This is a genomic window from uncultured Mailhella sp. (assembly GCF_944324575.1).
GTDB lineage: Bacteria > Desulfobacterota > Desulfovibrionia > Desulfovibrionales > Desulfovibrionaceae > Mailhella.
Window position 1 is genome coordinate 1 of sequence record NZ_CALUWV010000009.1, and the last position, 46,530, is coordinate 46,530.

The following is a 46,530-nucleotide window of genomic DNA, read 5'->3' on the forward strand; positions in this document are numbered from 1 at the left end:
AACGTGGGGCCGGTACGCAAGCAGCTCGGCATGCGCACGCTCTTCAACATGCTCGGCCCCATGCTGAACCCCGCCTGTCCCGATTATCTCATGATGGGCGTGGGCGATCCGAAGCAGGTCGAGCTCATTGCGGCCACGCTGCAGAAGCGCCCCTTCCACAAAGTGGCGGTGTTCAACGGCGCGGGCGGCTACGACGAACTCACCACCATGGGAAAGACGCGCGTCATTCTCATCGCCGACGGCGTCATGGACGAGGTGGTGTTCGATCCGGCGCTCTACGGCTTTGAGCCGTGCGAGCCCGAGGATCTGGAAGTGAAGAACAAGGAGGAGGCCGCCGCCGTGCTCCGGGATCTTCTGGCCGGACGCGGACCCCGCGCCATGCGCGACATGATGACGGTGAACGCGGCCTTTGCCATTTACATGCTTGAGGAGGACAAGAGCATGGAAGAGTGCGTGGCCATGGCCAGAAAGGGCGTGGCCGAAGGCGCGGGCATGAGGGTGCTGGCATGACGGGGCTCGAGAGATTCATCGAGGCCAAAAAGGGCGAGATTGCCGCTCTTGAGCGCATGGGCGCGGACGCCTTTGCGCCGTGGCGGGGCGCTCGTCCCTCATTTCGTCAGGCCCTTCTGGCCGGTGGCGAAGGGCCGCTGGCCGTGCTGGCGGAATACAAGCGGGCCTCGCCCTCGCGCGGCGTGATATGCGAGTCGCTGGAACCGGAGGACGCGGCCGTGCAGTACGCCGCCTCCGGCGCGTCAGCCCTTTCCGTGCTCACCGAGGAACGTTATTTTCACGGCTCGCTCTCCTATATCTTCCGCATGGCGTCTGTTCTGGAACGCACGGGGCACAGAGTTCCCCTGCTTCGCAAGGACTTCATCTTTCATCCGCTTCAGGTGGCGGCCACGCTGGCTTCTCCGGCCTCGGCCGTGCTGCTCATCGTCAGGCTCACGCCGGACGCGCGCCTTCTGCGCGAGCTTCGCGAACAGGCCGAGGCGGGAGGCGTGGACGCCGTGGTGGAAGTGTTCGATGAGCGCGACGTGGAGCTTGCGCGGGAGAGCGGGGCGCGCATCATTCAGGTGAACGCGAGGGATCTTGCCTCGCTTCGAGTGGACCGGCAGGCCTGTCTGAATCTTGCCGGGGCGTGCCCGCCGAAGGACGGCGAGCTCTGGATTGCGGCGAGCGGCATGAGCTGCCTCGGCGATCTGGAAGAGGCCGCGAACGCAGGGTTCACGGCGGCCCTTGTGGGCTCGGCGCTCATGAAGGACGGCTGCCCGGGAAAGGCGCTTCGGCGTCTTCTGCACGACGGGGAGAAGAGACGTGAGAATTAAAATCTGCGGCATGAGCGAACAGACGCTCATCGACGAGGCGGCCGCGCTCGGCGTGGATATGTGCGGGTTCGTGTTTCACGCCCCCAGTCCGCGCAACGTGACGGCGCGCGAGGTTGCCGCGCTCGACACGCACGGCATGAAGCGCACGGGCGTGTTCGTGCGGCAGAGCGCGGAGGAGATACGGGACATCGTGCGTGATGCGGGTCTCGATCTCATTCAGCTGCACGGCGGCCAGAGCGCGGAGTTTGCCGCACGCTTTCCCGCAGAGAAGGTCATCCGCGTGCTCTGGCCCGGAAATCATGCTTCAACGGCGGAGCTGCAGCGCGCCATAGACGCCTTTGCCGGAACCTGCGGCCTGTATCTTCTCGACGCGGGCATGGGCAGCGGCAGACAGCTCGACTGGCCTTCGCTCTGGACTCTCCGGTTCCCTCATCCGTGGTTTCTTTCGGGCGGGCTCGGGCCGGACAACGTGGAAAGGGCGCTTTCGGCCTGTTCTCCCGACGGGCTGGACTTCAATTCCCGACTGGAAATCTCCCCGGGGAAAAAGAGCGGGGAACTCATGGAAAGAGCCGTGGCCGCGGTACGCGCGCAGGAAAGGGCGCGTGGATGCCGGGACACGGACGTACAGGAAGGTGACGAACGATGAAAAAGGGATATTTCGGTGATTTCGGCGGGCGTTTCGTGCCCGAGCTGCTCATGCCTCCGCTCATGGAACTTGAGGAGGCCATGAAGGACATACTGCCTTCCGAGACCTTTCGGAAGGAGCTTGACGATCTTCTGAAGAACTATGCCGGCCGCGAGACGCCGCTCACTTTCTGTCCCGGGCTTTCCGAAAAACTCGGTTTCGAGCTGTGGCTCAAGCGCGAGGATCTTCTGCACACCGGCGCGCACAAGATAAACAACACGCTCGGTCAGGCGCTTTTGGCCAAACATATGGGCAAGACCTCGCTCATTGCCGAAACGGGCGCGGGGCAGCACGGCGTGGCCACGGCGGCTGCCGCGGCAAGACTCGGCATGAAGTGCACCGTGTACATGGGCGCGGAAGACGCCGAGCGCCAGTCCGCCAACGTGCGCAGAATGCGTCTTCTGGGCGCGGACGTGGTGGCTGTGGAAAGCGGTTCCCGTACGCTGAAGGATGCCATAAACGCCGCGCTTCGCGCCTGGATTTCCCTGCAGAAGACCACGCATTACTGCTTCGGCACGGCGGCGGGACCGTACCCGTTCCCCGATCTCGTCCGGGAATTTCAGAGCGTCATCGGCCGCGAGGCCCGCGCTCAGATGCTTGAGCGCACGGGAAGCCTGCCCGACTACGTGGTTGCGGCCGTGGGCGGCGGTTCCAATGCCATAGGCATGTTCTCGGCCTTTGTGCCCGATGCGTCGGTGAAGATCATAGGCGTGGAAGCTGGAGGCACGGGAGAGCCCGGCTGCATGCATTCGGCGGCCATCAATCTCGGCCGCCCCGGCGTGCTGCACGGGGAATACACCATGCTGCTGCAGGACGATGACGGGCAGATTCTGCCTTCGGGCTCCATTTCCGCGGGACTGGACTATCCGGGCGTGGGACCGGAGCATGCGCATCTTGCCGCCGCGGGACGCGTGAAGTACGCCGTGGCCTACGATCATGAGGCGCTCGACGCCTTTCAGACGCTCTGCCGTGTGGAAGGCATACTTCCCGCGCTGGAATCGTCCCATGCACTTGCGTATGTGCTGGCACACGCAGGAGACTTTGAGCCCGGCAGCCGCGTGCTGGTCAACCTTTCCGGCCGCGGCGACAAGGACATGGACATTGTGGAAAAGGCGCTCGGACTCTGAGCGACAAACGGCAGAACCGTGAAGGAACACACTATGCATATTCTGGAAAAAAAGATACGGGACGCCGCAGCCGAGGGACGCACGGCGCTCATTCCCTTTGTGACGGCGGGGTATCCGACCCCGGAAACCTTCTGGAACGTCGTGACCGAGCTGGACGCTGCCGGTTCGGACGTCATTGAGATAGGCGTGCCCTTCTCCGATCCCGTGGCCGACGGGCCCGTGGTGGAAGCGGCGTCGGTGAAGGCGCTTGAAAACGGCGTCACGCTGCACGGTATCATTGAGGGGCTGCGCGATCGCCGGGGAGCGTTCCGGGCCGGTCTCGTGCTCATGGGCTACATGAACCCCTTTCTGCAGTACGGGCTTGAGAAACTTGCCCGCGACGCGCAGGAAGTCGGCGTTCACGGCCTCATCGTGCCTGATCTGCCCTACGACGAGGCGGCCGACATGCGCGCGGCGCTCTCGGCGCACGGGCTGGCGCTTATTCCTCTGGTGGGGCCGAACACGAGCGAGGAGCGCATGAAGCTTTACGCGGACGTGTCGGACGCTTACGTGTACGTGGTGTCCGTCATGGGCACAACGGGCGAGAGAAAAAGCCTTCCCCCCGAAGTGACGGACGTGCTTTCCCGTGCGAGGCGCGTGTTTTCTCTGCCGGTGGCGCTTGGCTTCGGCCTGCGCGCTCCCGGGCAGCTGGCCATGCTGCCGGACGACTTGCGGCCAGACGCAGCAGTGTTCGGCAGCGCGCTTCTGCGCCACATTGCGGAGGGGAAGGCTCCTGCGGACTTCATCCGGGCGTGGCGGGCGTAACGGAACGCACTTTGCAAAAGGCCTCCCCTGCAAGGCATGGCAGAGGAGGCTTTTTCCAGCATTCGCCTGAAACGGCTTTTTTCGGAGGGGCGGCCCGGGCCGCCCTTTTTTACGGCTTGCGGTCTGAGAAGAGCCTGGTGAGTCCGGCGTCAAGCGTTGCTCCCGCCATGGCGCGCACGGAGGCCAGGAATGCGTCTGCGGGCAGACCCGGGCCTGCGGGCGTCTGCGCGAAGGAGCCGGGCAGAATGAGCGGCTCCTGCCTGAGCGCGGCCTCGGCCATGACGCTTTCATCGGTGCTCAGAAGGGCCGCGGTGGTCTGACACTGGAAGGAGGCCTGAACCATGCGCCCCTGCGGGGTGTCCCAGAGCCGGAACACGAGCATGGAGCCGGGGGGCGTGCTGTCTCTCGGGAACGGCGCGTTGTTCCAGTGCACCCCGAGCAGCCCTGCCACGTTGACGATGTTGGTGTCGTGCCCGGAGAGAATGACGAGATCGGCGTCATTGGCTTCCTTCAGGGGGGAGGTTCCGGCAAGTGCCTCTGTCATGAAGAGAAGAAGCGGCATGCCTTCCTGTCTGGCTATGGCGGGGAAGCGCTGAAGCGCGTTCTGCACGCGGGTGTGCACGGGCAGAAGATGCAGCGCGGTGGTGGGATTCACCAGAATGTCGCCGTGAGAGACCTGAGCGGGGGCCGGTTCCCAGCGGCTTCTGTAGGGCAGCGGCATGACGCCCGGTCTGTCGCTCCTCGGCGCAAGAATGATCTCTCTGGCCTTTTGTTCCACCGGCGTTCCCGGCCCCTTGGGCTGCGTGACGGGCACCTCAGCCGGAATGATCAGGGAGCGCTGCGGCCACTCCAGACTTTCCAGCAGGAGAACTTCCGCGGCGGTCGAGGCTATGGCGAGTCCGCCGCGGAGCGCGACGCCCTCCCGGGAGCCTGCCCGGGGAAAAATAAGGGATGTGGGAATGTCGCTCAGCGTGCAGGGGATTTCGCCCGGAGGGCAGAGCCTGGGAGAGGCCGGGCCGAGAATGGCGGAAAGTTCCGCCATGCGCCTGTCCATGTCGGAGCGCACGGCGGCAAGCTCTCCGGCAAGGTTTTCCCTTTCTCTTGCCGACAGATCGGGCGGGGGCATGAGGCCGCCCTGAACGGGATGAAAGAGCGGGTCCCGCGCCTTGGCTCCGGATGCGATGGTCATGCCGCAGCCCGGGGCCAGACCGTCGAGCATGGCCCCTGCCGTGGCAAGGGTGCGCTCCTCGTTGTCGGCGTAGATGAACACGCTGCCCTTCTGCGGACATTCGGAGGCGGGAAGCAGACCGTCGAAGGCCAGAGACTCCCGCAGGCCCGTCCATTCGCCTTCGATGAGCGCCTCGCCGCGATCCGTGAGATGGCCGGGGGCGACGCTCCAGCCCGGCCATTCATTGGAGCCCCAGGCGGAAAGCGTTTCCGGCAACTGCGTGGGCGAGCGCACGCCGTGGCGGCTCAGGGCCACCACCTTGAGGAGCCGGGGTGCGTTCACCCCGGAGGCGGCCTGCGCGTCGGAATGAGCGGGGAGAGAAAAGCTGAGAACGGCCGCAGCAAGGGCGGCAAGCACGGAAACGCGGCGCATGGCAAGCTCCTTTTCCTTTTTTTGAAAAAGTATGTCACGCGCTGCGGAGACGGGCAAGGATTTTGACGTTATAGCCTGACGCTTTCGGATTTTTGTCATGCCGGGCGGCAGTTCGCCCGGGGCAGCATTCGGAACGCTTCCGTTCGGAATGACGGCCGAAAGCAGGAGGCGGATGCGGCCGTAAGAAGCGGCAGACCTTTCATCCTCCGACAATCAGGCGGACTCTCGGAGGCGAAGCGCTGCGCCTGAAAAAAGCGCGCAGACACAGGCCGCCCGTCAGGGCGGTCCGCATCCGCGCGCGTTCAGTTGAAAGAAGGTGGGGCTACAGTCCCCGGGAAGGATCCCGCCGCTCCTCGACATCGGGGAAGAAGTCCGGGTCGTCCTTGTGTTCCTTGGAAACGTAGAAGGAGCAGAAGCAGGCTCCGTATTCGGCGATGTCGGCGTCGCGGTAGACGCACGGACAGATGATGTCGCTGTCCTGCTGCTTGTCCGCACAGGCCAGGCGGCACGGACAGCACATGTAGCCGTAGCGCTCCTTGTTGGCCAGCAGGCTTTCCGCCGTGCCGAGACAATGCTCATGGTCGGCGTGAAGGTAGTACCCCTTGGTTTCGGCGCATTTTGCCAGATGTTCAAGCAGTTGTTCCGGCGTCATGAAGCAGTGCCTCCTGCATGAGCTGTTTGCGGAATCCCACGATGACCTTGCCCCCGGGCACCAGAATCGTGGGGAACGTTCCGCGAGGATTGTAGGTACGCACTTTTTCCATGAGATCGGAACGCTGCGAGCCGGAATACTCGTCCAGATAGATGACAATGTAGTCTACATTGTTGGCATCAAGGAACTTTCTTGTGTTCTTGCAGTGCTGGCAGGTGGTGAGGGCGTACATGATGGGCTTTTCGGAAATGGGATTCATGCCGAGCGCATAGAGTTCCTGATCGCCCTGAGGCTTTTCGTTCTCGGACTTGGCGGAACCGGGCTCGGAGGATTTCTTCTTTCGCAGAACGAGGACCGCGATGATGACGATGACGACAACGGCGGCCAAGAGAGCGACGGTGGAATTCATGGAATGATCTCCTTGCAGGAATGCTCCGCCTGCGGCGGATGGGAAAAGTATGCTCCTTTTGAGAAAAAAAGCCAGAGGCAATGTGTTTGCGACGCAGAAAAAACGTACGTCGCGAAATCAGCCCCGGCTGAAGCCCCTGCCTCCGCGATCGTCGCGGCGGAATCCGGCCGGGCTTCTTTTTCTGCCGCCCTCCGTTCGGTGAGTGCGGCCGCCGTCGCGCTCCTGCCGGTCACGGCGCTGCCCGGGGCGATCACGACGCGGAGCCGGCAAGGTTCTTTTTTCCTCCCGCCCGTCGTGGCGGCGGCGCTCTTCATGGGGGCCCGGGGCGTGGCGGAAACGGCCGGGGGCGTCTTCCAGCGAAAGAATGACGGCGCGGGACTTCATGTCCCTTTCGCGGGTGACGCGTGCCTCGCAGAGCGCACCGGCGGGCAGATGGGAAGAGTCCGGAATGAGCGAAAGGCCGAGGGGCGAACAGGCATAGCGGGCACGGCCGGGATAGCCCGGAACCACGAAGGCGTCGGAAATGATGCGCGCGGCGACGCGGCGGTTTTCCGGCCGTTCGGGGGGCGTGAAGTTTTCTATTTCCTCAAGGCTCATTCTGCGCATGAGCAGGAAGGAGAGGCTGACGGAGTCCTTGTCGAGACCGGCGCGGGCGGAAAGGGTGCGCAGGGACTCGGGCGCGTGGTCGGCCGGGGCGTTCATATGACACCATGCCGTGGTGCGCCGGTCCAGCATGGGGCAGCTTCCGGCGTGAGGGCAGGGCGAAAGGGGCATGAAGAGAGGCGGCAGGCCGAAATCGTCCATGTCGTCGTCCCAGTCGTCTTCTTCCTCCCGGCGTCCCGCCTGCTCCTCGCGAAGGGCGAAGGCCGTGAGGTCCTCATATTCCGGTTCTTCCTCCACGCCGCCGAGAGCACTCTTGCGAAGGTGCGCCACAAGGCGTCCGCCCTGCCGCGTGCCCGGTTCCACGGAGAGAAGAAGGCCGTTTTCGCACAGCATTTCCGCCGAGCTTTCCAGAAGTTCGCGCATCCGGTCCGCCATCTGATGTCCGGGCTTTGCGCGGCGCTCCTCCATTTCGTTGAGCACGTTGCCCATGCTCATCATCCACAGGCTGCCGGGCTTTGCGTACACGCGGCGCGGGGCCTGCGTGACCGAGGCGCGCATGGTGCGCAGCGTCCAGGGATTTTCCGGGGAAAGTTCGGCGCGCAGCGCGTCGAAAATCTTCCGGCCGAGTTCCAGAATGTGGGGCGTTGTGTCGCTCGCAATGAGCGTGACGGGGCGCTCGCGAAGATCCGGGCGGGACATCCACAGCGCGATGGGCAGCGTGAGCGGGCCGCTGCCCATGTCGAGAATGACGGGCTCGTCGGGAATGCGTCCGAAGTCGAGGCCGGGCAGCAGGGCGGAAAGCCGTACGAGGTTCCAGGGCAGAAAGTAGCGCAGGTATGCCGAGGTGAGGCGCGGCGAGGTCCAGTACGGACGGGCGAGGGCGTTGCGTTCCGTGGTGAGCGTGGCGGAAAGGTCGCGGCAGGCCATGGCAAGGTCGCGCCTTTGTGCGCCGTTCATGGGCATGACGCTGTCGAGAATGGGAAACAGCCGTTCCAGCGCGCGCCGGGAAAAGCTGTCGGGAGCGGAAAAGAGAGGTTTCATCATGAAAAGTCCTGTGCGGAAAAAGGCTGCCGGAAGTTGCAGAAAGGGTGTCGTAAAGCCGGAGGAAAAGCAAGGCGAAAGTGAGGCGCGAAAAAAGGGCGGAGTCCGAAGATGCGGACTCCGCCCGAAAGGCTGCGTTTGCTGCCTGAAGGAGCGTCAGCCGGGATAACGGCCGGTGCGGGCCATTTCCTGAAGGTTGGCTATGCGTTCCTCCATGGGAGGATGGGTGCTGAACATGCGGCGCATGGTGTCGCCGGTAAGCGGCGATACGACGAACATGTTTTCCGTGGCCGGGTTGGCCTGCATGGGAATGTGACGGCTGTAGGCGTCGAGATTGTTCAGCGCTCCGGCAAGGGCCATGGGATCGGCGCAGTATTCGGCGCCCGAGGCATCGGCCATGTATTCGCGGCGGCGGGAAATGGCCATCTGAATGAGGGTGGCGGCCAGCGGGCCGAGAATCATCATGGCAATGGCGGCCAGGGGGTTGCTGTTGCCCTCCTCGTCGCGCGAGCCGCCGAAGATCATGGAGAACTGCAGCATGTTGGCTATGGCCGTGATGGCCGAGGCGATCACGCCTGCCACGGTCTGAATGAGAATGTCGCGATGGGCGATGTGCGCCATTTCATGCGCCAGCACGCCGCGCAGCTGTTCCGGCGGAAGAAGGTGCATGATGCCCTGCGTCACGGCAATGACGCCGTGCTCCGGATCGCGCCCCGTAGCGAAGGCGTTGGGCGCTTCCTGCGGCACGATGAAAAGGCGGGGCTTGGGCACGCCGGCTCGTTGGGCGAGCTCTTCCACTATCTGATGCACCATGGGCGCGTCTTCCGGAGCAAGCTCCTGCGCCCGGTACATGGAAAGCACGATTTTGTCGGAAAACCAGTAGCTTCCGATGTTCATGATGACAGCGAAGACAAGGGCGATGATGATGCCCTGACGTCCGCCGAGAGCGCTGCCCATGACGATGAGAACGGCGGAAAGGCCGGCCATGAGCAGAAGGGTCTTGAGTTGGCTGGTCATGTTTGCTCCTGTGTTGTGGTCATGAAGGCCATGCAGGAAAGAATAACCACGCTTTGCGTCCGTGCCAAGGGCGGAATGCTTGCAAATTGTTGCAGACGGCGGAAGAGACGGCGGCAGGAAAAAGGCAGCGAAACGCGCCGGGGAATATTCCCCGGCGCATCATGGCGTGCGGCGGAAAGGCGCGCCTCGGGCGTGCGGAAGGCCTGCGCCCCGTTCAGTCCGCGAAAGGCATGGCCGTCACGGTGCCCCGGCAGAAAACCAGGCTTTCCTTCCAGCCTTCGGCGGCGGCGCAGCGGGCGAGCGTGTCGAAGTTCCAGGCGACCTGTTCCGTGGCGTGGCTGTCCGACGCGAAGGTGATGGGCAGACCGAGGTTTCTGGCAAGCTTCAGAATCTTCGGGCCGGGGTAGACTTCACGGCAGGGCTTGCGCAGACCTGCGGAGGAAATTTCCATGGCCATGCCCGCGTCCCGCACGGCGGTGAGCGCGTCGCCTATGAGATCCATGCTTCCGGGCGCATCCAGCCAGCGATGAAAGTCCTCCACGGAGAAAATCTTGATGAGGTCGGGATGGGCCACGATGTTGAACAGCCTCGTTTCGGCCATGGCCTTCATGGTGCGGTAGTAGCGTGCATACAGGGCGCAGCGCTCCTCAAAGGAAAGCGGCGCCCAGTCGGCGGCGGCGGAATCAAAGCCCCAGCGGCCGAGGAAATGTATGCCCGCGATGAGATAGTCGTATTCATGGGCCGTCGTCATGTCGCGGAGGCAGGGCACTTCGTCCTCAAACCAGTCCACCTCGAGCCCGAGCAGCACGCGTATGCCGCGCGGGGTCTGCTCGTCCCGCAGCGCCGACACTTCGGCAAGATAGTCGTCAAAGGTGGCGGCAAGGTGCTCCCGGTACTCCTCGGGATAGTCGTAGCCCTCGGGTCTCGGCGAATGTTCGGAGAATCCCTGCACGATGAGGCCCTTTTCCTGCCCGGCCTCGAACATCTGCCGGACGCTGTCCCGTGCATGGGAGTGGTTGGTATGCGTGTGAAGATCGACTCGTATCATGGCTCATTCCTGCATGAGTGAAAGTTTTCGGGAGCATGATAGCGCAGGCAACTTCGGCCCGCAATGCGCGCACGGCGCCGCAGGCGTCCCCGGAACGGGGAAAAAGAGTGCGCCGTTTCCCCCGTCGCTCTTGCAGAAAGCTCATGGAAGGGATATGGTGAACAGGCATCGTTCGCCCGTTCAGGGTGAATCACAAGCACAGGAGAGCGTCATGGACTACCTTTTCTTCTTCGTCGGCATCATCGCGGTGATCTGCGCCCTTACCTACATCAAGAAGACCAGCCCCAACAGGCATCATTGATGCGGGTGCGGCGACAGCTTCGCCGCGTCTTTTCGGAACGTGTCCCGAACGGCTCTCCGTAACGGCGGAGCGTCGTCCGCGTCCGGTCGGAGTTCTGTCCGAGGCGCGGTCGGAGAAGCGCAGAGGGCGGTCTTCCGTTCTGATGTTCGTTGCTCTGCGGCGGATGTTCGTCCGCCGTCTTTCATGACGTCCGCGCTTTTAGGCACGGACGTTTTTCTTCGGGCCCGTTCGGATTCTCCGGTCCGACCACTTCCGGCGGAAACGTCATGCTGCACATCGTTCTCTATCATCCCGAAATTCCGCCGAACACCGGCAACATCGCAAGACTGTGCGCGGGTACGGGCACGCGTCTGCACCTCATCGAGCCTCTGGGCTTTGCCATTGACGACAGGCATCTGCGTCGGGCCGGGCTCGACTACTGGCCGCACGTCGACGTGTCCGTATGGCCCTCCCTCGACGCCTATCTTCAGGCGGACGGCGCGGGGCGAAGACTGATTTCCACCAGCGCGCGGGGCGGAAGCGACGTGCACCGCTTCGTTTTTTCTCCGAAGGACAGCCTGCTTTTCGGCCCGGAATCCACGGGCCTTCCCGCCGTCGTGCAGGCCCTGGCGGCAGAGCACGTGCGCATTCCGGTGAGAAGCTGCATACGAAGCCTCAATCTTTCCACTTCCGCAGGCATCATTCTCTACATGGCCCTCGCTTCTCTGAACGCGCTGGACGAGTGGCCGGCGTAATGCCGGGAAGTCAACGCGGCAGGACTTTTCTTCCGTTTTCTTCATGCCGTCAGGCGTCCCCTGCGCGAACAGATCCGACGTTCTGCGCATGCCGGGCGGGACGCGCCGTGAGGCAGGCGTTTTTTCCGGTCATCTCGAGGGAAGTTGCTTCATGGTCAAAAGCCGGCCTTTTGGCGGAGTCCGCAGAACAGAAAGGGCTTTTTGTTCTGCCGTCCGTCCTTTTGCCGATGGTGTGAAAAAGGGGGAGCGTCCATGTACGGCGTTCCCCCTGTCTGTTTCTGTCCGGCCTTCGACCGGCATCATCCGTCATGACGGGCGCTGGTTCTGTTCCTCCGGCAGGCACACGGCTTTCATCTGACGCAGATACTCTTCGTTTCTGGCAAGATAGAACGACAGCGGCGCGGCAAAGTTGCGCCCCACGAGACCATCCACCAGAAGCTGACTGACTTCACGTTCAAGCATGAGAATCTGCTGCATGCGCAGAAGCACCTGTCGTTCGCTTCGGGAAAAGCGGCGCAGGAAAAGGTCGAGCGCGTAGTTGGCCCGCGGCTGATAAAACCAGAAGTACATGAGATCGAGGGCGTTGATGACCATGTCGAGCCACAGACGGGGGTCGATGGCGTTCAGCGTGCGGGGAAGGGCGTCCGGCCGGGCGAGAAGGGACATGACGTTCTTTTCCGGGAAGAGTTCCTCGAGCTTGCCGTAGAGGGCGAGGGATTCGTGCAGGCGGCTTCTGTAGTCGGCCATGCGCCTGCGGATGTTGCTTTCCCTGTCCACAATGCCGTCCACGACGCCGATGACCGTATCGGAGGCGAGTTTGACCACGAACACGGCCGCGGCCGCCAGAGCTTCCGGACTGTCTCCCGAGGATGTAATGAGAAAAAGAAGAACGCCGTGGATGATCAGGGCGAGCGGCAGAGAGAGCAGCGTGCAGCCTGTGTCCGTGAGGATGTTTTTCATGGAGAAGCCGCGCATGAGATGGGTGGCTACCTTGAAGACGCCGCAGCAGCCCATGAGCGCGGCGTAGGTGGCGACGGGGGCGTTGACGGCGTTTATGCCCATGCCCTGTTCCAGAATGCGGCAGCGGAGCACGGGTTCGAGAATCACCACGGACAGGCCGTTGTACATGAGCGACACATACAGGCTGGACCAGCTTACGTAGCTTTTCCAGTGCAGCACCGAGGAACGGTGCAGCCCGCCGCTGCCGAGCACGGCCTGAAGAATGTTGCGCAGGCCGGAAATGAGAAACCAGAGCGGCGCGCCGAGCCATGCGAGCCAGCCCGTCTGGGTAAAGAGGAAGGAAAGCCACGCGGGAATGAAGCCCACGATGACGCGCAGGACATTGGCAAGCCCCGTATTGAGATAGCGGCTTTTCTCGAGCAGGCTTTCCCTGTTGTGATGCGCGGGCATGAAGCCGTTGGAGAGGCTGGAGTCCGTGCCGCCGAGCGTGATGATGTTGCCCTGCGTGGCGCTTGTGTCGGCCGTGGCTATGGAGCAGTTGCCGTCGTTGCACACCACGGTGTTTTCCGAAACGGGCGTCCATTCCGTGAGGCGGTTCTTGCCGAAATGGCGCAGTCCCGGGAGACGGCGCATGAACGAGACCAGACGGGAAGGTTCTTCTCCCGGAGCGTCGGAACTGTAGGTCACCTGTTCGAGCAGCTCGGTGCGCAGCGGCAGCAGAAGGTGGGCTGAACGACGGGGATCGTTGAGTTCTCTGCGGGCGCGCAGCGGCAGCGTTTCGGGATAGGCGAGCCCCATGCCGTAGCGATGTCCCGGGCGGCTCGTGGAGTCCGTGCCCATGGTGGCGCGAAGCTTGGCGGTCTGATAGTAGCCGCAGAGCACGGGAATGTTCTGCAGAATGATGCGCAGCTTGCGCACGCGCGGCGATTTCGGCGCGTCGGCGGAATGGAGCGTGGCGCTGCCGCGCGGCGTGCTGAAGCTGTCTTCCTCGGAAATGCCGGGTGCGGCTCCGGCCTCGCGCAGCATGCCGATGATGATCTGCTTGAGCCTCGGCACGCTGCCTTCATTGATGGCCCGCTGAAGTTCATTGATGGACTGCAGATGCTCCATGTCGCCGTTCTGCCAGTCCTTGAGATTGAAAAGTTCAAGGTGCGTGATGCGGCCCTGACAGTCCCAGAGCAGATTGAGCACGTCTTCGGCGGTGAGGCGCGCGAGGTTCAGGGTGATGCGGCAGCCGCTCTTGAGGTCGCACAGGCGCGTGAGCAGGTGCAGGGGCGTCTGATTGAGAAGATCCGGGCAGTCGGCGGATTCGCAGGCGTTCTGAAGCGTGGCCGTCCGGGGAAAGAGCTCGGGATCGTTCAGGCGGGTGAGTACGACTTCGGTGGTGAACCTGTCAAGCTCTTCAAGCGTATGCAGAAGCTCCGGACGCTGTTCGTTCGGGGTGTCGGGCGAGTCGAGCGCTTCGCGCACGTCGAGCGCGCGCTTTTCAAGCAGGGCAAAGAGTTTTTTGTGGATGAATTCGGCCAGATGCAGCAGCGAGGCCTGCCCGTGTCCCACAAAGATCATGAATTCATGCGGGTCGAGAGGCTCGGGCATGGTGTGCAGCAGGGGTGCAAGACGGGCGCGTTCGTTCTTGTTCCAGTCATCGAGCAGGCGAAGAAGGCGTTTTTCCAGCCAGCGCGTGGCGGCGCGGCCTTCGTTCATGAGCGTGGACATGGCCGGGGAGGACAGAAAGGCGATGAAGTCTTCGTCGTTGGTGAAGCCGCGGGGAATCCAGATGAGATCGACAAGACGTCCCATATGCGGCGCGTGGAAGAGCAGACCTATGCGTACGGTGATGCCCATGATGCGCGCGGCGCGTATGAGCTCGCTTGCCGCCTCGGGAGCGACGTAGTTGTAGTAGATGACAGTGAGCGAGCGTATGCCCTTGAGCCATGCGTCCATGATGAGGTGCGTGGCGTTCTTGCGCCCCTTGGTATTGGCGTCGTGTACGTGGTTGTCGAACACGGCCTGATTCCAGTCCTCGGGCATTTCGAGCATGAAGTAGCGGTGCAGCAGACGTCGTACCACGGCGTGACGACCGCTTGCCGCCTGCCGGAAGTCGTGAGCGAGACGGAGCTGTGTTTCAAAGTCGCCGTGGGCGCGCACGAGCTCCTTCATGAGCTGCACGAGCACGCGCCCGGTGTTGATGCGCAGCGACGTGCGCGCGATGACGAGCACTTCGTCGCGCAGGGCGGCCAGCGCTTCTATTCTGTCGTCGGCCCGGCCCTGGGAGAGCGTATCGAGCAGGCGCAGCACGGCCGAGGCCATGCGCAGCTCTACGGGAACGGCCAGCTCCATGATGCCGGAAGGACTGAGCTGGGGCATGAGGCTGGAAAGTCCCTTCTGGCTTTTCGTCACCGTCCTGTTGATCATGGTGAGAAGCTGATAGTCCTGAGGATCGAAGCGGATGGAGCGGTGTGTCATGGCGGTACCTGCGGCAGTGAAATGGGCTTTTCATAGTAGTACGACGTGCACCCGGACGCAAGGCGCAGGACGGGGAAAGCGGGGAAAGGGGTGGAAAATATTGCAGTCCAAAGAGCTGCGCCACAGTGCTTTTACAGAAGAAATCGCTTCATTATACAGACCGGCTTGACATAAATTCTGCCGGATGAGATAATCATGCCCCTATGAGACTTGTACGGGTATCGGCAGACGCCTTCAGCATGCCGGATTCCCGTCGTTTTCCTCCGCTCCCCGAGGCCTTCCGCAGGATGGACTTTCGGCTTGCCTTCGCGCATCGGAGCCGCGCCCCGTTCCGGGAGTGATCGCGGCGGGCAGAGGAAAAAGGGCGATTTCCGCTCCACGCAGCCAGGATCGCAGACGGATCGGTCGCGTGATTTCATCTCAACCCGGAGTCTGCATGACATCATCTTCCTCCCGAAGTCTGATGGCATTTGTCGGAGCATGGCTTTTGTGCCTGCTTCTTGCTCTGCCGTCGGCTTATGGCCAGGATGCCTCTTTCCAGTCGGGTGTGGCCTCATGGTACGGCCCCTGGCATCACGGAAAGTCTACCGCTACGGGAGAAGCCTTCGATATGTTCGCCATGACGGCGGCCCATCGCACGCTTCCCCTCGGCACACTGGTCAAAGTGGAAAACAAGGCCAGCGGCAAAAGCGTCATCGTGCGCATCAACGACCGCGGCCCCTATTCCAAAAACAGAATCATCGACTTGTCGTACGCGGCCGCCGACAGCCTCGGTCTTTCCGAGGCGGGCGTTTCCCCGGTGACCCTTGAAATTGTCGGAGACAGCAAGGGACATCCTCTGTTGCGGTCGCAGGCATTCTTCGTCAAGCTGGCGGAGACTCAGGTATCCTTCGACGCTGTGGCGCAGCAGTTGCGCCGGCTCATATGCCTGGGAATGTACGACGCGGCTTCTCTGCTGCATACGCGCGACGGCGTCATGGCCATCGGTCCGTATGCCAGCTTCCAGGAATCGCAGGATGCGCTGGTGCGCGTGGCCACTACCCACCCCGGCGCCAGCATCATGCTTGCGGAGAAAAACTCCATGGCCCCGGCCATTCAGGCCGTGGCCGAAAGGTAGGCGTCCGCCCCCGGAAAAGGCGGACCGCCCCGCGGCGCGTGAGAGACGCCGCATTCTGATGCGCGACGGCCCCCGGAGTCGAAAGACCCGGGGGCTTTTGTGCTGTCCGTCTCCTGCCGCAACGAACGGCAGCAACAGGTGGCGCGTCGTACTTGCCCGCTGGAGCGGTCTTCTTTCCTGCCGGCGGCGAGCCCGGCAACGGCCTCGGCGTTTTCCGGCGACAGGAAAGAAAACCGGCCTTTCCGGGCGTCGGCTCCTGCCGGCGTCATGAACATGAGAACGTAACATTTTTAATTATGTCGAATGTCGACTTTTTATTTCATAACACTTTGGAAGCATTGAAAAAGTAGTTCAAGATTGTACCGGTTGCGGCGTGTCCGGAAGGATAACATGAATCATTTTAAATAGTAATGATAATTATTACTATTTACAAAATGGTTTTACTGTGCCATGGTTTCGTCAGCCCAGGGCTTTGAAATGGTGATAACTGCACCCTGCGGTGCGCAAACCAGAGGAGAAAGCATATGGCTGACAGAAATGACTGCCTGACCACCGGCGCCGGCGCGCCCGTGGCCGACAACAATCACGCGCTGACTGCCGGTCCCCGTGGTCCCATGCTGATGCAGGATGTCTGGTTTCAGGAGAAGCTGGCTCATTTCGACCGTGAGGTCATACCGGAAAGGCGCATGCACGCCAAGGGTTCCGGCGCGTACGGAACGTTCACGGTAACGCACGACGTCACGAAGTACACGAAGGCGTCGCTTTTTGCACAGGTAGGCAAGAAGACGGAGGTGTTCGCCCGCTTTTCCACCGTGGCCGGAGAGCGCGGCGCGGCGGATGCCGAGAGGGACATCCGCGGCTTTGCCGTCAAGTTCTACACGGATCAGGGCAACTGGGACATGGTGGGCAACAACACGCCCGTGTTCTTCCTGCGCGATCCGCTCAAGTTCCCGGACCTGAACCACGTGGTCAAGCGCAATCCGCGCACCAACATGCACAGTGCCACGGACAACTGGGACTTCTGGACGCTTCTGCCCGAGGCCCTGCATCAGATCACCGTGGTTATGAGCGACCGGGGCATTCCGGCCTCGTACCGGCATATGCACGGCTTCGGCAGCCACACCTACAGTCTCATCAATGCGGACAACGAGCGTTTCTGGGTGAAATTCCACTTCAAGACTCAGCAGGGCATCAAAAACCTGACGGATGAGGAGGCGCAGGAGCTCATCGGCCGCGACAGAGACAGCCATCAGCGCGACCTTTACGAGCACATTGAAAAGGGCGATTTCCCCCGATGGACGCTGTATTTTCAGGTCATGCCCGAGCAGGACGCCGAAAAGCTGCCCTATCATCCGTTCGATCTCACCAAGGTCTGGTATCACAGGGACTGCCCGCTCATCGAGGTGGGCGTGCTGGAGCTCAACCGCAACCCTGAAAACTACTTTGCCGAGGTGGAGCAGGCGGCCTTCAATCCCGCCAATCTGGTGCCCGGCATCGGCGTTTCTCCCGACAAGATGCTTCAGGGGCGGCTCTTTTCCTACGGCGATGCGCAGCGCTACCGCCTCGGGGTCAATCACAACATGATTCCGGTGAACCGGCCCCGCTGCCCGTATCACAGCTTCCACAGGGACGGCGCCATGCGCGTGGACGGCAATTACGGCAGCTATACGAGTTATGAGCCCAACAGCACGGGAGCATGGCGGGAGCAGCCGGAGTTTGCGGAACCGCCGCTCAAGATCAGCGGCGACGCGGCCCGCTGGGATTATCCCTGCGACGACGCGGATTACTTCGAGCAGCCCGGAAAGCTCTTCCGGCTGATGAGTCCCCGGCAGCAGGAGGCTCTTTTCGGCAACACGGCCCGCGCGCTCGGGGACGCGCCGAAGGAAATCAAGCTCCGGCACATACGACACTGCTTCAAGGCTGATCCGTCCTACGGCATCGGCGTGGCGCGTGCCTGCGGCATTCCGGAAGAAGAAATATGAAGTTCGGCCTTCGTTTGCTGAGCGTTGAAGGGGCGGATGCAGTCCGTCTCTGACGGCGGGAGAGCAGAGAAGGCCCAAAAAGGGCGGCGCGTTCGGCACCGGTTCGCCGCCTTCCGCAAAAAAGCCCCCGGATTTCCGGGGGCTCCGTCGTTTTCAGGTGGAGCCTCTGCTCAGCAGCGGTGCGCCTCTTCCCGTTCGGCAAGCGGCGGGAAGAGCTCTCCGGAAAGTGCTTCGGCGGCGCGCAGCGCGCTGCCCCGACTGCCGCAGCGTGCGCGCAGCTCTTCAAGGTCGCGGATGATTTCCTCGAGCTTCTGCGGATGATTGAGCCAGTCTTCCACGCGCCTTGCCATGGGTTCGGGGTCGGCCTCCTTTTCGATGTGTTCGGGAAACACGGTACGGTTCATGATGAGGTTGGTCAGGCTGATCCACTTCACCTTGATGACGCGCAGCGCGATCTGATAGGAGAGCGGCGACACCTTGTAGGCCACGAGCGTGGGCACGCCCGCAAGACCCGTTTCCAGCGTGGCCGTGCCGGAAGCAGCCATGATGCACTGAAAGGTGCGCATGAGGCGATAGCGGTCGCCGCCGTCGTGCATGACGAGGGGCACGTCGCTGTTCCACAGCGAGCGCAGGTATTCTTCGGAAAAGTTGGAAGAGCGCACGCAGTGAAATTCAAGGTCGGGAAACTTCTGCACAAGAAGGCTCGCCGCTCCCGCAAAGGCAGGCATGAGGGAATCCACCTCCTTGCGGCGGCTGCCGGGCATGAGCCCTATGCGGTGGGGAACGGGGGCGACGTCCCGTATGCCCTCGTAATTCACAAGATCCACCAGAGGGTTGCCCACGTACGTCACGTCCATGCCGTGGGCACGGTAGAAATCCACCTCAAAGGGAAGAATGGAGAAGATGCGCCGGACGTGTTCCTTCAGGAATTTTACGCGGCCCGTGCGCCACGCCCACACCTTGGGAGGAATGAAGTAATACACGGGAATGCCGAGCGCGTGGGCTATTTTCGCCACGCGGAAGTTGAACTCCGGCGCGTCGATGAGCAGCACGGCGTCGGGCCGCACGCGCGTCATTTCCCGGCGTATGCGGCGCAGAAGGCCGAAGATGCGCGGCAGGCTGGTGATGACCTCCACGATGCCCATGACGGAAAGTTCTTCCACGCGCAACAGGTTTTCCTGTCCCGCGCGGGCAAGGTTGTCGCCGCCCATGCCCACCACGCGAAGGTCGCCTTCCGGAGTGATGTCGCGCAGGGCGGAAAGCAGCGCGCCGCCCTGAAGGTCGCCGGAAATTTCACCGGCATTGATCCACAGTGTTTTCATGGGAATCCTCGTTTTCGCTTCCGGCAAAGCGCCGGAGGGCAGGATAGAAGGCGTTGATGAGCGCACCGGCAGCCAGCGTGAAGATCAGGCGGAAGCCGAGCAGTCCCCAGAGACTGCCGCCCACGAGGGTGAGCAGCAGGGTGTCCTCGATGAGGGAGTGGGAGAGCCCCAGAAGGGAAATGGCGCAGAGCGCGTCCTGACGGGAAAGCGTGCCCTGCTGGGCGTTTCTGATGAGTATGCCGCTGCCGTAGAGCAGGCCCATGGTAAAACCGATGATGACGATGGAAACGGCCTTCGGAGAAATGCCGAGCAGGCGGAGCAGGGGACCGAGCAGACGTCCGAGCAGGTCGGAAATGCGGAAGGCGTCGAGCAGACGCTGAAGCAGCATGACGGCGCAGATGATGACGTACATTTCCGCGAGCGTTTTTGCCTGCTGAATGAACCATGCGCCAAGGGAGCTCGTGGCTCCGGCGGAAAGAAGTATGGTCGCCTGCTCCTGAAGCAGACCGAATCCGTCGAGAACAAGATGCAGCAGAAAGGCCGCCAGAATGCCCGAGCCTGAACGTAGAAAGAACTGAAAGGCCATGGACACGCCGCACTGACCGGCAATGCGCACCTCGAGAATGAGACTGTGGGCGATGAGCACGAGCACGCCGAACACGGTCATCTGCGCGACGGTGAGTTCCGGCAGCTGGGGCAGAAGGGCAATGAGCACCATGAGACCGGAATACATGCTCACAAGAATGCACGACATCCAGGCAAGGCACATTTCCGCAGGCAGTCCCACAAGTTCCATGACGGGGCGAAGCGGCAGGGACACGTACGGGATGAGTCCGCTTTCCTCAAGCAGCTTGACGAGAAGCACGATGGGTATGAGAAAGCGGAAGATGCCGAGGGCGACTCTGTGGCCGTCGCGCCAGCATTCCGCAAGCTGAGTGAAAAGCGTAGTCATGGGCAAGATCCGTACGTGAGGCGTATTGGGGGCTGAACAGACAGAAGGCGCGGCGGAAAGGGCGTTTGCAGGCCGGGATGAACCGCAGGAAAGGTGGGCCGTGTTCAGGAAAAGCCAGCCCCTTCGCTCTGCCGGGAGAGCAGTGCCTTTGTCCTTCAGGAAAAAAAGCCGCGCGGGAGCGTGACAGGCTCTTCCGCGCGGTTCTGCGCCGGAAGGGCGGGCTTCCGGTCGCCGGGAGGCGGAGACGCTTTTCGGAGCGCTCCGCCGGGAAGATGTTACTTGTCGCGGTCGAGATAGCCGTAGCGGGCGGAGACGCCGTCGGTACGGCTCACGATGCGGTCGGTCACTTCGTCCACGGTGTCCGGCGTGACGATGCCGAGATCGCGTACAAGGTAGTATTCCATGGATCCTTCGGACAGGGCGAGGGTCCACACCACGGCATACACCGAGCCTACGCCGGGACGGGAGGGAAATTCCGACGCCGTGGACAGCAGAATGCGGAACTTGGCCTCTCTGGTGGGATTGGCCGGGTTGGTGCTGTTGATCTTTTTCTGCAGGCTGTTGAAGAGGGCCACGCCTATGCTGTCGTTGCCTTCAAATTCCACCACAACGGGGGTGCGGCGTTCCGCCTTTTTGGGGGCCTCGTCGGCGGCGAGGGCGGCGGAGCTCAGAAAGAGGCTGGCAAAAAGGGCGAGCGAGGTGAACAGACGGGAAGCTTTCATGCAATCTCCCTCGGCTGAAAGTCAGCCGTATCTGCGCGGATTTTGCGCGGTGTGAGCCGGAGGGCCGGCAATGGGGCAGGAAACTAGAAACCTTCTTCCAGGGGCGGCCAGATGAGCGCCGTGTCCGGCTGCGGGGCGAGCGGGCGGCCGGAGGGAGAGAGCAGAACGCGGCGTCCGTCGAGACGGAGCCGGTCTTCGGCCAGCCATTCGAGGGCCTGCACGTAGATGCGGTGCTCGAACACGTGAATGCGGTTCAGGAGCGCCTCGTCGTCCTCGTCCTGACGCACGGGCAGCGTCGCCTGAACGATGATGGGGCCGCCGTCCATGACGGGATCCACGATGTGCACGGTGCAGCCGCTGAACTTCGCCCCGTACTGCCAGGCGTCGCGCGCGCCGTGCGTGCCGGGAAAGGCGGGAAGCACGGCGGGATGGACGTTGAGCACGCGACCGGGGAAGGCGTCGAGAAACGCGGGGGTGACGAGGCGCATGTAGCCGGCAAGGGCCACGGTGTCCACGCCTGCCTTCCTGAGTTCCTCCACCATTCTGAGATCGAAGGTCTCGCGGTCGGGGAACGTCTTGTGGTCGAGGCACAGATGGGCGATGCCGTGTTTTTTGGCGCGTTCGAGCACGGGTGCGCCCGGACGGTTGGCAATGATGATGCGGATGTCCGCATCGAGCCTTCCGGCCTCTGCGGCGTCGATCATGGCCTGGGCGTTGGTGCCGCTGCCCGAGGCGAGAATGCCGAGCTTGAGGGTCATGCGCGCTCCTTGTGCGCAAACGCGGCGCACACGGCGTCCACCATGGCGGGAATGGTGAAGGTTTCCGACTGAATGTCGGGTTCAATGCCGAGAGAACGCATGGTCTCTGCGGTCACGGGGCCTATGGCGGCAAAGCGCACGCCGTCATGTTTCTTCAGCTCGTCCAGAGGAATGGAGGCAAGGAAGTTGCGCACCGTGGAGGAGGAACCGAAGGTTACGCAGTCAAGTCTGCCTTCTTCGAGGGCTTCCATCACCTTGTCGCGGTTTTCCTCGGAGGGCACGTTTTCGTAGGCGGCAATGACGTCCACTTCGGCTCCGGCCTCGCGCAGGGCACGGGGCAGCACGTCGCGGGCTTCCCTTGCGCGGGGCAGAAGCACTCTCTGCCCCTTCATGCCAAGCTCGAGCATGGCCTTTGCCACGCCTTCGGCCACATAGGAGGAGGGCACGAGATCGGCACGTATCCCCATGGCTTCCACGGCCTTCGCCGTGGCCGGGCCTATGGCCGCCACCTTCACGGAGCCGAGGGCACGGGCGTCAAGTCCGAGCGCGGCAAGGCGCTCACGGAAGAATCGTACTCCGTTTACCGAGGTGAACACGACCCAGCCGTAGCGGGAAAGATGACCGACCGCCTCATCGAGTTCGGCATAATCGGGCATGGGCACGATTTTGATGGTGGGGAACTGAATGACGCGGGCCCCCTTTTCGGCCAGGAGTGCGGCGCTTTCGCTCGCCTGCTCGCGTGCCCTTGTGACCACCACGGTGCGGCCGAACAGCGGCTTTTTCTCGAACCAGTCGAGCTTGTCCTTGAGGCGCACCACGTCGCCCACCACAATGATGGAAGGATTGCTGAAGCCCTCACGCACGGCGGCGTCGGGCAGATCGGCCAGCGTGGAGGCAAGGGAGCGCTGACGGTTCGTGGTTCCCCAGTACACCAGAGCGGCGGGCGTGTTGCCGTCCATGCCTGCTTCCATGAGCTTGGCCGCAATTTCGGGCAGGTTCTTCATGCCCATGAGAAAGACCAGCGTGGAGGCGCTGCGGGCCAGGGCGTTCCAGTTGTGCACGGAGCCGGGCTTGGTGGGGTCTTCGTGACCGGTGATGATGGTGACCGAGGAGGACCAGGCGCGGTGCGTGAGCGGTATGCCCGCATAGGCCGGGCCGGCTATGGAACTGGAAATGCCGGGGATTTCCTCGAAGGGAACGCCGGCGTCCACAAGTTCCTCGGCCTCTTCGCCGCCGCGGCCGAAGATGTAGGGATCGCCGCCCTTGAGGCGCGCGACCACCTTGCCTTCCTTCGCCTTGGCGATGAGAAGCTTGTTGATGTCGCCCTGCTTCATGGCGTGATTGCCCGCGATCTTGCCTACATAGATGAGTTCGGCATCGGGCCGGGCCAGGGCGAGGAGCTCCTCGCTGGAAAGATAGTCGTATACCACGACGTCCGCTTCAGAAAGAACCTTTCTGCCTTTGCAGGTGAGCAGGCCGGGATCGCCGGGGCCTGCGCCGATGAGATAAACGTACATCCGTCCTCCGGGTCTTGAATTCAGGCGCAGTGTACTTATTAATAGGTTAGGGAGCAAGACCTTCCTCGGGCCGTCCCCTTCGCGTTGTGACCCTGAGAAAGTTCTTGCCGGTGCAGGCTTGTTTTTTTGCGCCTGCTGGTGTAATCTTCATCAGCTTTCCTCCGGTGCATCCTTGCGCCGGTCCTGCCGCTCCGGCCAAGGCTTTTTGCCGGGAGAAGCGTATAATTTCCTTATGCTTCTATCCGTAAGAGGGCGTTGCGGCGGCGGTATGGAAGCGTGGTGCGGAAATGATGGCCGGGGCAGATTGCCCCTGTCAGGATGCAAGTTGGCGGACAACGCGACAGGAGACAACCATGAGCATCTTTTTCTACTGTTTGGCCTATGTGGCAGTTATAGCCTTCGTGGCCGTGGCTCTGATGAGAATCATCGGCTATCTCAAGAAACCTCAGCATCTGCGCTGGGAACTGTATCCCGTGGCGCATGAAGACCCTGAAAAGGTCGAATACGGCGGCAGCTACCTTGAAAACACCGAATGGTGGAAGGACAAGCATCGCAGCTGCATGGTCGGCGCCCTCAAGGGCTTCCTCATCGAAGCTCTGTTCCTCAAGGCCGTGTGGGAACACAACCGCACGCTCTGGGTGCGCACCTATCCCTTCCACATCGGTCTGTATCTGCTCATCGGCGCCATGGGCATGACTGTGCTTTCCTCCCTCGGCATGCTTGCCGGAGCCGAAGGCTTCGTGACCTTCTGCACCGTCGTCACCGTGCTTTGCGACGTGTTCGGCTTTGCCGGCATCCTGTTCGGCGCCGTCGGCCTCATTCAGCGCCGTCTGTGCGACAAGGGTCTGCGCAAGTACACCACCAACGAACACTTCTTCAACCTTGGCCTCTTCGGCATCTACGGCCTCTTCGGCCTCATGCTCTGCCTCGGCCACGGCGTGTATGATTTCGCCCTCATGGGCAACAGCTTCATCTACGGCATGTTCACCTTCACCGCCATGGAGCTGACTCCCCTCTACGTGCTTTACCTGCTGCTCGGCTTCTTCATGTTCTTCTGGGTGCCCTACAGCTTCCTCGGCCACCTGTTCATGAAGTACTTCACCTGGCACGACATCCGCTGGGGCGACGCTCCCGCCGTCAACAACCCCAAGCTGCAGAAGCAGATTGCCAACAACCTGAACCTGCCCGTCAGCTGGCGTGCCCCTCATGTTCAGGGTGATGGCAAGAAGACCTGGGCAGAGGTTGCCACTTCCAACCCCGAGAAGCAGGATTAAGGAGCCGCACATGAAAACTTCGCAGGAACTTACCTTCAACGATCTGTCGAGGGAAGAAGGGCTGCTCACCACGGTTGACGTGAATACCCTCCGCCCCATGCCCGTCGACTACCAGACCTTCCCCTGGAAAGTCATCACCGACGCTCAGAAGAAGCAGTACTGCTGCCTTCTGGACGACATCAACGTTCTGCTCATTCCCGTGCCTCAGACCAAGGCCGAGGAAGAAGAGATCGTCAATCGCTTCCTTGAAGGCGTGCGCAAGCTCTTCACGCCCGAGAACAACTGGACCTGCCTCGCCATGCTCGACACCACCATGGACTACTGCGCGCAGTGCAACTCCTGCTCTGCCGCCTGCCATCTGTACGAGATGTCCAACGAGCATGAAATGTATCGTCCGAACTTCCGCTCCGAGCTGTTCCGCCGCATCTACAAGCAGTATGTGAAGAAGGAACCCCTCGCCAAGTGGCGTTACGGCGACACCGAGCTCAACTGGAAGACCGTCGTGCGTCTGGCCGAGCTTTCCTACCGCTGCAACCTGTGCCGCCGCTGCGCCCAGGTCTGCCCCATCGGCGTGGACAACGGCCTCATCGCCCGCGAACTGCGCAAGCTCTTCAGCCAGGAATTCGGCTGGAACCCCCGCGAACTGCATGAAAAGGGCACCAAGCTCCAGCTCGAGGTCGGTTCCTCCACCGGCATGAATCCCGAAGTCGTGCAGGAAACCGTGGAATTCATCGACGAAGACTACGTCGAGACCACGGAATACGAATTCAAGACCCCCTGGGACGTGCCGAACGCCGACATTCTGCTCATCCACAACGCCGGCGAAATGCTCGCCTGGCCCGACAACATCGCGGCCTTCTCCCTTATCTTTGAAGCCGCCGGTCTGTCCTGGACCCTGAGCTCCGAAATCGCCGGCTACGACTCCGTGAACTACGGCGTGTTCTACGACGACGTGCAGGCCGCCCGCGTGGCCATCAAGCACGCCGAGGCCGCCAAGAAGCTCGGCGTCAAGAAGATCGTGCTCGGCGAATGCGGTCACGCCCACAAGGCTCTCACCGTCATCGCCGACCGCATCCTGCCCCCCGATCTGAACATCCCCCGCGAAAGCTGCTTCCCCGTGCTGCGCGACATCGTGCTCGGCGGTCGTCTCAAGCTCGACCCCAGCCGCAACAACTTCCCCGTGACCCTGCATGACCCCTGCAACCTGGTGCGTCTCATGGGCGTGGTGAAGCCTCAGCGCGACGTCCTGCACGCCATCTGCCCGCAGTTCCGCGAAATGACCCCCCACGGTGTGGAAAACTACTGCTGCGGCGGCGGTTCCGGCTTCGCCATCATGACGCGCAACAACATCAACGAATGGCGCATGAACATCACCGGCCGCAAAAAGATGGAACAGATCTGCGGCGCCTTCAAGGACTGCCTCGGTCCTGAAGTCAAGAAGTACATCTGTGCTCCCTGCTCCAACTGCAAGGGCCAGATCCGTGAACTTCTTGAACAGAACAACCTCCTTGAGAAGAACGGCATGCAGTACGGCGGCCTTGTCGAGCTCATCGTCAACGCCATGACCGACGTGAAGCCCGGCTTCATCAAGTGGGAAGAAGAATAATGACAACGGCGGGAGGAAGGCTCTTCCTCCCCTGAACGCGAAAGGGCGGGAGCTTCGGTTCCCGCCCTTTTTCTGTGCTCTTCATGCGGTATTCTCCATGCCTTTGCGCGCTGCGTGCAGAAGCCGGAAGGGAGAGAAGCCCCGGAGTATGCTGCCTATTCCGTTGCGGTGCAGGGCATTGGCAGGCGTCGAATTGCTCCGACGACGCACAGACAAAGGCGACAATGCCCCGTGTTCTTCCTACTCTTCTCTGCCTCTTCCGTTGCAAGGCGGAGCTGCCTCCGTGACGGCGCGCTCTTTTGCAGGGCGCTTTGCTGCGGCGTCCCGGGGAGTGCCCCTGGCCCCGTGGCCGGAGGGCGCGCGTGCGGGAAAGGACGCCATGTTTGCGCGCCGCAGGTGGGATGACTCGGAATGCCGTGCCGTCATGCGTGCAGACGCAACGCCGGAGGATAAAGGGTGCTTTTGTTCTGTCGGCTCATGCATGCGCGGGCATATTCCGTCCGCCTTTTGCGCAAAAAGCCCGCAGACAAACGTTTTTACGCCCTCCGGTTGTGGACAGTGCAAAATAGGTAGAGTATAACTCAGGTAAATTTGACGCATCTTTCCCGGACGGCGTCAGATGAACGCAAGGCTTGCGGGAGGGGGACACTATGGATTTTGTCTGGACCTGTTTCATGGTCGCGCTGGGCTGGTTGTTCGGCGGTGTTGTCGGAGGCGCTACGGGCATAGGAGCCATCATGGTGGCCATGCCGCTCATGACGGCGGTCATCACTCCCGGCGAAGCCGTACTGGTGTCCTGCCTCACGGGATTGTACGGAACGATTCATCTTTCCTATTCCTACCGCAAGGCCTGCTGCTGGAGGGAAATACGGGATCTTGTCATCGGCGCCGTGCCTGGCTGCTTCGTGGGCGCGCTCGTGCTTCGCATCGCGTCCATGCAGGTTCTGCAGCTCATGGTCTGCGCCATGCTGGCCTGCTTCATTACCATGCAGCTTTTTCGCAAGGCGGCAGCCTATCGTCTGCCGGATTCCACGATCGTGGGCGTGGGCGCGGGCTTCATCTGCGGTTTCGTGAGCGGTTCCGTAGCCATGGTGGGCGCGCCGCTCGGCATTTACGTGCTTATGAAGCACTGGTCCCCCGACAGGGCGCGCGGCAACATGAGCGTGTTCTATCTGTTCACGGGCATAGCGTCCGTCGTTTCTCAGGCCGTTGCCGGACTGTATACGGTTCCGCTCCTTCAGGTGTCGCTTGCCGGCGTTGCGGGCTGCTTCATCGGTCAGGTTGCGGGCGTGCGCCTCGGACGACGCATAGATCAGAAGCTTTTTCAGCGCATCGTGCTGGTCTTTCTGGCCGTGGCCGCCGTCATTTTATTCGTTCGTGCCATGGGATGGTAACAATTCCGCGTTATCCTTTACCTGAAACATCCCGTTTCCCCCTTCCCAAGGGCGGATTTCGTGATTATGGTAATGCTGACTGTACCCGGCCTGCACGGCATGGCCGGAAAGTCGATAACTCAGCCAACAAGGAAAAAACATGAACAAGTGGAAAACCTTTGCCCTCTGCGCTGCCTGTCTGGCCACGCTTTCCTTTGCCATGCCCGATTATGCGGAAGCCGCGCGTATCGGCGGCGGGCGGAGCTTCGGCAGTTCCTCCATCATGAGTCGTCCGGCCACGCCTCCCTCGGGTGCATTCCGCGGCGGCTCGTCGTCCGTGCAGCGTCAGGCTCCCATGGCCAGCACGGCGAACGGCGGCGCGGCCACCATGGCGCGCAGCAACACCGGTCTTCTGGGCGGTCTGTTCGGCGGTCTTCTTGCCGGTACGTTCCTCGGCAGTCTTCTGGGCGGTCACGGCATGGGCGCCGGAATGCTCGGCGGCGTGTTCAATCTGATCATTCTCGGTCTGCTCGTATACTTCGGCGTCAAGCTGTTCCGTCGTTTCCGCTCAGGTCAGAGCGATGCCGACAGCCGTCAGACCTATCAGAGCTATGAGGCTCCCCGCAGACAGGAAGCCTCCGGACAGTACAGCCAGGGCGGTGCCTGGGACAGTCTGCGTTCTCAGCAGCCTGTGCAGCAGGCAGCGGAACAGGGAGAAGGCGAAGTGGTGCTTCCCGCCGACTTCGATCAGGATGAATTCCTGCGCGGAGCCAAGGCAGCCTATACGCGCCTTCAGGCCTCGTGGGATCGTCGTGACCTTGACGACATCGCCAACTTTGCCACTGAAGACGTCATGCGCGAGCTTCGTGAGCAGCTCAAGACCGATCCCGAGCCCGGCAAGACCGAGATTCTGCTCGTGAACGCTTCGGTCATCGAAGTGCGCGACGAGGGCGATCTGCGCCGCGTGGCCGTGTACTTCGACGTGCTCATGCGCGAAGATCAGCGTGCTGCCCGTCCCGAGCAGGTACGCGAGGTATGGCATTTTGTGTGCTCCAGAGCCGAGGGCGACAGCTGGAAGCTCGACGGCATTCAGCAGCTTGCCTAGCAGCTTGAGAAAAGGGCGTTTCGGACGCGCCTTTTCATGATGAACAGACAGCCGGTTTCTCCGTTTCGGGGAGACCGGCTTTTTTGCGTTCTTTTCTGACGTCGTGCCGCACCGAAGGCCTGTCTGACCTGCGAGGATACTGCCGAAGACGTTTCCGGAGCAGAAGCGGATGATGGAACACGCTCCCGGAGCACGGAACGACGGGCTTTGGAGTGTGTTCCCGTTGCCGTTTGCACAAAAGAAGTTAGTATCAGCGTTTTGCCATGATTACTCACGGCTGCCTGGGGTCTGCGGCGCTCCCTTATCATGGGTGTTCTGCTAGTGTGGGGACTGTTCCGGGATGATCCGGGCAAGAAACACGGAGAGCGCGTCATGAAAAGATTGCTTTCTCTTTTGGCTTTTCTGGCTTTGTCGGTTCCTTCTGCTGCCTGTGCCGACTGGTTTTTCGTTCGCGGTTCCGGCGAAACGGCGACCTTTGAATCCACGGCCCGTCCCACCGTGGCGGTGAAGGCGTCGCCCGGGTTCACCACCGTGGCTCAGGGCAAGATGTCCGTCATGCTGTCAGGGGAACGGCAGCTTCCGCGCACGGATCCCGGCACGGTGTGGTACTGCCTGAGCGCCAGAGACGGTGCGCAGCTCGCCGTGGCGCTGGCCGACGCCGGTTCCCGGCACTGGTATCCCGGCATCATGGAAACCAACCTTGAGTTTCTTCCCGTGCTGTACCGTTGCGGCGGCGACAGGCCGGGCAGCGTGACGCAGCGGGTGTTCATCCGTCCCGTGCAGCTCGATCCGTGGATGGGGGCGTTCGACAGAAGCGGCAAGGGCTGGACAGCAGGCGTGTTCGTCAGTCAGTACGAGTGGATCGTGAACAACGGAGAATGCAAGCTTCTTGTGGAATATCGCGAGCCGTATGCCTCTGAACGCTGTCCCATCGTGGACGACGCGCAGCTTCGCGCCTTTGTTCAGCGTGCGGACACGGCCTTTTCGGCGCGATTCGGTGAAAACGGAGACATTCCCGTTTCCGGCGTGCGGCCCTACGCCTGGGGGCATGAAGGCATATCGTCGAATCTGCTCGGCGTCGTGCTCGGATCCACCATGGAATATCCGTTTTAATCGGCATGCAAAGGTGACTTTCCTGTCCTTCGTCGTGCGGAAGTCTCCCGGTAACCGGAGCGATTGCCCGGGATAGTCGTGCGAGGCGGGATGTTCAGGGCAAAATGACCGAAGGGAGGACGGCGCGTTTTCCGCTTCCTCCGGGCATGGAATGGGGGGCTTCATCTTTTGCGGAACGCGGCCGGTTTCTCCGTCTCGCACGGGGAACCGGCCTTTTTTCTCGCCCATGCTCTTGACTTGGCGGACCGGCGTCTTATGTGACTGTTGGGCCCGCACGCAGTCGGGCCCTTCATTCAGTCATGACCGGTCGGCGGCGAATCCGCAGGTCCGGAAGCATATCAGGAGGCCATCTCATGGCGGAAACCACCCATCAGTTTCGCGCGGAAACGTGCAAGCTGCTCAACATTCTTACCCATTCCCTGTATACCAATCACGAGATATTCCTTCGTGAACTTCTTTCCAACGCCTCCGACGCCCTGGAGAAGGTGCGCTTTCTTCAGACCACGGGAGCTGAGGTACGCGATCCCGAGCTGCCGCTTGAAATCCGCATCACCACGGACAAGGACAACCATGTCATTACTGTTGCCGATACCGGCATAGGCATGACGGAACAGGAACTGATCGACAACCTCGGCACCATCGCCCGTTCCGGTTCCGAAGAATTTCTGAAGGCTCGCGAGGCGGAAAAGGCCGCGGCAAAGCCTGCCGACGAGGAAAAGCCCGCCGAAGAGACGAAGGCTGACGATGAGGACGAAGAAAAGTCCATCAATGCCGAAGAGCCCATCGTCGAGCACGACGACAGCAAGCCCGACGATGCTTCCCAGATCATCGGTCGTTTCGGCATAGGCTTCTATTCCGTGTTCATGGTGGCGAAGAAGGTGGAAGTCACCTCCGTGTCCGCCACGGGCGACGGCGTACCGCACGTGTGGACGTCCGACGGCACGGGCAGCTTCACCATCCGCACGCTGGAAGGCGCGGAAGCTGAAGGCGTGAAGCGCGGCACCTGCATCAGAATTTTCCTCCGCGATGAAGCGCACGAGTACGAGGAAAAGTTCCGTCTTGAGGGCATCATCCGCAAGCATTCCAACTTCCTGCCCTTTGCCATCCAGCTTGACGGAGAGCGCGTCAACACCACGGCGGCGCTGTGGCGCGAGCCCAAGTTCTCCATCACGAAGGAACAGTACAACGAGTTCTACAAGTTCCTTACCTACGATCAGAAGGAACCTCTGGACGTCATTCACTTTTCCGTTGACGCACCCGTGCAGTTCAACTGCCTGCTCTATATTCCCGGCAGCACCGTGGACGTCTTTGACGAGCGCAAGGACGAATGGGGGCCGGATCTTTACGTGCGCCGCGTACTCATAGACCGCCACAACAAGGAGCTTCTGCCCAGCTACTTCGCCTTCATGAAGGGCGTAGTGGACACCGAGGATCTTCCGCTCAACATTTCCCGCGAAACTCTGCAGGAAAACGTGGTGCTGCGCAAGATAGGCCAGACCATCACGCGTCAGCTCCTCACTCATTTCGAGCGCCTGGCCAAGAACGATCCCGAGAAGTACGAGACGATATGGAAGCTGCACGGCAAGTACATCAAGTTCGGTTTCGACAGCTATCAGTACCGCGACCGCGTGGCTCCGCTGCTGCGTTACTATTCCACAGCTCAGGAAGACAAGTTCACGAGTCTTGACGACTACGTTTCCCGCATGAAGCCCGACCAGAAGGAAATCTGGTACGTGGCCGCCTCGTCCATGGAAGCGGCAAAGGTCAATCCTCACCTCGGACAGTTCCGCCGCAAGGGGCTGGAAGTGCTGTACCTCACCGATCCGGTGGATGAGTTCGCGCTCGAAGCCATCATGGAGTACCAGAAGCATCCCTTCAAGTCCGTGGAGCTTGCCGAAGCCGGAGCGCTGGACGCCTTCCCCGATGTGGAAAACGCCGAGCCGAAGCCCGAACCCCTGTCCGAAGAGCAAAAGCCGGAGCTTGACGCCCTCATAAGCGCCGTGAAGACCATTCTCGGCGATCAGGTGAAGGACGTGCGCGCAGCCACCCGCCCCATCGACGCAGCGGCCTGCCTCGTGTCGCCCGACGGCGTGACGTCGTCCATGGAAAAGCTCATGCGCGTCATGCAGAAGACCGACGGCATCCCGCAGAAGATTCTTGAACTCAATCCCGACAACGCACTTGTGCGCTCTCTCATGCGCATCTGCAGGGAAGGGGCGGAGGACGACACCTTCAAGGACATGGTGAACGCCCTGTTCGACACTACGCTTCTGCTCGACGGCTACATGAACGAGCCCTTTGCCATGGCCGAGCGCAGCATGCGCCTGCTGCGTCAGGCTGCGGGCTGGTATTCCGACCTGCGCAAGTAACCTCAAGGAGAAAGCCCATGTACTACGACCTTCTCATTCACGTGGACGACAACGATCCCGCCCGTCTCAATCTCGCTTTCAACAACGTGGCCAACTACCGTGCCGGTCTGCCGGGCGAGGAATTTCGCGTGGTCATGGTGGCCAACGGTCCGGCCGTGCAGCTCTTCACCCGCGAAAACAAGGCGCTTGCCGAACGCGGCGCGAAGCTCATGGCCGAAGGGCTTTCCATCAGGCTGTGCAACAATGCGCTGACTACGTTTAACATATCCCGTGCCGATCTGTGGGAAGGCTGTGAAGTCGTGCCCGCGGGCGTAGTGGAAATCGTGAAGCTTCAGCGCGAGGGCTTTGCCTTCCTGCGTCCGTAGACCGTCCTGTCTGCGGCAGCGCACGCCACATTTGCCCATACCTCTGACGGGGCGGAGAAATCCGCTCCGCTTTTTTTTAATCTTTGGAGCCGCATTCTCCGGCAAAGGAGCTTTTGAGGGGGAGCTCCGGGGCGTGCCTTTTCATGAAAAAAGGGCGGACGTTTCGGCCTGTGTCCCGGCAGCAGCCGGAAAATCCTGCGGCAGGCACTATCGGGCAAGAAGTAAAGAGAATCGTATCTGGAGGCCTGCACGGTTCCTGCTATTCTGACCATGAACCCGAAAGGCCGGGAATACGGATGCGACGCAGCGCGTTGCCGTACGACGGCATGGACAGGCATTTCATGTTAAATCGCCATGGTGAAGGAAGTGTTCTCTTCACCGGGCAAGGGAGTTCTCTTATGAAGAAAGTCGGCGCTCTTGGAACCATGCTTCTTGCGGGAATGACCATGTTCTCTTCTTCCGTGGCTCTTGCCTCTTCGGAAGAAGTTCTCGACAGACGAGCCGCAGCGGCAAGAAACATGCAGAAGTTCCTCGGCACGGAAACGTCGTCGCTCTCCGCCACCGATCCCGAGTTCGCCGCCATGCGCGACAGACTTCTCTACGGAGAAATTGCGGATCACGGCACGCTTTCCGACGCACAGCGGGAACTCGTCACGCTGGTGGTGCTCGTTGCCGGTCAGACGCTGGATGACTTCAAAACGCACGTAACCGCCGCGCTCCGCGTGGGTGCGAGCCCCGTGGAGATACGCGAGGCCGTGTACCAGTGCGCGCCGTACGTGGGCTTTTCCCGCGCCGAAGCCGCGCTTCGCCTCATGAACGAGGTGTTCACGCAGCAGGGCATTGCTCTTCCTCTGGAAGCACAGGGCACCGTAACGGAGCAGACGCGCTACACCGACGGCCTTGCCGTACAGAAGTCCATTTTCGGCGACGCCATAGACACCATGCACGAAACCTCGCCGGAAGATCAGAAGGCCATTGTTCAGAACTATCTTTCCTCCTGGTGCTTCGGCGACATTTACACCCGAAAGGGACTGGATCTGAAAATGCGGGAGCTTCTGACCTTCTCCGTCATCAGCGCCTTCGGCGGATGCGACGCGCAGGTTCGTTCCCACGTGCAGGGCAACCTTGCCGTGGGCAACACCAGAGAGAACATGATCGACGCGCTGGCCCAGAGCCTGCCCTACATCGGCTTTCCCCGCACGCTGAACGCCCTTGCCTGCGTGAACGCCGTCGCGCCCGCCGCACCCGCAGCGAAGTAGGGGCCCTTCTTCTCATCCGCACGGGAGAACTGTTCCCCTCGCGTTTACCTCTGTCCGTGAAAAGCACGGCAGTCTTTCCCTGCAATCTTTTTCCGGCGGCCTTCCCCCGTCCGGTCTTTTCTGGAGCATACATGATGAAAAAGGAACATTCTGCCTATCCTGAATCGTTCAGTCGTCGTGACGGCGGCCTTTCGACCTCAAGGCGCGCCTTCTTGAAAACGCTGGTTCTCGGAGCGTTGGCGGTGCCTGCGTCCGCGCTTTTTGCCAGAACCGCCTTTGCCGCTCAGGCGGGAGGAGACAACGTGCTCATCATTTATTTTTCTCATTCCGGCAATACCCGCAGACTGGCGGGATTCATCCATGACCGCGTGGGCGGCCGGATGGTCGAGCTGAAGACCGAGCGGCCCTATCCCGAAGATTACGACGCCGTGGTGGACGAGGCGAAGAAAGAGCAGGAGGCGAACGCCCGGCCCGCCATCACCACCACGCTTGACGGACTCGACAAGGTGGACACCGTGTTCATCGGCTATCCCAACTGGTGGGGCACGCTGCCCATGCCCTTCTTCACGCTGCTTGAGCGCTATCCCATGGCGGGAAAGACCGTGATTCCGTTCTGCACCCACGAGGGCAGCCGCTTCGGGCGCAGCGAGAGGGATTTGCGCAGTCTCTGCCCGCAGGCCCGCCTGCTGGAAGGCTTCGAGGTGCGGGGGTCCCGTGTTTCCGGCGCGGAAAAGGACGTGGCCGAATGGCTGACCGGCCTCGGCCTGACGGCGGCCCGGTAGCTTCCCCCCTCTTTTAGTCTTGGACAGGGGCCGCCCTTCGCGCCGGCCGGGGGAATTTTCCCCCGGCTTTCGGATGAGGCGCGCCGCTGTCGCGGACAATCTTGCGCGTTGAGGACGGCGCGGCGTTTCTTCCCGGAATCCATGTCGCCGTAGCGTGCATCGGCGCTGCCGGACTGCCGAAGCGTTTTCCCGCTATGAAAAAGCCCCGTTTCCGGGGCTTTTTTTATGGATGCATGAGCAATCAGGACAGACCGGACAACAGTCTTCTCCGGTTCATGTCCCGAAGCGGCGGTTCGCCGAACACTCTCTTGTATTCTCTGTTGAACTGAGTCACGCTTTCGTAGCCCACGCTTATCGCGGCGCTCGAGGCCCGTTCGTGTTCCAGAAGCATGAGTCTCTGTGCTTCATAGAGGCGAAGCTGCTTCTGGTACTGCAGGGGGCTGAGCCCCGTGAGCAGCTTGAAGTGGCGATGCAGGTTGGAGGCGGACATATTGACCTTGCGCGCCAGATCATCCACCCGGAGCGGATGCCTGTAGTTTTCGTGTATCCAGTTGATGGCCTGCAGAACCTGATGATTCTGCGTACCAGGGGTGTTGAGCTGGCGCAGCAGGCCGCCGTGCGGACTGATGAGCAGAAGATAGTGAAGCTCGCGTAGCATCATGGGTGCGCGGAAGGGAATCTGTTCCGGCTTTTCCAGAAGCGTGACGAGGCGAAGGAACATTTCCGAGATGTCGGCGTCGGCATCTGCCACGGACACGCCGGGACTCTCTTCGTCACGGGGGGCAAGTGTGTCCTTCATCTCCATGGAGAGGGAGGCGAGAAGTTTTTTGTCGAGATACAGATACACGAACAGAAAAGGGTGTTCAGGGGTCGGCTTTTCCACATAGGAGGCAATGGGCATGTCGACGCCTGCCACCACGGACTGCCCCTGGGCATACACATATTCCTGTCCGGCCATGACGGAATGTTTCGTGCCCTGCACCACGAGTCCCACGAGCGGTTTTTCAAAGCACTGCTCGGGCGTGCTGCCTTCTTCTCGTCGGACGAGGTGCAGTCCTCCTATGGCGGTGGAGACAATGCCGGGCCTGTCCAGATAGTGAAGCAGCTTTTCCTTCAGCTCCTGTTGCACTCTGGCGTTTTTTTGCGGTTCATTTGACATGGAAGCATGACCTCCGCGTGTCTGAATGCCTGTCGGGTGCGGCATGGACTGCCTGAAAGAAGAACGGACGTTTCCCGACGTTTCGGTGCAGGAAATCGCCCGTACCGGCAAGTCGGCATCACGTCATCTGTTCCCACCAGCGGGAAAAGCCCGGCATGGGCTGGTCAAGGAAGACGACGTCGCCGATGACGGGCGTGACCAGCGAAAACTTTTTGTCTGCCGCGGCCGCGGTCACGCGGCGGAAGGGATCATCCCAGGAGTGATACGCCAGGGAGAATTTGCCCGCGTGCGCCGGCAGAAAGGCTTTGGCCCCCATGTCCTGTGCCGCCTGCACCGCTTCTTCCGGCGTCATATGGATGTACTTCCATCGTTCGTTGTACTGGCCGCAGTCGAGCAGCGCCAGATCCGGACTGCCGAATCTCTGCGCTATGTCGGCAAAGTGCGGGCCGTATCCGCTGTCGCCGCTGAAGAACACGCGCCTTGCCGTCGATTCCAGCATGAAGCCCGTCCACAGCGTTCTGTTTCTCGTGAGAGAGCGGCCGGAGTAGTGACTTGCCGTGGTGAGCGTGACGCGCACGTTTTTGCCGATTTCCACGCTGTCGCCCCAGTCGGCCTCGTGCACGGCGCTTCGGGAAAAGCCCCATCGTCTGAAATGAGCGCCCGTGCCGAGTCCGCAGACGACCATCTTTGTTTTTTCCTTCAGCGCCATGACGGTGGGATAGTCCAGATGGTCCCAGTGGTCGTGGGAAATGAGCAGACCGTCGACGGGGGGCAGATCACGCGCCGTGAGGGGAGTGGTCCCCGCAAAGGCCCGTGTGCTGAAGGATACCGGCGCGGCGTGATCGCTGAATACCGGGTCGATAAGAAAACGCCGTCCTCCGAGATGGAGAAGAAAGCTGGAGTGACCGAGCCAGATCACCGCGTCCCTTGAGGCGTCGAGTCTGCTGAAGTCGGGCGTGCGGGACGGCACGGGGCACGGAGGCTCGGGATCGGTCTTTTTTTCCACGAGAGAGCGGATGAGCGCTCCGACAAAGCTGCTGCCGTCGCTGAGCACGGGGCGGGGAATGAGATTGCGGAACTCTCCGTCGGCATAGTGCGGAGAAAGGAGAATGCGCCGCATCTCCTCCCCTTCGGGCAGGGCGCCGAACTTCTCCTGACCAAGAAAGCTCAGCACCCCGCCTGCGCCCGCGCCCGCGGTGACGGCGCCTCCGGCAAGAATGCCGAGAAACTTCCGTCGATTCATCGGCCGTCTGCTCCGTCGGCGCGCAGGCCGAGTCCGAGCCGGTAGGCCTGTTCGGGGAAGGGCGTGCCGTTGATGGAACCTTCGAGCCATACGCCGGGGGCGATGACGCGTCCGGCGTCCTGCCAGCCGAGGTATTCCAGAAGCACGTCGTAATGGGTGAGTATGGGGCTTTCGTTCCGTTTTGAGTTGTTGGCGTAGGTCATGAGCAGCACGGCCTGCTTTTTTACGTGAATGGATCCGTTTATGGCGTAGAAACGGTCGATGACGGCCTTGAGCTGGGCGGAGATGCCGAAATAGTACATGGGCGTGACGAAGGCCACGAGGTCGGCCCCGACGATATGCTCGCGCACGAAGGAAAAGTCATCGTCGAACACGCACGGGCCGTTCATGCCGCAGCTGTTGCAGCCGGTGCAGGCATGAACGTTGCTGTGTGCGGCGTCGAAGCGCGTCACGTGGTGGCCCGCCTCGCTGGCGCCTCGTATGAAGTGTTCGGCAAGAGTGTTGGAATTGCCGTGCCTCCGGGGACTTCCGGTAAGAACCAGTATGTTCATCCCGTGCTCCTTGCTGTTTTCTGCGGCAACGGCGGAAGAGGTGCGCAGAAAAGCGCCGTGCATAAGGGCGCTTCCCGCCGCGGCGGCCGTCGCCATGAGGGATGTTCTGATGAAGCTGCGTCGATCCATGAGAGCTCCTTCTTGCTTTTGCGGGAAGGACGTACGGCGGCATGGCCGCCTTTTCATTGCACGGTATCGTCGACGGGGAAGTGCAGCTAGATACTATCCTTTCGATTAATTGCCCGATTCTTTCAAGCCGGGAAGAAATGCAACGCGGGAAAAAAGAAAAGCGCCGCCCGGAGGCGGCGTTTTCTGCTCAGGAGGCTGCCTTTTGTCCGCCGCTGAAAGATGGGAGGGACGGCGGATAAAAGGCGGAAAAAGGTCAGGCCGGAACGACGGCGTGTTCCTTTTCCAGGTATTCGTTGTATTCCCGGCGCAGCGTCTCCACAAGCTCGTGCACGGAGACAATGCTGTTCACTTTGGCCACGTTGGAGCCGCAGAACACGAAGCCCTTGTCGAGATTGCCCTTCATGGCGTTGATGAGCGCGGAGGAAATGCAGTAGGGCGTCGTGGAGGGATCGCAGGTCTTGATGCAGTGGAACACGCATTTGAAGGGTTTTCTTTTGCCTTCGCGGGCGGATTCGATGAAGTCGTTTCTGAGAGCCCGTCCCGGCATGCCCACGGGGCTGTGGATGATGGTGACGTCTTCTTCTTTCGCGTTCACATAGGCCTGTTTGAAGCGCATGTCGGCGTCGCATTCATCGGTGGCCACGAAACGGGTGGCCATCTGCACGCCGGAAGCGCCGAGGGAGAGCATTTTCGCAATGTCCGATCCGCTGAACACGCCGCCGCCCGCAATGACGGGAATGGCGCGACCGGCCTTGTCTTCCAGAGCCTTTGCGGCGTCGACTACGCCGGAAACCAGATTTTCGAGCGCAAAGGAAGCATCGAAGATATGTTCCTCGGAAAAGCCGAGATGACCTCCGGCCTTGGGACCTTCGAGCACGAAGGCGTCGGGAATGAGGCCGGTTTTGTGCATCCATTTCTTGGCTATGAGCGTGGCGGCGCGTCCGGAAGAGACGATGGGCACGAGCTTGGTGCGGAATTCTTCCTTCTTCTGCGCGCAGGTATCCAGAAAGATCTTCGGCAGATCCATGGGAAGTCCGGCGCCGGAAAAGACGACGTCGGCGCGGGATTCAATGGCCGTGCGCACCATTTCCGCAAAGGTGGTGAGTGCGACCATGACGTTCACGCCTATGATGCCCTTTGTGGCGGCGCGGGCCTTTTCGATTTCGCGGCGCAGCGCGCGTACGTTGGCTTCCACGGGGTTGGAGGCCACGTCGGGCTCACGCATGCCCACCATGGCGCCGGCAATGACGCCTATGCCGCCTTCATTGGCCACGGCGGACGCCAGGCCGGAAAGAGATATGCCAACGCCCATGCCGCCCTGAACGATGGGCGTGCGGGCGACAAGGTCACCTATTTTCAACGCAGGGAAAGACATGAAAAACCATCCTTCCGTTCTCCTGAGAGAGAAGCGGAGTTGTTCGTTATAAAGAGCTCGTCCTTAAGAGCGGGACCATTGTAAAACCCCTTTTGGTTTATGACAAGGGGGGAAGAAAAAATACAGTTATTACCGGATAAGCATTAAAAGCCGTCAGTTCAGACGGTTAGTTGTAAATTTAACGGTATTTTCAAAAAAAGGGCGAAAAATTTTTTGATGCGTTTTCAACAGAGATTCCCCAGATAAAAGAAGGCTGGAACGTATGTGGAAAGGCATTGTTGCGTGAATGTGACAAAAAGGCCATGACGATACGTTTTTGTTTTGTATGCGGGCCCCGCTTCGGCGCATGAAAGCATGCCCGGCGGACGTGTCTCTGGAACGGGGGAGTCCTCCTGGCAGGGGGGCAGGGCTCTGGAAAGCGTCTTTGCCGGGGAAAACGACGGTTATGGACTCTTTGCTTCTTTTGGCGTAAGGAAGAAGGCTATGCCGACGGCAGGACCCGAGGCGTAACGGAAAAACAGGATATGCGTGTGAAATCGTCCTATGCGGAAACGCTGGCCTTTGACGACGCCTCTCTGGCCAGTCAGCTTTTCGGCCCCCTGAATGCTCATCTGGAACTTATTGCCGACGCTTCCGGCGCGGATCTGCAGACCCGCGGAACGGAACTGACCGTGAGCGATCCGCGTCCGGCGCAGCGGGAACTTCTGCTCAATCTTTTCACGCAGGGGTACGGGCTTCTGCGCAGCGGGCATACCCTGCGCGGCGAAGACCTGCTTCAGGGCTATGAAGAGCTTCTGCGCAACCCCCATGCCGACATAAGCAGAATGTTCCGCGAGGCGAGCGTCATTGTTTCTCCCCGCAAGAGTATCATTGCCCGCAATACCGCACAGCGGCAGTATATGGAGCTGCTGCGGCGCAACGAGCTCGTGTTTGCCACGGGACCTGCGGGCACGGGCAAGACCTATCTTGCCGTGGCCATGGCCATTTCCATGCTTGCCGCCAAAAGAGTGAAGAAGATCGTGCTCACCCGGCCCGCCGTGGAAGCGGGAGAAAAGCTCGGCTTTCTGCCCGGCGACATGGAAGACAAGGTAAATCCCTATCTGCGTCCGCTCTATGACGCGCTCAGCGACATGCTCGGTCCCCAGGGCTTTGCGCAGAAGCAGGAATCCGGCGTCATTGAAGTCGCGCCGCTTGCCTTCATGCGCGGCCGCACGCTCAACGACGCTTTTCTTATTCTCGACGAGGCGCAGAACACCACGCGCGAGCAGATGAAGATGTTTCTTACCCGCATGGGTTTCGGTTCCCGGGTGGTGGTTACCGGCGACGTGACGCAGATAGACCTTCCCCCCGTCAACAGAGCCTTTCTGCGCGAGGGCGAAAAGGAAGGGGAAACGCGTTCGGGACTCGTGCACGCCCTGAAGGTGCTCGACGGCGTACGCGGCGTGGCCTTCCATCATTTCCACAGTTCCGACGTGGTCCGTCATCCGCTGGTGGGCCGTATCGTGGAAGCCTACGATATTTATGAAAAAAACTAGGAAGAAATCGCCGGTCAGCGTTTCCCAGCTTCTGGGACACTCCCGTTCCATGTTCCTGCATCATCATCACGACTGGGGGCTTCTGTCCCTGGCTGCGGCGCTGGTGTTCATGTCGCTTCTGTGTGCGATTCAGCCTGGACGCACCTCCAGCGTGGTCTATCCCGCCGGTGAGATTGCCGCGCACGACGTGGTTTCCGACAGGGATCTGCTTGTGGAGGATCCGCAGGCCACGCAGCTTCGCCGTGACAGGGCGCTCGCACTCCAGCCCATGGTCTTCGACATCGACAAGAAGGCCATGGAGAGCTTCCGGGAAGAGAGTCTCGGGCTTCTGGACGAGATCAACAAGCGCGGGCTGGACAGCGCGGGGCTTGAGCACGTGCGCCGCGCCTTCAATGAGCGGCATCTTTCCGATGTTTCCTCCTCATCCTTCCGGCTGCTCACGGCCTCCTACGTGCAGGAATATCTGCTCGGCACGCTCATTCCGTGGATGGAATCCACTCTGGCAAACGGCGTCATTGCCGACATGCGGCAGATAGCCAACACCGACAATGCCGTCATCGTGCGCGACCTCGACAGCGGCACGGAAATCCTGCGCACGCAGGCCGGGGGACTCAAGGATCTGCGCTCGTTTCAGGTGGCGCTCGGCCGCAAGCTGCGCGCCGAGGGAAAGCTCAATTCCCGTGTCAAGATAGCGCTCCAGGAAATCATGCCCCTCATGGTGGTGCCCTCGCTTGCCGTGAATCAGGAAGTCACGAGCCAGCGCAACGAGGAAATGCTTGCCGCCGTGGAACCCGTGTTCTACAAGGTGCAGCCCGGCGAAGTGCTCGTGCGCGCGGGCGACATGGTGACCCACGAACAGCAGATCAAGCTTCAGGCGCTGTTCCGCGCCGCGCCCGGCGTGGTGGACTGGCACGTGTTCGGCGGCTGCGTGGTACTGGGCATTTTTCTGCTGCTCGGGCTTTTCATCACGCCGAGCGGCAACAAGGGCACGGTGCTGCGCACCAAGGATCAGAATCTCATAGCGCTGCTTCTTGTGGTGTTCGGCGTGGCGGCCTGGTGCACCATGTACGTGCTTGCGGCCGCAGCCTCGGCATCCACGGCGCACATTCTCGCCTTTGCCTTCCCTGTGGCGGGCGGAACCGGCATGGCTGCGCTCATCTTTGCCGCGCGCCGCTACTGCACTGTGGGGCTCATGCTTTCCTTCTTTGCCACGGTCATATTCCGCGGCGACATTGCGCTGTTCTTCTTCTATTTCATGTCGTCCATGACCAATACCTGGCTTGTGCTGCGCGCGCAGAACCGGCAGGACGTCATATGGGGCAGCGTGCCGCTGCTTCTCTGGATGCTCATGACCGGCTTCGGCGCGGCGCTTTTCATCCACGTGGAATGGTCGCAGATGCCGCTTCTGCTGCTGGCGCTCGTGTGCAACGCCGTGGGATCGCTTTTTCTGCTCTTCGCCCTCAGCCCCGTTCTTGAAATGCTCATGGGCTACACCACGCGTTTTCGCATGATGGAGCTCATGAATCTCGAGCATCCGCTGCTGCAGGAACTCATGATGACCGTGCCCGGCACCTATCATCACTCCCTCGTGGTTTCCAACCTCGTGGAGGCGGGAGCGGCGGCCATAGGCGCCAACAGTCTTCTGTGCAAGGTGGGCGCGCTCTATCACGACATCGGCAAGATTTCCCGCCCCGAGTATTTCGTGGAAAATCAGTTCGGCGGTCCCAATCCGCACGACAGGCTTTCTCCGGCCATGAGCGCGCTTATTCTTTTCTCCCACGTGAAGCAGGGTGCGGAACTTGCGGAAGAATACCACCTCGGTCGCGAGATCACCGACATCATCGTGCAGCATCACGGCACGCGCGGGGCCATGTATTTCTACAACAAGGCTCTGCAGATGGGCGAGAATCCGCGTCTTCAGGACTATTCCTACCCCGGTCCGAGACCGCAGACCAAGGAAGCCGCCATCGTCATGCTGGCCGACTCCGTGGAAGCCTCGAGCCGCACGCTGGTGGATCCCACGCCTGCGCGCATCCGCGCTCACGTCACCAAGATAGTGAAGGGCGTGTACGCCGAAGGACAGCTCGACGAGTCCGACCTCACCTTTCGCGATCTCAACAAGCTCATCGACAGCTTCGTGCGCATCATCATCGGGCTTTTTCATCAGCGCATCGCCTACCCCGAGGAAAAGTCCGATCCGCACAGAAACGCCCGAAAGAACGAGGAATGCCGTCGCGAGGAGGCCGAGGACCTGCGCCCAGAATGGGAGATATCCTCCCCGCAGAAGCAGGAAAAACCTTCCCGCACGCCGTCCGGCGCGGAGGAACGTTCCGCCTCTGCCGGTGCAGGAGCACAGGAACAGGGCGTCTCTGAAGCGGGAGAGGCAGAGCGCGTCAGGCCGTCCGGAAACGGAGAGACCCCCGGCACGGAAGGCGCATGCTCCGCCGCGCAGAGCGGAGGAGCGAAAGAGAGGAACGCGCTGCCGGAAGGTTCCGGCACCGGGGAGAAGGACGCATGAGCGGAATGACCGGCCTCGTCGTGGATATGCGTCGTCCCTGCCTGGTCTGCCGCCGGGAATGGCTGAATCTTCTTTCTTCCATGCGCGAGGCCGCAGACGAGGCGGGCATGCTGCCCTCGGAACCGAACGGCCCCCGCGCCGGGGAGAGCGCCAGGGGACGGGAACCTGCGGCAATGGGCGTGCTGCTCATCGTGGCGGGCGACGGCGACATTGCCGAGGTGAACCTTCGTAATCTCGGCTGCTCCGGCCCCACCAACATCCTGAGCTTCCCCGGCGGAGAAGGGGAGATAGGCACGCTCTTTCTCAGCGTCGATACGCTGGAGCGCGAAAGCGTGCTCTACGGACAGGATGCGGCCGAGCACGCAAGACGGCTGCTCGCCCACGGCATGGGCCATATTCTGGGGTTCGACCACGGTCCGGACATGGACGAGTTCTGCGCGTATCTGGAAGAATCCTGTCCGCTTCCGGGAAAGACGCAGGAATAGACTCTTGACGTTCCGCCCTGCGTAGTACAAGCTGAAAAATCCTTTTCGTCATCAGGCGGGCCTTCCGTGCGAGCGGCCCGCACATCTCATATATCGGAGACAACATGGCCAGAATACAGAATGAACACCGTTGCGGCTGGGTCGCGCTCATGGGACCGCCCAACGCAGGCAAGTCCACGCTGCTCAACGCCCTGCTCGGGCAGAAGATCAGCATTGTGACGTCCAAGCCGCAGACCACGCGCAGCCGCGTGGTGGGCATCATGTCGGAGCCGGGCGCGCAGGTCATCTTCATGGATACCCCCGGCGTGAATCATTCGCGCCAGCAGCAGCGCGGTCACCTCAGCAAGATGATGAGCCAGGCCGCCTGGCAGAGCATGGCTGCCGCCCACGCCATCATGCTGGTGCTCGACTCGGAACTCTACATCCGCAGACCGGAATTTCTCGACCGCGACATACAGTCCCTGCGCGATGCCCTTGTCGACGACGAGCGCCCGCTGCTCGTGGTGGTGAACAAGGTCGATCTTTTCCACGACAAGTCGCGCATGCTGCCTCTTCTGGTCACGCTTCAGGAATACTTCCCGAATGCCGAAGTCTTCCCCATGTCCGCACTGACCAAGGACGGCCTCGACGAGCTCAAGAAGATCATCACGGACATGATGCCCGAAGGCGAGTCTCAGTTTCCCGAAGATCAGCTCTCCACCGCGCCCACGCGCTTTCTTGCTGCGGAAATCGTGCGCGAGAAGGTGTTCGAGCGTCTGCGTCAGGAGGTTCCCTACACCACGGCCGTGGACATCGAGGCCTGGGAGGAGGATCCGGAGCGCGACCTTACCGTCATTCACGCGGTGATCTTCGTGCAGCGTCCCTCGCACAAGGCCATGGTCATAGGCCGGGCGGGCGCAACCATCAAGGAAATAGGCACGGAAGCCCGCCGGGACATTCAGAAGCTCATCGGCGGCAAGGTGCATCTTCAGCTCTGGGTCAAGGTAAAGGACAACTGGGCAGAGGATACCGAGCTGCTCCACGACCTTGGTCTGGAAGACGATTAGCATTTCAGGGGTCGCCTAAGGGCGGCCCTTTTCGCAGACTTATCGAGCGCCCGAAGGGGCGAAAGGCTGGATGAACATGACGTTGCTGGAAGAACGCTGGAGAGGAGTGCTGGACAACATGGCCGAGGCCGTGCGGAGAGCCGGACGAAAGGATGGCAGCGTGCGCCTCGTGGCGGTGTCGAAGTTTCATCCCGCGTCGGACGTTGCCGAACTGTGCCGCCTCGGACAGAAGGACTTCGGCGAAAACTACATTCAGGAAGCCCGTGCCAAGCAGGGGGAGCTTGCGCAGCTTGATATCCGCTGGCACGCCATAGGCCCGGTGCAGACCAACAAGGCCAGAGAAGTGGCCGGGCATTTCTCGCTTCTGCACACGCTCGACCGCGTGGATCTCGCGCGTGCCCTTGTGCGCCGCCTGCCCGAAGACGGCACGCAGGACGTTCTCATTCAGGTGAACGTGGGCGAGGAACCGCAGAAGTCCGGCGTCCTTCCGGCCGCGCTTGCGCCCCTTTTCGACGCGCTTCTTTCAGGCGGACTTATTGGAGCCGAAGGCCCGGGGCTTCGCGTGCGCGGGCTCATGTGCCTGCCGCCGCGCTGCGGTGAGGGCGAGCAGGCAAGGCCTTACTTCGTCATGCTGCGCCGTCTGCGCGACGACATGGAAAAGCGCTTCGGCCTGCCTCTGCCCGAGCTTTCCATGGGCATGTCGGGCGATTACCGCGAAGCCATAGAGGAAGGAGCCACGCTCATCCGCGTGGGCACGGACATCTTCGGGCCGAGACCGGTGAAGGGACGGACGCTGTAGACGCGCATCGGATATCGTCTGTATTCAGGCAAAAAGAAGCCCGGGAGCGGAAAGCTTCCGGGCTTCTTTTTGCCTGGCGACCGAGGCGGGCGGACGCGACCGTGCTTCGGCGGGTCTGCACCCGGCAGGACGGAACACGGCGCCTGCACGACCGAAAACGCCCGGCAGGGACGCGACGCCTTTTGGCGCCGTTCAAAAGCGGGCGCAGCGCGGCAGATTCGGTGACAATGCGCGACGACGCCTACATTTCCAGAGAGCGGGCGAAGCTGGCAATGAGAATGGCTCCGGCCTGCGCCACGTTGAGGGAGTCGAAGTCGCGGCGGAAGGGAATGCACAGGCTGCATTCGCAGTGCTTGAGCACGCCGGGGCGCACGCCCTTGTCTTCGTTGCCGAGCACCAGAAGGGCGGGCAGGGGCAGCTTTTCCGTGAGAGGATTCACGCTGTCGTCGACCTTCTGCGCCGCGCAGGTGACGAATCCTGCGTCCCGGGCTTCCTTGACGGCACGGGAGAGATTGACCACCTGAGTGATGGGCAGTCTTTCCAGCGCGCCTGCGGCCGAGCGGCGGGCGCCGGGGCCGAGAAAGGCACTGTTGTGCCTCGGCAGGATGAGGCCTGCGCCGCCCATGGCAAAGAGCGTGCGGGCAAGCGTGCCCACGTTGCCGGGATCCTGCACCTGATCGAGCGCCACCATGAGCGGCAGAGGCGCGTGCGCGGCCTGTTCCAGAAAGGTTTCCCACGGCGTGAACGCGGCGTCGCGCAGGCGCGCAATGACGCCCTGATGTCCCGCATGGGCGGCCATGCGCGAGAGCGTGTCGTCGTTCACGAGGGAGAAGCGCACGCCGTACTCACGACACAGATCAAGCAGCCGGGAACTTTCGGCGCTGGCGCGTCCCTTGCGCACATACACCATGTCCACCTTCTCCGGCTCGCGTTCCAGAAGCTCCAGCACGGGCTTCATGCCCGGCAAAAAATTTTCCATATCTTTGTCAGTCGTCGTCATTATAAGTTATTTCCGCTGGATAACGTTAAAAAATCGGGCATGGGGCGGTCACGGCCGATTGAATCTCCGCCCTTTTCAAGGTATTCTTGCCCCTTATTGGGAGCAGGTCGCGGGAAACATTCCTGTTTCTTTTCCCCGGTCGCCCGCCTGTTCTGGAAAGCCGACGTGTTTCCGGTCTGCGGGCATGTGTTTTTTTCGGCCTTCGGGGCATGTTTTTGGCAACGTGCTCTCTGGCTGGTATCCTGCTTTTGTTCGAGATGCAAGTCCACATGATGGAGCGCTGACATGAAAATTGGCAAACT

The 46,530-nt window shown here is 61.4% G+C and carries 40 protein-coding genes and 1 pseudogene; 23 read left to right on the top strand and 18 right to left on the bottom strand.

Going from position 1 to position 46,530, the window contains the following annotated elements; all coding sequences use genetic code 11:
* The 5 genes and pseudogenes from Q0J81_RS02065 to trpA all read left to right on the top strand — a co-directional run.
* Positions 1-510 (top strand): annotated as a pseudogene (locus Q0J81_RS02065) (anthranilate phosphoribosyltransferase); the annotation flags it as partial.
* Positions 507-1,325: an indole-3-glycerol-phosphate synthase gene (locus tag Q0J81_RS02070; protein ID WP_294445766.1), complete on the top strand. Its 819-nt coding sequence runs from the start codon at positions 507-509 to the stop codon at positions 1,323-1,325. The pseudogene Q0J81_RS02065 and the gene Q0J81_RS02070, both read left to right, overlap by 4 nt.
* Positions 1,315-1,971, top strand: coding sequence for a phosphoribosylanthranilate isomerase (locus tag Q0J81_RS02075; RefSeq protein ID WP_294445767.1), 657 nt, complete (start codon positions 1,315-1,317; stop codon positions 1,969-1,971). Before Q0J81_RS02070 ends, Q0J81_RS02075 begins: the two co-directional genes overlap by 11 nt.
* Positions 1,968-3,137, top strand: coding sequence for a tryptophan synthase subunit beta (gene trpB / locus Q0J81_RS02080; RefSeq protein ID WP_294445768.1), 1,170 nt, complete (start codon positions 1,968-1,970; stop codon positions 3,135-3,137). The genes Q0J81_RS02075 and trpB overlap by 4 nt, the downstream gene beginning before the upstream one ends.
* A gap of 33 nt (positions 3,138-3,170) precedes the next feature.
* On the top strand, positions 3,171-3,941 hold the full coding sequence (trpA, locus tag Q0J81_RS02085; RefSeq protein WP_294445769.1) for a tryptophan synthase subunit alpha: 771 nt from the start codon (positions 3,171-3,173) through the stop codon (positions 3,939-3,941).
* Between the two features lie 109 nt (positions 3,942-4,050).
* On the opposite strand, the gene Q0J81_RS02090 is transcribed toward trpA, so the two are convergent.
* From Q0J81_RS02090 to Q0J81_RS02115, 6 genes are all read right to left on the bottom strand, one after another.
* A complete protein-coding gene (locus Q0J81_RS02090; protein ID WP_294445770.1) occupies positions 4,051-5,541 on the bottom strand; it encodes a histidine-type phosphatase in 1,491 nt (496 codons plus the stop codon).
* 322 nt (positions 5,542-5,863) lie between these two features.
* Positions 5,864-6,193, bottom strand: coding sequence for a ferredoxin-thioredoxin reductase catalytic domain-containing protein (locus Q0J81_RS02095; protein WP_294445772.1), 330 nt, complete (start codon positions 6,191-6,193; stop codon positions 5,864-5,866).
* Positions 6,171-6,602: a glutaredoxin family protein gene (locus Q0J81_RS02100; protein WP_294445773.1), complete on the bottom strand. Its 432-nt coding sequence runs from the start codon at positions 6,600-6,602 to the stop codon at positions 6,171-6,173. Before Q0J81_RS02100 ends, Q0J81_RS02095 begins: the two co-directional genes overlap by 23 nt.
* A gap of 117 nt (positions 6,603-6,719) precedes the next feature.
* A complete protein-coding gene (locus tag Q0J81_RS02105) occupies positions 6,720-8,249 on the bottom strand; it encodes a hypothetical protein (protein ID WP_294445774.1) in 1,530 nt (509 codons plus the stop codon).
* A 153-nt stretch (positions 8,250-8,402) separates the two neighbouring features.
* A complete protein-coding gene (locus tag Q0J81_RS02110; RefSeq protein WP_294445775.1) occupies positions 8,403-9,263 on the bottom strand; it encodes a zinc metalloprotease HtpX in 861 nt (286 codons plus the stop codon).
* A 214-nt stretch (positions 9,264-9,477) separates the two neighbouring features.
* Entirely contained in the window at positions 9,478-10,311 is an 834-nt protein-coding gene (locus tag Q0J81_RS02115; RefSeq protein WP_294445777.1) for a histidinol-phosphatase, read from the bottom strand.
* 570 nt (positions 10,312-10,881) lie between these two features.
* On the opposite strand from Q0J81_RS02115, the gene Q0J81_RS02120 reads away from it, so the two are divergent.
* Positions 10,882-11,346, top strand: coding sequence for a tRNA (cytidine(34)-2'-O)-methyltransferase (locus Q0J81_RS02120; protein ID WP_294445809.1), 465 nt, complete (start codon positions 10,882-10,884; stop codon positions 11,344-11,346).
* A gap of 306 nt (positions 11,347-11,652) precedes the next feature.
* Here the strand turns inward: Q0J81_RS02120 and Q0J81_RS02125 are convergent, their stop codons facing one another.
* Positions 11,653-14,772 (bottom strand): hypothetical protein, encoded by a 3,120-nt coding sequence (locus Q0J81_RS02125; RefSeq protein WP_294445778.1) that lies wholly within the window; start codon positions 14,770-14,772, stop codon positions 11,653-11,655.
* A 436-nt stretch (positions 14,773-15,208) separates the two neighbouring features.
* Here Q0J81_RS02125 and Q0J81_RS02130 point away from each other — a divergent pair, with 436 nt between their 5' ends.
* The gene (locus Q0J81_RS02130; RefSeq protein ID WP_294445779.1) at positions 15,209-15,889 is read left to right on the top strand and encodes a septal ring lytic transglycosylase RlpA family protein; all 681 of its coding nucleotides are present in this window, start codon (positions 15,209-15,211) and stop codon (positions 15,887-15,889) included.
* A gap of 524 nt (positions 15,890-16,413) precedes the next feature.
* Positions 16,414-17,871 (top strand): catalase, encoded by a 1,458-nt coding sequence (locus Q0J81_RS02135; RefSeq protein ID WP_294445780.1) that lies wholly within the window; start codon positions 16,414-16,416, stop codon positions 17,869-17,871.
* Positions 17,872-18,041: 170 nt separating this feature from the next.
* On the opposite strand, the gene lpxB is transcribed toward Q0J81_RS02135, so the two are convergent.
* The 5 genes from lpxB to cobA form a co-directional block, all read right to left on the bottom strand.
* Entirely contained in the window at positions 18,042-19,193 is a 1,152-nt protein-coding gene (gene lpxB, locus Q0J81_RS02140) for a lipid-A-disaccharide synthase (RefSeq protein ID WP_294445781.1), read from the bottom strand.
* Positions 19,165-20,145 carry a nucleoside recognition domain-containing protein gene (locus tag Q0J81_RS02145; RefSeq protein ID WP_294445782.1) on the bottom strand — a complete coding sequence of 327 codons (981 nt, stop codon included), beginning with the start codon at positions 20,143-20,145 and terminating at the stop codon, positions 19,165-19,167. The genes lpxB and Q0J81_RS02145 overlap by 29 nt, the downstream gene beginning before the upstream one ends.
* A gap of 275 nt (positions 20,146-20,420) precedes the next feature.
* Positions 20,421-20,867, bottom strand: coding sequence for a hypothetical protein (locus Q0J81_RS02150; protein ID WP_294445783.1), 447 nt, complete (start codon positions 20,865-20,867; stop codon positions 20,421-20,423).
* An 83-nt stretch (positions 20,868-20,950) separates the two neighbouring features.
* Complete coding sequence (gene purN, locus Q0J81_RS02155; protein WP_294445784.1) at positions 20,951-21,625, bottom strand: phosphoribosylglycinamide formyltransferase; 675 nt, start codon at positions 21,623-21,625, stop codon at positions 20,951-20,953.
* Positions 21,622-23,142, bottom strand: coding sequence for a uroporphyrinogen-III C-methyltransferase (cobA, locus tag Q0J81_RS02160; RefSeq protein ID WP_294445785.1), 1,521 nt, complete (start codon positions 23,140-23,142; stop codon positions 21,622-21,624). Before cobA ends, purN begins: the two co-directional genes overlap by 4 nt.
* A 353-nt stretch (positions 23,143-23,495) precedes the next feature.
* Between cobA and Q0J81_RS02165 the strand changes: the two genes are divergently transcribed.
* From Q0J81_RS02165 to Q0J81_RS02205, 9 genes are all read left to right on the top strand, one after another.
* The gene (locus tag Q0J81_RS02165) at positions 23,496-24,416 is read left to right on the top strand and encodes a respiratory nitrate reductase subunit gamma (protein WP_294445786.1); all 921 of its coding nucleotides are present in this window, start codon (positions 23,496-23,498) and stop codon (positions 24,414-24,416) included.
* Between the two features lie 10 nt (positions 24,417-24,426).
* Positions 24,427-26,022 (top strand): (Fe-S)-binding protein, encoded by a 1,596-nt coding sequence (locus Q0J81_RS02170; RefSeq protein ID WP_294445787.1) that lies wholly within the window; start codon positions 24,427-24,429, stop codon positions 26,020-26,022.
* Between the two features lie 650 nt (positions 26,023-26,672).
* On the top strand, positions 26,673-27,416 hold the full coding sequence (locus tag Q0J81_RS02175) for a sulfite exporter TauE/SafE family protein (RefSeq protein WP_294445788.1): 744 nt from the start codon (positions 26,673-26,675) through the stop codon (positions 27,414-27,416).
* A 139-nt stretch (positions 27,417-27,555) separates the two neighbouring features.
* Positions 27,556-28,500, top strand: coding sequence for a TIM44-like domain-containing protein (locus Q0J81_RS02180; RefSeq protein WP_294445789.1), 945 nt, complete (start codon positions 27,556-27,558; stop codon positions 28,498-28,500).
* Between the two features lie 372 nt (positions 28,501-28,872).
* Positions 28,873-29,613: a DUF4851 domain-containing protein gene (locus Q0J81_RS02185; RefSeq protein WP_294445790.1), complete on the top strand. Its 741-nt coding sequence runs from the start codon at positions 28,873-28,875 to the stop codon at positions 29,611-29,613.
* A 353-nt stretch (positions 29,614-29,966) separates the two neighbouring features.
* Positions 29,967-31,982, top strand: coding sequence for a molecular chaperone HtpG (htpG, locus tag Q0J81_RS02190; RefSeq protein WP_294445791.1), 2,016 nt, complete (start codon positions 29,967-29,969; stop codon positions 31,980-31,982).
* Positions 31,983-31,999: 17 nt separating this feature from the next.
* On the top strand, positions 32,000-32,347 hold the full coding sequence (locus tag Q0J81_RS02195; protein WP_294445792.1) for a DsrE family protein: 348 nt from the start codon (positions 32,000-32,002) through the stop codon (positions 32,345-32,347).
* 398 nt (positions 32,348-32,745) lie between these two features.
* Positions 32,746-33,606 (top strand): carboxymuconolactone decarboxylase family protein, encoded by an 861-nt coding sequence (locus tag Q0J81_RS02200; RefSeq protein WP_294445793.1) that lies wholly within the window; start codon positions 32,746-32,748, stop codon positions 33,604-33,606.
* A gap of 131 nt (positions 33,607-33,737) precedes the next feature.
* Positions 33,738-34,388 (top strand): flavodoxin, encoded by a 651-nt coding sequence (locus tag Q0J81_RS02205; protein WP_294445794.1) that lies wholly within the window; start codon positions 33,738-33,740, stop codon positions 34,386-34,388.
* 241 nt (positions 34,389-34,629) lie between these two features.
* Here Q0J81_RS02205 and Q0J81_RS02210 read toward each other — a convergent pair whose 3' ends face one another.
* From Q0J81_RS02210 to Q0J81_RS02220, 3 genes are all read right to left on the bottom strand, one after another.
* Positions 34,630-35,547 carry an AraC family transcriptional regulator gene (locus Q0J81_RS02210; RefSeq protein ID WP_294445795.1) on the bottom strand — a complete coding sequence of 306 codons (918 nt, stop codon included), beginning with the start codon at positions 35,545-35,547 and terminating at the stop codon, positions 34,630-34,632.
* 118 nt (positions 35,548-35,665) lie between these two features.
* On the bottom strand, positions 35,666-36,790 hold the full coding sequence (locus Q0J81_RS02215; protein ID WP_294445796.1) for an MBL fold metallo-hydrolase: 1,125 nt from the start codon (positions 36,788-36,790) through the stop codon (positions 35,666-35,668).
* Positions 36,787-37,470, bottom strand: coding sequence for a flavodoxin family protein (locus Q0J81_RS02220; protein WP_294445797.1), 684 nt, complete (start codon positions 37,468-37,470; stop codon positions 36,787-36,789). Before Q0J81_RS02220 ends, Q0J81_RS02215 begins: the two co-directional genes overlap by 4 nt.
* Positions 37,471-37,511: 41 nt before the next feature.
* On the opposite strand from Q0J81_RS02220, the gene Q0J81_RS02225 reads away from it, so the two are divergent.
* Complete coding sequence (locus Q0J81_RS02225; RefSeq protein WP_294445798.1) at positions 37,512-37,709, top strand: hypothetical protein; 198 nt, start codon at positions 37,512-37,514, stop codon at positions 37,707-37,709.
* A gap of 14 nt (positions 37,710-37,723) precedes the next feature.
* Here Q0J81_RS02225 and Q0J81_RS02230 read toward each other — a convergent pair whose 3' ends face one another.
* The gene (locus Q0J81_RS02230; protein ID WP_294445800.1) at positions 37,724-38,845 is read right to left on the bottom strand and encodes a nitronate monooxygenase; all 1,122 of its coding nucleotides are present in this window, start codon (positions 38,843-38,845) and stop codon (positions 37,724-37,726) included.
* Between the two features lie 524 nt (positions 38,846-39,369).
* Here Q0J81_RS02230 and Q0J81_RS02235 point away from each other — a divergent pair.
* The 5 genes from Q0J81_RS02235 to Q0J81_RS02255 all read left to right on the top strand — a co-directional run bounded on the left by Q0J81_RS02235 (position 39,370) and on the right by Q0J81_RS02255 (position 45,228).
* A complete protein-coding gene (locus Q0J81_RS02235; protein WP_294445801.1) occupies positions 39,370-40,380 on the top strand; it encodes a PhoH family protein in 1,011 nt (336 codons plus the stop codon).
* Positions 40,367-42,898, top strand: a complete 2,532-nt coding sequence (locus tag Q0J81_RS02240; RefSeq protein ID WP_294445802.1) for an HDIG domain-containing metalloprotein — start codon at positions 40,367-40,369, stop codon at positions 42,896-42,898. The genes Q0J81_RS02235 and Q0J81_RS02240 overlap by 14 nt, the downstream gene beginning before the upstream one ends.
* Positions 42,895-43,383, top strand: coding sequence for an rRNA maturation RNase YbeY (gene ybeY, locus Q0J81_RS12280; protein ID WP_366937500.1), 489 nt, complete (start codon positions 42,895-42,897; stop codon positions 43,381-43,383). The genes Q0J81_RS02240 and ybeY overlap by 4 nt, the downstream gene beginning before the upstream one ends.
* A 104-nt stretch (positions 43,384-43,487) precedes the next feature.
* On the top strand, positions 43,488-44,429 hold the full coding sequence (era, locus tag Q0J81_RS02250) for a GTPase Era (protein ID WP_294445804.1): 942 nt from the start codon (positions 43,488-43,490) through the stop codon (positions 44,427-44,429).
* Positions 44,430-44,499: 70 nt separating this feature from the next.
* The gene (locus tag Q0J81_RS02255) at positions 44,500-45,228 is read left to right on the top strand and encodes a YggS family pyridoxal phosphate-dependent enzyme (RefSeq protein ID WP_294445805.1); all 729 of its coding nucleotides are present in this window, start codon (positions 44,500-44,502) and stop codon (positions 45,226-45,228) included.
* Between the two features lie 241 nt (positions 45,229-45,469).
* On the opposite strand, the gene Q0J81_RS02260 is transcribed toward Q0J81_RS02255, so the two are convergent.
* Together Q0J81_RS02260 and Q0J81_RS02265 are read right to left on the bottom strand one after the other, a co-directional pair.
* Positions 45,470-46,207 carry an RNA methyltransferase gene (locus tag Q0J81_RS02260; RefSeq protein WP_294445806.1) on the bottom strand — a complete coding sequence of 246 codons (738 nt, stop codon included), beginning with the start codon at positions 46,205-46,207 and terminating at the stop codon, positions 45,470-45,472.
* Between the two features lie 20 nt (positions 46,208-46,227).
* Positions 46,228-46,530 (bottom strand): hypothetical protein (locus Q0J81_RS02265; protein ID WP_294445807.1); only part of this gene is annotated, 303 nt, incomplete at its 5' end.

Coding starts and splice junctions, on each gene's coding strand:
- cobA (WP_294445785.1), bottom strand. CDS start 23,142: ATGTACGTTTATCTCATCGGCGCAGGCCCCGGCGATCCCGGCCTGCTC.
- Q0J81_RS02070 (WP_294445766.1), top strand. CDS start 507: ATGACGGGGCTCGAGAGATTCATCGAGGCCAAAAAGGGCGAGATTGCC.
- Q0J81_RS02205 (WP_294445794.1), top strand. CDS start 33,738: ATGATGAAAAAGGAACATTCTGCCTATCCTGAATCGTTCAGTCGTCGT.
- Q0J81_RS02170 (WP_294445787.1), top strand. CDS start 24,427: ATGAAAACTTCGCAGGAACTTACCTTCAACGATCTGTCGAGGGAAGAA.
- Q0J81_RS02225 (WP_294445798.1), top strand. CDS start 37,512: ATGGCCGCCTTTTCATTGCACGGTATCGTCGACGGGGAAGTGCAGCTA.
- htpG (WP_294445791.1), top strand. CDS start 29,967: ATGGCGGAAACCACCCATCAGTTTCGCGCGGAAACGTGCAAGCTGCTC.
- Q0J81_RS02125 (WP_294445778.1), bottom strand. CDS start 14,772: ATGACACACCGCTCCATCCGCTTCGATCCTCAGGACTATCAGCTTCTC.
- Q0J81_RS02110 (WP_294445775.1), bottom strand. CDS start 9,263: ATGACCAGCCAACTCAAGACCCTTCTGCTCATGGCCGGCCTTTCCGCC.
- Q0J81_RS02195 (WP_294445792.1), top strand. CDS start 32,000: ATGTACTACGACCTTCTCATTCACGTGGACGACAACGATCCCGCCCGT.
- Q0J81_RS02150 (WP_294445783.1), bottom strand. CDS start 20,867: ATGAAAGCTTCCCGTCTGTTCACCTCGCTCGCCCTTTTTGCCAGCCTC.
- Q0J81_RS02100 (WP_294445773.1), bottom strand. CDS start 6,602: ATGAATTCCACCGTCGCTCTCTTGGCCGCCGTTGTCGTCATCGTCATC.
- Q0J81_RS02090 (WP_294445770.1), bottom strand. CDS start 5,541: ATGCGCCGCGTTTCCGTGCTTGCCGCCCTTGCTGCGGCCGTTCTCAGC.
- trpA (WP_294445769.1), top strand. CDS start 3,171: ATGCATATTCTGGAAAAAAAGATACGGGACGCCGCAGCCGAGGGACGC.
- Q0J81_RS02095 (WP_294445772.1), bottom strand. CDS start 6,193: ATGACGCCGGAACAACTGCTTGAACATCTGGCAAAATGCGCCGAAACC.
- trpB (WP_294445768.1), top strand. CDS start 1,968: ATGAAAAAGGGATATTTCGGTGATTTCGGCGGGCGTTTCGTGCCCGAG.
- Q0J81_RS02185 (WP_294445790.1), top strand. CDS start 28,873: ATGAAAAGATTGCTTTCTCTTTTGGCTTTTCTGGCTTTGTCGGTTCCT.
- Q0J81_RS02230 (WP_294445800.1), bottom strand. CDS start 38,845: ATGTCTTTCCCTGCGTTGAAAATAGGTGACCTTGTCGCCCGCACGCCC.
- lpxB (WP_294445781.1), bottom strand. CDS start 19,193: ATGAAAACACTGTGGATCAATGCCGGTGAAATTTCCGGCGACCTTCAG.
- Q0J81_RS02220 (WP_294445797.1), bottom strand. CDS start 37,470: ATGGATCGACGCAGCTTCATCAGAACATCCCTCATGGCGACGGCCGCC.
- Q0J81_RS02255 (WP_294445805.1), top strand. CDS start 44,500: ATGAACATGACGTTGCTGGAAGAACGCTGGAGAGGAGTGCTGGACAAC.
- Q0J81_RS02240 (WP_294445802.1), top strand. CDS start 40,367: ATGAAAAAAACTAGGAAGAAATCGCCGGTCAGCGTTTCCCAGCTTCTG.
- Q0J81_RS02180 (WP_294445789.1), top strand. CDS start 27,556: ATGAACAAGTGGAAAACCTTTGCCCTCTGCGCTGCCTGTCTGGCCACG.
- Q0J81_RS02215 (WP_294445796.1), bottom strand. CDS start 36,790: ATGAATCGACGGAAGTTTCTCGGCATTCTTGCCGGAGGCGCCGTCACC.
- Q0J81_RS02135 (WP_294445780.1), top strand. CDS start 16,414: ATGGCTGACAGAAATGACTGCCTGACCACCGGCGCCGGCGCGCCCGTG.
- Q0J81_RS02145 (WP_294445782.1), bottom strand. CDS start 20,145: ATGACTACGCTTTTCACTCAGCTTGCGGAATGCTGGCGCGACGGCCAC.
- Q0J81_RS02165 (WP_294445786.1), top strand. CDS start 23,496: ATGAGCATCTTTTTCTACTGTTTGGCCTATGTGGCAGTTATAGCCTTC.
- ybeY (WP_366937500.1), top strand. CDS start 42,895: ATGAGCGGAATGACCGGCCTCGTCGTGGATATGCGTCGTCCCTGCCTG.
- Q0J81_RS02200 (WP_294445793.1), top strand. CDS start 32,746: ATGAAGAAAGTCGGCGCTCTTGGAACCATGCTTCTTGCGGGAATGACC.
- era (WP_294445804.1), top strand. CDS start 43,488: ATGGCCAGAATACAGAATGAACACCGTTGCGGCTGGGTCGCGCTCATG.
- Q0J81_RS02175 (WP_294445788.1), top strand. CDS start 26,673: ATGGATTTTGTCTGGACCTGTTTCATGGTCGCGCTGGGCTGGTTGTTC.
- purN (WP_294445784.1), bottom strand. CDS start 21,625: ATGACCCTCAAGCTCGGCATTCTCGCCTCGGGCAGCGGCACCAACGCC.
- Q0J81_RS02235 (WP_294445801.1), top strand. CDS start 39,370: ATGCGTGTGAAATCGTCCTATGCGGAAACGCTGGCCTTTGACGACGCC.
- Q0J81_RS02105 (WP_294445774.1), bottom strand. CDS start 8,249: ATGATGAAACCTCTCTTTTCCGCTCCCGACAGCTTTTCCCGGCGCGCG.
- Q0J81_RS02210 (WP_294445795.1), bottom strand. CDS start 35,547: ATGTCAAATGAACCGCAAAAAAACGCCAGAGTGCAACAGGAGCTGAAG.
- Q0J81_RS02260 (WP_294445806.1), bottom strand. CDS start 46,207: ATGGAAAATTTTTTGCCGGGCATGAAGCCCGTGCTGGAGCTTCTGGAA.
- Q0J81_RS02130 (WP_294445779.1), top strand. CDS start 15,209: ATGACATCATCTTCCTCCCGAAGTCTGATGGCATTTGTCGGAGCATGG.
- Q0J81_RS02115 (WP_294445777.1), bottom strand. CDS start 10,311: ATGATACGAGTCGATCTTCACACGCATACCAACCACTCCCATGCACGG.